36 protein-coding genes and 1 pseudogene are annotated in these 51,695 nt (G+C 45.2%); 30 read left to right on the plus strand and 7 right to left on the minus strand.

Annotation, left to right across the window (positions count from 1 at the left end):
* Nucleotides 1-158 precede the first annotated feature (158 nt).
* A complete protein-coding gene (locus G5B11_RS12180) occupies nucleotides 159-1,556 on the minus strand; it encodes a sodium-dependent transporter (RefSeq protein ID WP_158420914.1) in 1,398 nt (465 codons plus the stop codon).
* Between the two features lie 286 nt (nucleotides 1,557-1,842).
* Here G5B11_RS12180 and G5B11_RS12185 point away from each other — a divergent pair, with 286 nt between their 5' ends.
* On the plus strand, nucleotides 1,843-3,096 hold the full coding sequence (locus G5B11_RS12185; RefSeq protein WP_158420915.1) for a DNA polymerase Y family protein: 1,254 nt from the start codon (nucleotides 1,843-1,845) through the stop codon (nucleotides 3,094-3,096).
* A 93-nt stretch (nucleotides 3,097-3,189) separates the two neighbouring features.
* On the opposite strand, the gene G5B11_RS12190 is transcribed toward G5B11_RS12185, so the two are convergent.
* The 3 genes from G5B11_RS12190 to G5B11_RS12200 all read right to left on the minus strand — a co-directional run bounded on the left by G5B11_RS12190 (nucleotide 3,190) and on the right by G5B11_RS12200 (nucleotide 4,340).
* Nucleotides 3,190-3,417 (minus strand): alpha/beta-type small acid-soluble spore protein, encoded by a 228-nt coding sequence (locus G5B11_RS12190; RefSeq protein WP_158420916.1) that lies wholly within the window; start codon nucleotides 3,415-3,417, stop codon nucleotides 3,190-3,192.
* A 130-nt stretch (nucleotides 3,418-3,547) separates the two neighbouring features.
* Nucleotides 3,548-4,174 (minus strand): LytR/AlgR family response regulator transcription factor, encoded by a 627-nt coding sequence (locus G5B11_RS12195; RefSeq protein WP_158420917.1) that lies wholly within the window; start codon nucleotides 4,172-4,174, stop codon nucleotides 3,548-3,550.
* Nucleotides 4,143-4,340 (minus strand): hypothetical protein, encoded by a 198-nt coding sequence (locus G5B11_RS12200; RefSeq protein ID WP_158420918.1) that lies wholly within the window; start codon nucleotides 4,338-4,340, stop codon nucleotides 4,143-4,145. The genes G5B11_RS12195 and G5B11_RS12200 overlap by 32 nt, the downstream gene beginning before the upstream one ends.
* A gap of 333 nt (nucleotides 4,341-4,673) precedes the next feature.
* Here G5B11_RS12200 and G5B11_RS12205 point away from each other — a divergent pair, with 333 nt between their 5' ends.
* The 4 genes from G5B11_RS12205 to rlmH all read left to right on the plus strand — a co-directional run bounded on the left by G5B11_RS12205 (nucleotide 4,674) and on the right by rlmH (nucleotide 8,959).
* The gene (locus tag G5B11_RS12205; RefSeq protein ID WP_158420919.1) at nucleotides 4,674-5,549 is read left to right on the plus strand and encodes an undecaprenyl-diphosphate phosphatase; all 876 of its coding nucleotides are present in this window, start codon (nucleotides 4,674-4,676) and stop codon (nucleotides 5,547-5,549) included.
* A gap of 66 nt (nucleotides 5,550-5,615) precedes the next feature.
* The gene (locus G5B11_RS12210) at nucleotides 5,616-8,141 is read left to right on the plus strand and encodes an FtsK/SpoIIIE family DNA translocase (protein WP_158420920.1); all 2,526 of its coding nucleotides are present in this window, start codon (nucleotides 5,616-5,618) and stop codon (nucleotides 8,139-8,141) included.
* 16 nt (nucleotides 8,142-8,157) lie between these two features.
* Nucleotides 8,158-8,463 carry a Dabb family protein gene (locus G5B11_RS12215; protein WP_158420921.1) on the plus strand — a complete coding sequence of 102 codons (306 nt, stop codon included), beginning with the start codon at nucleotides 8,158-8,160 and terminating at the stop codon, nucleotides 8,461-8,463.
* Between the two features lie 16 nt (nucleotides 8,464-8,479).
* Nucleotides 8,480-8,959, plus strand: a complete 480-nt coding sequence (rlmH, locus tag G5B11_RS12220; protein WP_158420922.1) for a 23S rRNA (pseudouridine(1915)-N(3))-methyltransferase RlmH — start codon at nucleotides 8,480-8,482, stop codon at nucleotides 8,957-8,959.
* 13 nt (nucleotides 8,960-8,972) lie between these two features.
* Here the strand turns inward: rlmH and G5B11_RS12225 are convergent, their stop codons facing one another.
* Nucleotides 8,973-10,130 (minus strand): pyridoxal phosphate-dependent aminotransferase, encoded by a 1,158-nt coding sequence (locus G5B11_RS12225; protein ID WP_158420923.1) that lies wholly within the window; start codon nucleotides 10,128-10,130, stop codon nucleotides 8,973-8,975.
* Nucleotides 10,131-10,340: 210 nt separating this feature from the next.
* Here G5B11_RS12225 and G5B11_RS12230 point away from each other — a divergent pair, with 210 nt between their 5' ends.
* From G5B11_RS12230 to G5B11_RS12320, 19 genes are all read left to right on the plus strand, one after another.
* Nucleotides 10,341-11,369, plus strand: a complete 1,029-nt coding sequence (locus G5B11_RS12230) for a tRNA dihydrouridine synthase (RefSeq protein ID WP_173728374.1) — start codon at nucleotides 10,341-10,343, stop codon at nucleotides 11,367-11,369.
* Complete coding sequence (locus tag G5B11_RS12235) at nucleotides 11,360-11,902, plus strand: DUF2284 domain-containing protein (RefSeq protein WP_158420924.1); 543 nt, start codon at nucleotides 11,360-11,362, stop codon at nucleotides 11,900-11,902. The genes G5B11_RS12230 and G5B11_RS12235 overlap by 10 nt, the downstream gene beginning before the upstream one ends.
* 66 nt (nucleotides 11,903-11,968) lie before the next feature.
* Nucleotides 11,969-12,241 carry a YabP/YqfC family sporulation protein gene (locus G5B11_RS12240; protein WP_173728376.1) on the plus strand — a complete coding sequence of 91 codons (273 nt, stop codon included), beginning with the start codon at nucleotides 11,969-11,971 and terminating at the stop codon, nucleotides 12,239-12,241.
* Nucleotides 12,242-12,303: 62 nt separating this feature from the next.
* Nucleotides 12,304-13,500, plus strand: coding sequence for a sporulation protein YqfD (locus G5B11_RS12245; protein ID WP_158420926.1), 1,197 nt, complete (start codon nucleotides 12,304-12,306; stop codon nucleotides 13,498-13,500).
* Between the two features lie 64 nt (nucleotides 13,501-13,564).
* Nucleotides 13,565-14,584, plus strand: a complete 1,020-nt coding sequence (locus G5B11_RS12250; RefSeq protein WP_158420927.1) for a PhoH family protein — start codon at nucleotides 13,565-13,567, stop codon at nucleotides 14,582-14,584.
* Nucleotides 14,571-15,083 carry an rRNA maturation RNase YbeY gene (gene ybeY / locus G5B11_RS12255; RefSeq protein WP_244093005.1) on the plus strand — a complete coding sequence of 171 codons (513 nt, stop codon included), beginning with the start codon at nucleotides 14,571-14,573 and terminating at the stop codon, nucleotides 15,081-15,083. Before G5B11_RS12250 ends, ybeY begins: the two co-directional genes overlap by 14 nt.
* 66 nt (nucleotides 15,084-15,149) lie before the next feature.
* Nucleotides 15,150-16,166, plus strand: coding sequence for a DUF3048 domain-containing protein (locus tag G5B11_RS12260; RefSeq protein WP_244093006.1), 1,017 nt, complete (start codon nucleotides 15,150-15,152; stop codon nucleotides 16,164-16,166).
* 72 nt (nucleotides 16,167-16,238) lie between these two features.
* Nucleotides 16,239-16,592, plus strand: coding sequence for a hypothetical protein (locus G5B11_RS12265; protein WP_173728378.1), 354 nt, complete (start codon nucleotides 16,239-16,241; stop codon nucleotides 16,590-16,592).
* Between the two features lie 121 nt (nucleotides 16,593-16,713).
* Nucleotides 16,714-17,571, plus strand: coding sequence for a glutamate 5-kinase (proB, locus tag G5B11_RS12270; protein ID WP_158420929.1), 858 nt, complete (start codon nucleotides 16,714-16,716; stop codon nucleotides 17,569-17,571).
* Nucleotides 17,572-17,581: 10 nt separating this feature from the next.
* Nucleotides 17,582-17,803 carry a DUF896 domain-containing protein gene (locus G5B11_RS12275; protein WP_173728380.1) on the plus strand — a complete coding sequence of 74 codons (222 nt, stop codon included), beginning with the start codon at nucleotides 17,582-17,584 and terminating at the stop codon, nucleotides 17,801-17,803.
* A complete protein-coding gene (locus G5B11_RS12280; protein WP_173728382.1) occupies nucleotides 17,781-18,341 on the plus strand; it encodes a 5-formyltetrahydrofolate cyclo-ligase in 561 nt (186 codons plus the stop codon). Before G5B11_RS12275 ends, G5B11_RS12280 begins: the two co-directional genes overlap by 23 nt.
* A gap of 11 nt (nucleotides 18,342-18,352) precedes the next feature.
* A complete protein-coding gene (locus G5B11_RS12285) occupies nucleotides 18,353-19,591 on the plus strand; it encodes a glutamate-5-semialdehyde dehydrogenase (protein WP_334292245.1) in 1,239 nt (412 codons plus the stop codon).
* A 76-nt stretch (nucleotides 19,592-19,667) separates the two neighbouring features.
* Nucleotides 19,668-22,130: a hypothetical protein gene (locus tag G5B11_RS12290; protein ID WP_173728384.1), complete on the plus strand. Its 2,463-nt coding sequence runs from the start codon at nucleotides 19,668-19,670 to the stop codon at nucleotides 22,128-22,130.
* 278 nt (nucleotides 22,131-22,408) lie between these two features.
* Nucleotides 22,409-23,368: a M14 family zinc carboxypeptidase gene (locus G5B11_RS12295; protein ID WP_173728386.1), complete on the plus strand. Its 960-nt coding sequence runs from the start codon at nucleotides 22,409-22,411 to the stop codon at nucleotides 23,366-23,368.
* A gap of 248 nt (nucleotides 23,369-23,616) precedes the next feature.
* Nucleotides 23,617-23,904, plus strand: a complete 288-nt coding sequence (locus G5B11_RS12300; RefSeq protein ID WP_158420935.1) for a DUF2325 domain-containing protein — start codon at nucleotides 23,617-23,619, stop codon at nucleotides 23,902-23,904.
* Between the two features lie 238 nt (nucleotides 23,905-24,142).
* Nucleotides 24,143-25,597 (plus strand): tRNA (N6-isopentenyl adenosine(37)-C2)-methylthiotransferase MiaB, encoded by a 1,455-nt coding sequence (gene miaB / locus G5B11_RS12305; protein ID WP_173728388.1) that lies wholly within the window; start codon nucleotides 24,143-24,145, stop codon nucleotides 25,595-25,597.
* Nucleotides 25,598-25,613: 16 nt separating this feature from the next.
* Nucleotides 25,614-27,353: an ABC transporter ATP-binding protein gene (locus tag G5B11_RS12310; protein ID WP_334298001.1), complete on the plus strand. Its 1,740-nt coding sequence runs from the start codon at nucleotides 25,614-25,616 to the stop codon at nucleotides 27,351-27,353.
* Nucleotides 27,334-29,178, plus strand: coding sequence for an ABC transporter ATP-binding protein (locus tag G5B11_RS12315; protein WP_173728392.1), 1,845 nt, complete (start codon nucleotides 27,334-27,336; stop codon nucleotides 29,176-29,178). Before G5B11_RS12310 ends, G5B11_RS12315 begins: the two co-directional genes overlap by 20 nt.
* 19 nt (nucleotides 29,179-29,197) lie before the next feature.
* Nucleotides 29,198-30,562: an MATE family efflux transporter gene (locus tag G5B11_RS12320; protein WP_173728394.1), complete on the plus strand. Its 1,365-nt coding sequence runs from the start codon at nucleotides 29,198-29,200 to the stop codon at nucleotides 30,560-30,562.
* Here G5B11_RS12320 and G5B11_RS12325 read toward each other — a convergent pair.
* Together G5B11_RS12325 and G5B11_RS12330 are read right to left on the minus strand one after the other, a co-directional pair.
* On the minus strand, nucleotides 30,557-30,835 hold the full coding sequence (locus G5B11_RS12325) for a hypothetical protein (protein WP_173728396.1): 279 nt from the start codon (nucleotides 30,833-30,835) through the stop codon (nucleotides 30,557-30,559). The two genes, G5B11_RS12320 and G5B11_RS12325, sit on opposite strands and share 6 nt — an antisense overlap.
* A gap of 7 nt (nucleotides 30,836-30,842) precedes the next feature.
* Nucleotides 30,843-30,983 (minus strand): hypothetical protein, encoded by a 141-nt coding sequence (locus G5B11_RS12330; RefSeq protein ID WP_173728398.1) that lies wholly within the window; start codon nucleotides 30,981-30,983, stop codon nucleotides 30,843-30,845.
* 222 nt (nucleotides 30,984-31,205) lie between these two features.
* Between G5B11_RS12330 and G5B11_RS12335 the strand changes: the two genes are divergently transcribed.
* From G5B11_RS12335 to G5B11_RS12360, 6 genes and pseudogenes are all read left to right on the plus strand, one after another.
* Nucleotides 31,206-31,514, plus strand: a complete 309-nt coding sequence (locus tag G5B11_RS12335) for a metal-sensing transcriptional repressor (protein ID WP_158420941.1) — start codon at nucleotides 31,206-31,208, stop codon at nucleotides 31,512-31,514.
* A 54-nt stretch (nucleotides 31,515-31,568) separates the two neighbouring features.
* Nucleotides 31,569-34,226: a heavy metal translocating P-type ATPase gene (locus G5B11_RS12340; RefSeq protein WP_173728400.1), complete on the plus strand. Its 2,658-nt coding sequence runs from the start codon at nucleotides 31,569-31,571 to the stop codon at nucleotides 34,224-34,226.
* Entirely contained in the window at nucleotides 34,223-34,480 is a 258-nt protein-coding gene (locus tag G5B11_RS12345; protein WP_173728402.1) for a hypothetical protein, read from the plus strand. Before G5B11_RS12340 ends, G5B11_RS12345 begins: the two co-directional genes overlap by 4 nt.
* Before the next feature lie 138 nt (nucleotides 34,481-34,618).
* Complete coding sequence (locus G5B11_RS12350) at nucleotides 34,619-36,970, plus strand: LuxR C-terminal-related transcriptional regulator (RefSeq protein WP_173728404.1); 2,352 nt, start codon at nucleotides 34,619-34,621, stop codon at nucleotides 36,968-36,970.
* A 124-nt stretch (nucleotides 36,971-37,094) separates the two neighbouring features.
* A complete protein-coding gene (locus tag G5B11_RS12355; protein WP_173728406.1) occupies nucleotides 37,095-43,313 on the plus strand; it encodes an Ig-like domain-containing protein in 6,219 nt (2,072 codons plus the stop codon).
* A gap of 260 nt (nucleotides 43,314-43,573) precedes the next feature.
* Nucleotides 43,574-51,695: pseudogene (locus G5B11_RS12360) on the plus strand (hypothetical protein); the annotation flags it as partial.

Below are 51,695 nucleotides of genomic sequence, written 5' to 3' on the forward strand. Positions count from 1 at the left end.
CATCATAAAAAACACCGCCCTTCTGATATTTATTATATCAGAAAAGCGGTTCCAACAATAGCAAAACCCTGCAAAAGCAGGGCTTTGTCTACAGTCTGACGTCACTTCCCGGGAAGGAAGTGGCGTTTTTGCTTAGAAGAAGATTTATATTAATCTATTTAAAAAAGATTTCCGATGCCGGTAGACACCAGGAAAAGGATCAGCATTACCACAGGTACTACAAAACGGATCATAAAGCTGTACAGGCGGGCACGACCAAAATGTTCCCCGTTTCGTTCTACCTCACTGATAATATATTTAGGACCGATCACCCAGCCCACCAGAATACTGGTAAGGAAGGAGATAAACGGCATCAGGAAGCTGTTGCTGATATAATCCATTACATCCAGCAGCTGTGCAGTGGCACCATTTGGAAGTGGCAGTTCAAAGTACAGTGCATTATATCCAAGACAGATCAGCACAGCTGTAATAAGAGAATAGATCCCGATCATGCTGCACATCTGTTTACGGGTTTTATGGAAGATTTCCATGCAGTTAGCAACCAGGGTTTCCATAACGGACACGCAGGAAGTAAGTGCAGCAAAGCCCATCATTAAGAAGAAAGCAATGGCTGTTATTTTTCCTACAGGCCCCATAGCTTCAAAAACCTTAGGCAAAGAAATAAAGATCAGGCTTGGGCCGGAAGCCATTCCATCGGTGCCCAGGAAGACAAATACTGCAGGGATGATCATCATACCAGCCAGGAAAGCCACACCTGTGTCAAATATTTCAATCTGGTTAATGGATTTATTCAGATTTACATCATCTTTTACATAGGAGCCGTAAGTGACCATGATACCCATGGAGACACTTAAAGAAAAGAATAACTGGCTCATAGCATCCAGAAGGATTTCAAGGAAGCGCTTTACAGTCAGACCGGAAAAATCAGGATACAGGTATACCCATAATCCCTGAAGGCCTGTACGTACTGTGCCGTCTGTATCTTTTTTGGAAAGAGTCAGGGAAAAAATGGCAATGACAAGGATCAAAATGATCAGTCCAGGCATGATGAAGCGGGAGAATTTTTCGATTCCCTTTTCTACGCCACGGTATACGATCCAGGCTGTCAGTGCCAGAAATATAAGCATAAAAACAATAGGTGAAACCTTGGATGTAATAAATGATGTAAAATAGCTGTCCTTGGAAAGGGCAGATCCATCGGAAATAATATATTCACAGAAATACTTGGTGATCCATCCGCCGATTACAGAGTAATAAGTCATGATCAGGGCAGGTACAAGGAATGTAAGATATCCAAGGAATCTCCACTTAGGATGCAAAGTGCCAAATGCCTTCAGGGCATTTTGTTTAGTCTTTCTTCCGATGGCAATGTCTGTGGTAAGCAGCACAAAGCCAAAGGTAAGCACCAGGATAAGATAGATGATCAGGAAAAGTCCGCCGCCATCTTTAGCACAAAGATAGGGAAAGCGCCAGATATTTCCTACGCCTACTGCACTTCCCGCAGCTGCCAGGACAAAGCCGATAGAATTACTGAAGTTACTTTTTTTCTCTTTCATTGATATTACCTCAATTCATATTCTTTTGTTAAACGACTGATTTTTGACAGACATTTATAATATTTAACTTTTATTTTAATATACAAGGAATAAAATGTAAACAAAGAGGATTTCATGTAAGGAGATTTATTTGTAAAAAAAATTTGAAATATTATATTTTGGTCAGATATATGATATAATGGTGGTGTCCGGAAAGCAGAAAGTGTTTTCTGGATATTTTTATAAAAAAATGATAGTGAAGCTGCAGGATCCTTTAATTAGATCCTGGCATATTTTTGGAGAATAGATGATGGAACAGGAGCGATTGATTTTTCATGTGGATGTAAATAGTGCTTTTCTTTCCTGGGAAGCAGTACGCCGGGTAAAAGAAGGGCTTCCGGATCTGAGGGAGATCCCTTCTGCGATTGGCGGAGATCCCAGGACCCGGACAGGGATTGTGGTAGCCAAATCAATTCCTGCAAAAAAATATGGGGTATGTACAGGGGAGCCTGTAGGGATGGCTCTCAAAAAATGTCCTGAGCTGGTAGTTGTGCCGGGAGATTTTAGCCTGTTTTTAAGGTGCTCCAGGGCCTTTAAGGAAATCTGTGCATCTTATGCACCGGTAATGGAATCCTTTTCCATTGATGAGGTTTTCCTGGATATGACAGGTACATCCCTGCTTTATCCGGATCCTGTAGCCCTGGCCTGTGAGATCAAGGACAAGATCCACAGAGAACTGGGGTTTACTGTAAATATAGGGATTTCCGTAAACAAGCTTCTGGCTAAGATGGCTTCTGATTTTGAAAAACCGGATAAAGTCCACACCTTATTTCCGGAGGAAATCCCCACAAAGATGTGGCCGCTTCCTGTGGGGGAGCTTCTTTTCCTTGGAAAAGCATCCCGGCGGAAACTGGAGGAGGCTGGGATCCACACCATCGGTGATCTGGCACATGAAGATGAATCCCATATACAGATGCTTTTGGGAACAAAGAACGGACATCAGCTGTATCAGTATTCCTGTGGGAGGGATGACTCTCCTGTTCGGGCAGAAGCAGAAGAAAGCAAAGGGCTTAGCGTGGAGACCACATTTAATGAGGATCTTGTTTCGAAGGAGCAGGTCTTTCAGGTGCTTTTGGCCCAGTGTGACATACTTGCAGCCAGACTTCGGAAAAAAGAAAAGAAATGCAGCTGTATTGCGGTTTCTTTCCGTACATTGGATTTTAAAAACCGTTCTCATCAGATGACCATTGAAAGTGCAACAGATATTACGGATGAGATTTTCAAATATGCACAGAAGCTTTTTCTGGATTTCTGGAAGGGGCAGCCTTTACGTTTGGTGGGGGTTTCCCTGACAGGACTTAACGATGGGATGTATGAGCAGATGAGCATGTTTGAAGATACCAGGGACAAAGAGAAAAGACGGAAGCTGGATGCTGCCCTGGATTCCATACGTTTGAAATATGGCAATGACAAAGTGACCAGAGCCAGTATTATGAACAGCAGCGGCAGGATCGGAAGAAAAGCAAAAGCAGAGAACGGATTAGATAAGCATCGCACATGAAAGTTGGGGCCGGATAGGCCCCAACAGTTTGGAAATTCTTCGCATTTTTGAATTTGTGTTCTATGCCAGATACACGCTGCCGTTGCCTGTTCTTTAGTAAGACTGGCCGCCCTGGCTTCCGGACATCTGTCTTTCCTGGGACTCGATCATTTTTTTGACCATATATCCACCCACTGAACCGTTCTGTTTGGAAGTCAGGTTTCCGTTATATCCATCTGTAAGGGGGACACCCAGTTCATTTGCAACTTCAAATTTAAAACGGTCTAAAGCACTTTTGGCCTCTGGTACAACTGCTTTGTTAGAAGAAGTAGAATTTGTCATTTGATTTTCCTCCTTGGTTGTTTTGTTTGATGTTACATTGCTAGTATGTGCTGACCCAAGGAAAATACACTGGAAATTCCTGCTTTTTTTCAGGTTGAAAAATCCCAGATGACAGATATAGGATAAAAAATCAGTCAGCAGCTTTTGTAAGATCGGCTTTGACTGCTGTATATTTTTTTTCAGGGATCGGAAGAGTGGTGCCGTCTGTCATAGTGACCTGAAATCTTATAATCTCACGTACATGCTTCGGATTGATCAAATAACATTTGTGAATCTGATAGAACAGCTCACTGAAATGGTTTTTAATGGAAAGCAGATTGTCAATAGATTCAAAATCACCGTCCAGGGTATGGATCATGGTATGGGAGCCAAGGCTTTCCACATAAAGGATCCTGGGCCATTGCAGATATAAAAGGGATTTGTTTACGCTTTTAATGATCAGTCTTTCAGAACGGGCTTCACCGGCCAGGGTATAATGTTTATAGTGCTCATAATTTTCATCATAATGGACAGGGTAGATATTGTCACGCTCATCATAGGCGATGGCATTGGAAATGTGGCAAAGTTTGATCTGTGGCCGCCCGTTTTCTTCTACAAAGGTAAGCTGTATTCTTTGGTTTGCCCGGCTTACGCTTTTGTCCGGCCAGATGGTATCCACCAGGAAAAACAGAAGTATCTCACAGGTCTTGGCACTTCCGGCGGAAATAGGTGTAACTGTAAGATTGTTAATAATGAATTTTAAGGTTGTGATGTTCATTTCTGAAGGCTTCAATCAGCGCTGCTTTAGTGCGGATGATCTGTTTTTCGGCAGGACCGATCCACAATACATCTTTGTGGCAGGATTCCAGAAAGAGCCGGATATCGTTATTATAATAATTGGTTAGTATAGTTGCTGCAAATTTTGCGGTTTCCTGTATATTCATACCCATCCTCCTGTATTTTATAATCTGCCATACATAAGATACCAGGGCAGGATTGTGGGAGCGCATAGCACGAAGCAATCCGTAGGTATCATAATTGGTAGCTTTGAATCCATATCTGGATTTGGGTGTTTAACACACTTATGATAGTACCATAAATTTGAATATACAGGCAAGAAATATCCGTGCAAAAATTGGAAAAAATCACCTAAAATCTGTACAAGTATGCGAAAAAAATGTGAAGAATCAAAACAGAAACAGTTGTTCGAGAAAAGTTGTAACTTTTAGATTCTTGTGCTATAATGAACAAAACTATTGAGAAAAGGAAAGTATAGCATGTCACCATTATTAGCAATTCTGTTAGGAATTATACAGGGGATCACCGAATTTCTCCCGGTAAGCAGCTTTGGCCATCTGGCTACAGTAGAGAAGCTTTTCGGCGCAGAGAGACAGGCAGGTGTTCTTTTTGAAGTGATGCTGCACACAGGTACGCTTGCAGCCATATTTGTTGTTTTCTGGTCAGATCTTAAAAGGATAGGAGAAGAGCTCCTTGGCATGGCCATGGATCTTGCAGGTAATCTTAACCTGTATATACATAACAGAAGGACAGGAGAGCATCTGCATTATGCAAAGATCGTATATGGCACATACCGTAAGTTTGCAGCACTGATCCTTGTATCATCTGTTCCTACAGCGGTTCTTGGTTATACCTGCCGCAGACTGGCTGCAAAGGCGGCTGTTTCACCACTGCTTCCGGGGATCTGTTTTTTGATCACAGGGATTTTCCTGCTGGTAACAGATCTGGGTCAGGCAGGCATGAACAAGACCCCCAAGGAAGCCGGGTACGACAGTGCCATGTGGATGGGGATCTGCCAGGGACTGAGTGTATTTCCAGGGATTTCCAGAGAAGGTATGACCATCTGTGCAGGACTTCTTTGCGGGCTGAGCCGTAAGTTCGCTGTGAAATATTCCTTTATTATGAGCGTTCCGGCAGTGGCAGGTGCTCTGGTCCTGGAGCTTGGTCAGTTTGCATCACCTGGAATGACAGTAGGACTTGGTTTTACCTATATTCTTGGGATGCTGACTGCAGCTGTGACTGGATTTTTTACCATCCGGTTTTTGCTTGTTATCCTTCAGAAGACAAAGCTGCGTTATTTTGCATTTTACTGCTTCCTGGCAGGGATTATTGCACTGGTAATTAATTACAGGTAGAGAATTCAGCAAGAACGCAGCATGTATTTTGAATAATTAATTTAGTAAAGGGGAGTTTGTTCACTGATGGCAGGTTCTAAGACATCCAAAAGACGTACATCCGGGCGTACAGCCAGTTCAAAAAAGAAAAAGAAGCAGGCAGCAGCCAATGGATTTCAGAATGATATTATCCTTCTGGTGATCCTGGCTGCGTCCATTATCCTTCTTGTAAGCGATTTTGGTCTTGGAGGCATTGTAGGCAATGGGATCAGCAGCTTCTTTTTTGGCATTATGGGAGTTCTGGCTTATGCATTTCCTGTAGTATTTTTCATTGGAGCAGCCTTCCTGCTTTCCAACAAAACCAGCCTGCTTGCCCGGAAAAAGGTAGCTGCAGCAGCTGTCTTTTTTCTTGCATTATGCGGACTTGTGCAGCTGGTCACAGAGGGATATATCAGCGGGACCACACTGGAGGATTATTACAGGGAGTGTTCTGCATACCATACCGGAGGAGGCCTTATCGGTGGTGCGATCTGCATTTCCACCACTTCTGCATTTGGTGCGGTAGGAGGCTGTGTGATCATCGTTATGGTGCTGATGGTATGCCTGGTGCTGATCACCCAGAAGTCCTTTTTCGGATTTGTTTTCCGTGAGTTTGACCGCTTGATGCTTTTGATCAAAGGCGGCAAGGACAGCTATTTGGACGGCCGTCCTGACCGTGAAAAGGCCAGGGAGCTTCGTGCAAGGGCAAAAGCACAGGCTAAGCAGGAAAAGCGTGCACAGAAAGTCCGCAGGCTGGAAGAGGCTATAGAGTCAGAGGAACAGGAAGATAGAAGAAATGGTGCTGCTTCCAGGCATCATGAAAAGCGAAATGACAGACCTGGCCCCAATACCTTTGTTGTAGAGGCACCGGAGCGTGACCAGGGACAGCTGGAGTTTTCCATACACCGGGCTGAGCCTGTTCAGATACAGGAAGACAGCAGTGATAATATAAGACCTGAGGCTTTGGCGGAGGAAGCCCAGGCTTTGCCGGAAGAGAAGGCCGCAAGGCAGCCCTCTAAGAACCCTAAATCCTCCAAGAAAGAGATTGAGAATGGGATTCGCAATATCCAGCATGAGATCAACAGCAAAGAAGGGGAAGTTAAGAAGGAATATCAGTTTCCTCCAATGACTCTGTTAAAGAAGGGCAGTGGCAAATCCCAGGGGGATTCGGATGCCCATCTGCGAAAAACAGCCCAGAAGCTGCAGGAAACCCTTCGCAATTTTGGAGTGAATGTAACGATCACAAATGTAAGCTGCGGTCCTACTGTTACCAGATACGAGTTATCACCGGATCAGGGTGTGAAGGTGAGCAAGATCGTAGGACTTGCAGATGATATCAAGCTGAATCTTGCTGCTTCCGATGTAAGGATCGAGGCACCGATCCCAGGTAAGGCAGCAGTAGGAATCGAAGTGCCTAACAAAGAGAACAGTCCGGTTATGTTAAGGGATCTTCTTCAGTCACCGGAGTTTCAGAATGCAAGATCAAAGCTTTCCTTTGCTGCAGGTAAGGATATTGCAGGCAAGCCGGTAGTAACAGATATTGCCAAGATGCCCCATCTGCTGATCGCAGGAGCTACAGGATCAGGTAAGTCTGTTTGTATCAATACACTGATCATGAGTATCCTTTACAAGGCAAAGCCAGAAGAAGTAAAGATGATCATGATCGATCCAAAGGTGGTGGAGTTAAGTGTATATAACGGGATCCCTCATTTGTTTATTCCTGTGGTAACAGATCCTAAGAAGGCAGCAGGCGCCCTGAACTGGGCGGTATCAGAAATGACTACCAGATACAACACCTTTGCAGAGTATGGAGTACGTAATCTGGAAGAATATAACCGTAAAGTGGATTCCATGCCTGCGTCTCAGGACGAGGCAGCACCTGAGAAAATGCCTCAGATCATTATTATTGTAGACGAGCTTGCAGATCTTATGATGGTGGCACCTGGAGAAGTGGAGGATGCCATTTGCAGGCTGGCACAGTTGGCCCGTGCAGCAGGGATCCATCTGATCATAGCTACACAGCGTCCATCTGTAAATGTTATTACAGGCCTGATCAAGGCAAATATGCCTTCAAGGATCGCTTTTTCCGTTTCCTCTGGTGTGGATTCCAGGACGATCCTTGACATGAACGGAGCTGAGAAGCTGCTTGGAAAAGGAGATATGCTTTTTTATCCACAGGGCTATCAGAAGCCTGCCAGACTGCAGGGAGCTTTTGTTTCAGATGAAGAGGTGAGTGCAGTGGTGAATTTCCTATCTGACAAGAATCCTGCAGTTACCTACAGTTCCCAGATCCAGCAGCAGGTTGATACACCGGTGATGCCTGGTGCAGCGGCTGACCGGGATGACAGAGATATATACTTTGAAGAGGCTGGTAAATTGATCATCGAAAAAGAAAGAGCGTCCATTGGTATGCTCCAGCGGATGTTTAAGATCGGGTTTAACCGGGCGGCAAGGATCATGGATCAGCTTACAGACGCCGGAGTAGTAGGTCCTGAAGAGGGTACTAAGCCCAGGAAGGTACTTATGAGTAAAGAAGAATTTCAGTCTTATATAGACGGAAGCTCACAACAATAAAAGGAGGATTTTACAAATGGTAAAGCATATTGTAATGTGGAATTTCAAAGAAGATGTTCCGGAAGGTGAGAAAAAGGCTATCAAAGAGAAAGCCAAAAAAGAACTGGAAGCACTGGTAGGTGTTGTACCTGGTCTGATCAGCGCATTTGTGATCACAGAGCCGCTTTCTTCCAGCAGTCATGATTTCTGTCTTGTTACAGAATTGGAGACACCGGAAGCATTAGCTGCTTATGCAGTGAATCCAAATCATCAGAATGTAGCAAATACATACGTCCGTCCATATACCTGTAATCGTGCAGCTATGGATTATATGATGGACTAATAGAAGTAATATAAAAATGGAAATTCGTATTTTATCAGTAGGGAAAATAAAAGAAAAATATTTGAATGATGGGATCGGGGAGTATGCGAAAAGGCTTGGCAGATACTGCAAGCTTAAATTTATCCAGGTACCGGACGAAAAGACCCCGGATAAGGCCTCAGAGGCTTTAAATACCCAGATCAGGGAAATAGAAGGGGAGCGGCTCCAGAAGCACATCCGGGAGCAGGATTATGTGATTGCATTGGCTATTAACGGGAAAATGCTTGATTCTGTCCAGCTGTCAGAGAAGATCGCAGCCTTAGGCGTACAGGGAACCAGCTCCATCACATTTGTGATCGGCGGATCCTTAGGCCTTTCGGATCAGATCCTTAGGAGGGCAGATTACAGTCTTAGCTTTTCGCCAATGACCTTTCCACATCAGTTAATGCAAATGATCCTGTTGGAGCAGATCTACCGCTCCTTCAGGATCATCAATCATGAGCCATATCATAAATAAATGGGAATCGTTATCAGATCCCACTGATGCGGATCGCCTCAACAGCTTCACGGATCTTCTCAGGCGGGAGTACTAATGCAAAACGTACATAACCTTCTCCGTGAGGTCCGAAGCTGGATCCTGGTGTTACGATCACCCCTGCTTTTTCCATAAGCTCCATACAAAATGCCATACTGTCCATACGGCCGCCGGGGATCCTTGCCCACACAAACATGGTACCTTTGCCATTAGGCATTTCCCAGCCAATTTCGTGAAGACCATTGCAAAGGGCGTCACGCCGTTCCTGATACATGCGACATTGCTCCGTTACATTGTCCAGAGGGCCGGTAAGCGCTGCGATAGCAGCCTTTTGCAATGGCAGGAACATACCGAAATCGATCTGGCTGCGAAGTTTTCGAAGGGCAGCAATCACTTGTGGATTGCCAATCAGGAAACTAAGTCTTGCGCCTGTTACATTAAAGGATTTGGAAAGACTGAAAAATTCAACACCTACTTCTTTTGCACCTGGTGTAGCTAGGAAGCTTCCGCCGTATACACCATCAAAAATAATATCACTATAGGCATTGTCATGTATGATCAAAATATTGTATTTCTTTGCAAAGGCTACGATCTCTTCATATAAGCCGGGGGTTGCGATACTGCCTACCGGGTTTGAAGGAAGAGAAACCACCATATATTTTGCTTTCTGTGCAATATTTTCAGGGATTCCATTTACATAAGGCAGGAAATCATGCTCTGCTACCAGCGGATAGTAGTAAGGAGTTGCACCGCCAAGCTTGCTGCCAGCTGCAAAAACCGGATAACAGGGATCTGGCAGGAGTACAATGTCTCCTTCGTCACAAAGAGCCATACCCAGGTGTCCCATACCTTCCTGGCTGCCATATACAGACATTACCATATCCGGGGTAATACTTACCTGAAAACGCTTCTGATAATAAGCACAGACAGCATCAAGAAGTTCCGGCAGATCCCGCAGGCTGTACCGCCAACTGGAGTCCTCCTTTGCTGCTTCTATCAGTGCTTCTTTGATATAATCCGGTGTATGGAAATCAGGCGTTCCAACACTCATATTATAAATTTTCTTACCCTGCTGTTCAAGCTGGATCCTTTTGTTGTTCAGGGCAGCAAAAATCTCATCCCCGAATAGTTCCAATCGTTTGGAAAACTGCATCTTAAGTTCCTTCTTTCCTAAAATATTGGGTCGGGCTTTATTTTATCATCCTGTTTTTTATCTGACAAGAGAAAATGATTCAGATTCTGGCTCTTATTTGCATCTGCAGTTCTCATTTACCAAGGAAAAAATAGGGATTGTTTCAAAACATAAATGTATGTATAATTAAGAGAATATTTTGAGGGTGGCGAAAGGAGAACAAAAAGAGCAGTGAAAGATTATATGGCACCTATGGAGGGGATCACCAACCATGTTTACCGCAGTGCTTACCATCGGTATTACCATCCTATGGATAAATATTTTACCCCTTTCCTGTCAGCCAAGCCGGATAAGAAATTAAGTTTTAAGGAAATCTGTGAGGTTTCTCCTGAAACAAATGAAGGGCTTCATGTAGTTCCTCAGATTCTGGCAAATAATGCAGATGATTTCATAAATACAGCCAGGATCCTGCGGGATAAATACGGACATAAAGAGATCAATCTGAACCTGGGATGCCCTTCCGGTACTGTAACAGCAAAAGGAAAGGGGGCTGGCTTCCTGGCCTTTCCCCTGAAGCTGGATCGTTTTCTGGAAAAGATCTATGAAGGTCTGCCGGACATGGATATTTCCATAAAAACAAGGGTTGGCTTTGATGAGGAAGAAGAGTGGGATGCACTTTTTTCCATATATGAGAAGTATCCGGTAAAGGAACTGATCATCCATCCAAGGATCCGTCAGGATTTTTATAAGAATCAGCCAAGACTTCAGGCTTACCAAAAAGCATATGAGAAAAGGACGCTTCCGCTTTGTTATAATGGAGATCTTTTTACCAGGGAAGATTATGTACAGATATCTGGGCAATTTCCGGATACAGAATGTTATATGTATGGACGGGGGCTGATCACAGATCCGGGGCTTGTAAGTCAGATCAGGGAGGGAAGCCATCCGGATAAGGACCGGCTTTCTGCCTTTCATGAGGAGGTTTATATCCGTTATCAAAAGCTTCTTTCCGGAGAGAAAAATGTGCTTTTCCGAATGAAAGAGCTATGGTCTTATATGGGACTGTCTTTTACAAATTATGAAAAATATCTGAAGAAGATCCGTAAAGCCCAGCATTTTAAGGAATATCAGGCTGCTGTTTCCAGCCTTTTTGCAGAACAGGAGCTGATATTTGGCAGTAAGGATGACACATCCGGTGAAAATGCAGCAGGAGAGAATACTTCAGTAAAGAATATACCAGGAGAGAATACATGGAACTAGATACAGCCAGATTGGAGAATTTTATTGCAGATTATCCTATATATGAGTATCGTATCCTGGATGCCGGGGCCATTGCCATTGAAGAACGGGTTCGGGTGATCTGCAGACAGGAATGTGAAAGATATGGAACTACCTGGGCGTGCCCGCCTGGCGTAGGAAGCCTGAAAGAATGTGGAGATAAGATCCACAGCTTTTCCAAGGGGATTTTCTTTTCCAGTGTGGCAGAGGTATCGGATCTTATGAATATGGAGGAGATGCTTTCAACCCGCCATGCCCATGAGGATCTTACCGGACAGGTTGGAGAATTTCTGAAAAAGGAAGGTTTTCAGATCTATATTCTATCTACAGAATCCTGTGATATCTGTCCTAAATGCGCCTACAAAGAAGGCAAACCATGCCGGTATCCGGATCGGATGCATCCCTGCCTTGAGAGCCACGGAGTGGTAGTTAGTGATATTGTGGAAGAACAGGGTATGGAATACAATCTTGGCGGGAATACTATCTTATGGTTTTCACTGATCCTGATCCGCTGATGGCTTTACCTGTATATTTTGAAAAACAGATGCATACAATGTTGAAAAAGCCGGGAATGAAATGCCATGGAAAAAAGGCTGAACTGGAAGGATAATCTGGTAAAAGCTGCCGGGATCCCGGAGGATCTGGCTTATGGCCAGCCTGTGGTTACATTGACAGGGCATAGGCGGGCTGTGATCCAGAACTATCGTGGTATTCTTTTATATACCAGTGGAAAGCTGGTGTTACGAACATCCCATGGTACAGTAACGGTCTGTGGCAAAGATCTTCAGATCTTATCCTATTGTGGAGATGAAATGGAGATCACAGGATGGATCGGTGATATCCACCTGGGATAACCGGCTAGCAATGAGAAAGGTGCAGCTGTAAAGGGAGTATACAGCTGCGAAAGGGTTCAGATATGATGAATCTGTGGAAGGGCTTTGTATGGATCCGTATCTGTGGCGGTGAGCAGGAACGCTTCCTCAATCTTTGCAGGGCAAAAGGTATCATCTTGGAAAAGCTTTTCTTTACCCAGGGTGAGCTTTGGGCAACTGTTTCTACCAAGGATTTTTTCAGACTTTCCCATGTACGGAGAAAAGCAAAAGTACATATTCATATATTAAAAAAACAGGGAATGCCCTTCTTTTTTCTCAGACTGAAAAAAAGAAAGGCGTTTTTTCTTGGAATCCTTTTATGTATCAGTATACTGATTTTCTTCTCTGGCCATATATGGAATATCCATATAGAAGGGAATGTTAAGAACAGTTCCGGGCAGATCCTGGATTTTCTTGCAAAACAGAATGTTTATCACGGAATGAGTATCCGTCAGGTAGACTGCAGTTTTCTTGCGGGGCAGATCCGAAAAGAATTTACAAATATGATATGGGTTGCTGTCCGCAGGGAAGGTACGCAGCTGCTGATTTCTGTAAAAGAGGGCATTTCCAAGGAAGAACCGGAGAAGGAACAGATACCATACAGCCTTGCCTCAGGCCTGGACGGTGAAATCGTAAGAATGATCACAAGAGCAGGGACTCCCTTGGTGAAGACTGGGGATATGTGTGAAAAAGGGCAGCTCCTGGTGCAAGGACAGGTGGAGCTTGTAAATGACAGCCAGGAAATTACAGGATATGACTACGTCTGTGCGGATGCGGATATTTTTGTCCGACATGAGATCTCCTATTATGATCAGTTTTCCATGAAAAATAAGCAGGCAGTTTACACAGGAGAAAGGAAAAAAGGATTTTTCATAAAAGCAGGTCCTTTTTTCTGGATGTGGGGCACCAGTCAGAAGCAGGACAGCAGCAGGTTTACAGAAGAACAAAAGATCTGTCTTACCGAGAATTTTGTGTTGCCCATCTCTTACGGCTTTGCAACAGATGAGAAATATCGGATCCAGACAAGGATCCTTACAGACAAGGAAGCCAGGAAAAAGGCAGTTCTTCATATACAGCAGTTTGAAAAAAAACTTCTTAAAAAGGATATTGAAGTGATGGAAAACAAGGTGAAAATTAAAACAGACCAGGAAAACTGTACAGCCAGCGGTAACCTTGTGGTGATAGAAAAAACAGGAATCCGGGTTCCTGTAGAAAAAAGGGGTTCCAATATCCTGAAATAGTGTTAAAATGTAAGCAGTGCCTGCTTGCTGGGCGCAATGGAATATACGAGAAAGGACAGCACAGATGGCAAGCAATATTATTGAATTACACACCCAGATACCGGCAGACCTGGAGGGCAATGTATTTGGACAGTTTGACGGGCATCTGAAGCAGATAGAGAGGACACTGAATGTAACTCTGATCTCAAGGGACGGTTTTCTGAAGATCATTGGAGCAGAAGGCTGTGCCGCACAGGCCAAGCAGCTGATTGAAGAGCTTGTGACCCTTGCCAAAAGAGGCAATGTGATCACAGACCAGAATGTAAATTATGCCCTTTCCCTGGCTCTTGAGAAAAGAAATGAAGTGATTACGGAGATTGATAAGGACTTTATCTGTAATACCATACAAGGGCGTCCCATCAAGCCTAAAACCCTGGGACAGAAGGAATATGTGGATCAGATCCGCAAGAAAATGATCGTATTCGGTGTGGGTCCGGCAGGTACAGGTAAGACCTATCTTGCTATGGCCATGGCAGTTACTGCCTTCCGCAATGAAGAGGTAAGCAGGATCATTCTTACCCGTCCTGCCATCGAAGCAGGAGAAAAGCTGGGATTTCTGCCTGGCGACCTGCAAAGTAAGGTAGATCCTTACTTAAGACCACTTTACGATGCATTGTATCAGATCATGGGGGCTGACAGCTTTGCAAAGAATATGGAGAGAGGTCTGATCGAGGTGGCACCCCTTGCGTATATGAGGGGACGTACCCTGGATAATGCTTTTATTATCCTGGATGAAGCACAGAATACCACGCCTGCCCAGATGAAAATGTTCCTTACACGTATTGGATTTGGTTCCAAGGTGATCGTTACAGGAGATGCATCCCAGAAGGATCTTCCAAGAGATGCGGTTTCCGGTCTGGATGTGGCTATGAAGGTGCTGAAGAAGATCGACGATATCGGTTTCTGTGAACTTACCAGCAAGGATGTGGTTCGTCATCCACTGGTTCAGCAGATCGTTCAGGCTTATGAGAATTATGAAAAAAGACAGCCAAAGCAGGATAAAGGATCCAAATACGATGGAAGACGGAGACATGGAGGACAATAAAATGGTATCTGTACAATATGAATGTGAAACAGACATTTCTCTGGAATTGGACTGTGAAGCTCTTGCAAAGAAAGTGGCACAGTCTGTACTGGAACTGGAGAACTGCCCTTATGATAGTCAGGTGAATCTTGTTCTTACAGATAATTCGGGGATCCATGAAGTGAACCGGCAGTTCCGTGGGATCGATGCACCTACAGATGTGCTTTCTTTTCCTATGATTCCTTTTGAAACGCCTGCAGATTATCAGATCCTGGATCAGGATGAATCCTTTTTTGATCTTGATACAGAGGAGCTTCTTCTTGGAGATATTATGATCTCTGCAGAAAGAGTGATCAGTCAGGCTGAGGATTATGGACATAGTATCAAAAGAGAATTCTGTTTTCTGGTAGCTCACAGCATGCTCCATCTTTTGGGATATGATCACATGGTTCCGGAGGAAGCTGCCATTATGGAGCAGAAGCAGGAAGCAGCACTTGAGAAACTTGGGATTACACGTTAAGTCTGCGTATCAGGTATAATTAATAGGACTTATGCCACTTGTTCAGCAACAGTAAAGGAGAAAAAAATGAAGAAAAAATTATTCAGAATGCTTACCGGGTTGATTTTATCCTGTTCCCTTGCAGGAAGCAGCACAGTTATGGCTCAGGAAGCAGACAGTTCAGATACTGTGAAGAGTTACCTTACAGGAGAGGATGTACCGGCTTCCATTGGACGGAGAAGACCTGTGGCAGTGATGCTTGGCAATGATCGCAACGGCGCGCCACAAAGCGGGCTTACCAACGCAGGAGTGATCTATGAAGCACCTGTAGAAGGACAGATCACAAGATTGATGGGTATTTTTGAGGACTATGACAATCTGGAGAAGATCGGCTCTGTCCGCAGCTGCCGTGATTATTATATTTTCTATGCCAATGAATTTAATGCCATTTATACGCATTATGGACAGGCTGCTTATGCACTTCCTTATCTTGAGCAGCATGCTATTGACAATCTGAATGGACTTACCATGGGATCAACTGCATTCTTCCGTACTACAGACCGTCAGGCACCTCATAATGCATATACTACACCTCAGCTTCTTCAGAATGGCATTGATGCCATGGGATACAGCCAGGAATACAAGTCTGATTACACAGGCCATTATCTTTTTGCAGAAGACGGCACAGAGACTACTCTGGACAATGGTACTGTTGCCAATGTGGTGAAGCTGGACAATTACGGAGACAATCACCCCTGGTTTGAGTATAACGCTGATACCAAGAAGTACAGCCGTTTTCAGTTTGGAGAAGCACATATTGATGAACTGAACGGACAGCAGCTTACCTGTGACAATATTATCCTTCAATATTCTGCATATAAGCCTTACGATTCTAATGGTTATCTGAATGTGGATGTGATGACACCCGGACAGGGCAAGTTCATTACCAGAGGCAAGGCGATTGATATCCGCTGGGAGAAGGATTCTCCATGGGGTATTACTCATTATTATGATGCCAATGATCAGGAGATCCGTCTGAATCCTGGCCGCACCTGGGTTGCTATCATCCAGAATGACAAGGTGGATTCCATTTCTTACCAGTAAGATCTTGCCAGAGGTGAGACTGCATAATCTTTAACCTTAGCGCTGATACTATCAGAAAAAGGAGCGATTCTCATGCGTAAATTTTTCTGTTGTATCAGCGTATTTTTTATTTTAGGGATCCTGTGCCTGGGATATTATCTTACTTATACAGGCGGGAAAGATGGATCCCAGGGCCTGGCCCTGGGGCAGATCACTACAGGCAGGTCTGTCAATGCAGGAGAAACAAAGGGCGAATATGGGATTTATTATCTGCAGCTTGAGGGAGATACGGTAGTGATCTATGAAAACAACAAACAGACCGTATATGATAGGATCCCTATTCACCGGGATAGCCTTCCAAAGGAGCTGATGCAGCAGCTGAAAAAAGGAAAATATATCAAGAATAAGAGAGAATTATACGCATTTCTTGAAAATTATTCCAGTTAATAAATATGAATTTTTTCTGAAATTCCTTCCAGCTGCTGAAAAATCATAGACGAATGACGCAAAAAGGTGTAATATAGTTTGATGAAATAAAGGGTAAAAGCGTATTGGAGCAAACAGGAAGATGAATTACAGAGAACGACTGAAAGATAAAAAAAGAATTGTTATTAAGATCGGCAGTTCTTCCCTTACACATGCAGCCACAGGAAGGCTGGACCTGCTTAAGATGGAGGTGCTGGTGAGGGAGCTTGGAGATCTGCGCAATCAGGGTAAGGACGTAGTCCTTGTTTCTTCCGGAGCCATTGCAGTAGGGGCAGCGGCTCTGGGTATGAAGGGCAAGCCTTCTGATCTTCGTGTGAAGCAGGCATGCGCCTCTGTAGGCCAAGCCAGACTGATGCTGATCTACCAGAAGCTGTTTTCGGAGTATAACCAGATGGCAGGCCAGATCCTGATGACAAAGAATACTATGGTTAATAATGCTAACCGAAGGAATGCACAGAATACATTTAACGAATTACTTTCGTTAGGAGTGATTCCCATTGTTAATGAGAATGACTCCATTTCTACATATGAAATGCAGTCTCTTGAGAAATTCGGTGACAATGACACTCTTTCAGCTGTGGTTGCTGCATTGATCGAGGCAGATCTTCTCATTCTTATGTCTGATATCGACGGTTTATATACCGACGATCCTAATTCCAATCCGGATGCAAGGTTTATAGATACTGTAGATAATTTTGACGAACGCATTTTGAATATGGGGAAGGGTTCATCTACCAGTAATGTGGGTACAGGCGGGATGGCTACTAAGCTTACAGCTGCAAGGATCGCTACAGCTGCAGGAGTGGATATGGTGATCGCCAACGGAAGTGATTTTCATAATATCCATCGTGTCACCAAAGGAGATGACTGTGGAACTCTTTTTGTTGGAAAGAAGCAGGAAGAATTCTTCCTGATCGACTATATCGAAAAGCTTTTGTAAGGAGAGGATTATGGACGCACGTAAGATAGACAGGATCAATACTCTGGCTCATAAGGCTAAAAGCGTTGGTCTGACAGATGAAGAGAAGAGAGAACAGGCACTTCTTCGTGAGGAATATCTGGAGTCAATAAGGGCAAGCCTTCGTTCTAGGCTGAACAGTATTGATATTAAAGAGGCTGACGGAAGTATAACGAATCTTGGAGAGAAATATGGAAGAAAAAAAGGTCATTAGAAAAAAGATATTTGCCATCCGTCAGGATATATCTGACCAGTGCGTACAGGATATCAGTATAGAACTTTCCAAGCATTTGATCGATCTTCCGGTTTTCCAGCATGCAAAGAAAGTGATGATCTACGCAGACTATCATCATGAGGTGAAGACAGATTATATCATCAGGGCTGCCTGGGAAGCAGGAAAGCAGGTGGCAGTTCCCAAAGTGGTGGGAAAGGAGATGGTTTTCCATCTTCTCACAGATTTTAATCAGCTAAAGCCAGGGTATTTCGGGATTCCGGAGCCTGTATCCGGCGAAGCCGTCTGCTGGGATGAAGCACTTATGATCATGCCGGGAGTTGCCTTTGATAGAAAGAACCACAGAATCGGCTATGGCGGCGGCTTTTATGACCGGTACCTTGAAAAGCATCCGGGGCTTGATACCGTTGCACTGGCTTTTGATTTTCAGATAAAGGATCAGGTGCCCTGTGAGATCACAGACATCTGCCCGCAGGTTATTGTTACTGAGACAGAGACTCTGTTCAGAAGGGAGGACTAGACATGAATGAAATGCTGGAAATACTTGGGAAAAATGCAGTAGATGCAGAGAATATCCTTCGCAATCTTTCAACCAATAAGAAGAATCAGATCCTTCGCCAGGCAGCAGAGCAGCTGGTGAAGGATACAGATAAGATCCTAGCCGCCAATGCCATTGATGTTCAGAAGGGCAGGGAGAATCAGATGTCGGAAGGCCTGGTAGACAGGCTTATGCTGGATGCAGAACGGATCAAAGGGATCGGAGAGGGACTGCGCCAGGTGGCTGACCTGGATGATCCCATAGGGGAAGTGCTTGGCATGAAGAAGCGGCCTAATGGCCTTCTGATCGGACAGAAAAGAGTGCCCTTAGGGGTTGTGGGGATCATTTACGAAGCTCGTCCCAATGTGACTGCAGACGCCTTTGCCCTGTGCTTTAAGACCGGTAATGCGGTGATCCTGAAGGGAGGCAGCGATGCGATCCACTCCAACCAGGCGATTGTAGAATCGATCCGTAAGGTGCTTGCAAGGAACGAAGTGACAGAAGATGCCATTGCCCTGATCCAGGATACTTCCAGGGAGACAGCTTCTGAATTTATGAAACTGAATCAGTATGTGGATGTGCTGATCCCAAGAGGAGGAAAGGGTCTGATCCAGGCAGTGGTGAATAATAGTACCATTCCTGTGATCGAGACAGGTACAGGCAACTGTCATATTTATGTGGATGACAGTGCAGATCTTTATATGGCTGCTGATATCGTTATGAATGCAAAGACCCAAAGAGTAGGGGTATGCAATGCCTGCGAATCCCTGCTTGTCCACGAACAGGTAAAGGACGTGTTCCTTCCTGTACTGGCAGAGAGACTTCGCCAGAAGCATGTGCAGATGCGTGCAGATGAGGCGGCACGGGCACTGATCCCGGATGCTGTAGCAGCTACGGAAGAGGATTGGGGCAGGGAATATTTGGACTACATCCTGTCCATTAAGGTGGTGGGCAGCGTAGACGAAGCGATCGCCCATATTAATAAATATAATACCAAGCATTCAGAAGCGATTATCACCAATAATTACGAGAATGCCCAGAGATTTCTGGATGAGGTAGATGCAGCAGCTGTCTACGTGAATGCATCTACCCGTTTTACAGATGGCTTTGAATTTGGCTTTGGAGCAGAGATCGGCATCAGTACCCAGAAGCTTCATGCAAGAGGCCCCATGGGACTTAATGCACTGACCACTACCAAGTATATAATATATGGAAATGGTCAAGTTCGTTGATTTTTGGGAACAGGTATGCTATACTTGACCCAATGTTAATATTTTAAGATGTTGCTCTTTACGAGGAGGACTAGCAATGAAGAAAAAACAACTTTTAGCTTTTATGATGGCGGGAGCCTTATCTGTAAGCGCTGTTCCGTATTCTGCTTTTGCAGAAGAGGGCGCTGCAGCAGTATCCATAGATGAAACAGCAGTAGCAGCGGAAGCCCCGGCGACGGATCCGGCTGCTGCAGCTAATACAGAGGGACAGGCCACAGGGGATGCTTTATCAGCAGCTCCGGCTGCAACGGAAGCTCCGGCTGCAGACCAGGCTGCTGCTACAGATACTACCCAGACAGATAATACAGTTACGGAGACACCTGCCCAGACAGATCCTAACGCCCAGGCAGGCACGGATGCCCAGCCCACAGAAGCTCCGGCAGTACCTGACACTACACAGAATCCAGACAATACCCAGGATACAGACAACATCCAGGATGCAGTGCAGGATATCACAGAAGATAATACAGCTGTAGATACTGCCAATGATGGCACGAATGGGGGAACTACAGTAGATGAGAGCCTTCCGGTTCATGTGATCGATCCGGCAGATGGTAAGACGATCTCAGCTACCTATAACACTTTGCAGGAAGCTATTAATGGGATCGCAGACGGCTCCAGTACAAAGGATCAGCCAGTGAAGATCATATTAAAGCAGAATATTGAGATCAACGCTGCGGTAGCAGTTGGGGATAAGCATGTGATCATTGCAGCAGGTGAAACAGATCTGACTGTGAATCGTGCAGCGGATTATACAGGTGATCTTTTTACCGTTGATGAGGGATCCCTTCAGTTTGCAGCCGGTGTGAAGGATGATTCCACTGTATGTAAGCTGACGGTAGACGGCGGTCAGGCAGAGAATGTGACCGGTGCGCTGGTACATATCCTGAAGCCGGCTGGTACATTCGGCCTTCAGTCAGGTGTAACCCTTCAGAACAATAAGACAAACGCAGCCGGCAGTGCCATCTTAAATGAAAACGGCGGTACCATTGTACTGACAGGCGGTACGATTATTGGTAATGTTTCCACATATACAGAGGCAGACAAAGCAGCCGGTGGTGCTATTTACAGTACAGGCCTGCTCACGGTAGCTGCATCTAAGGATGTTGCAGGCACAGCTTCTCCTGCCACTATCCTGATCAAGGACAATACAAGGACAGATGGTTCTGCAGGTAATATTGTCTTGAACGGCGCAGGTGCATATGTACAGATGCAGAGCACTGTACAAAATTCTGAGATCCATATCACATCCACTGCAGGGCTTGCCCAGAATCAGCCATTGGTAGTTTCTGCGGCAGATGTTAGCGGCGCACAGGTTGTCACATCGGCGGATATGATTGCTTCTGTAGCACAGATGACCTATGATGATGCCAATTATAAATTACAGTCAGATCCTAATACAGGTGCTGCATATCTGACGTCAGCCACACCAGTTCCTACAGCCATACCGGTTCCTACAGCCACACCGATTCCTACTGTAGATCCGAAGCCTTCGGATGTGCCCACAGCCACAGCTACACCTACTCCTACACAGGCAGTGAAGAAGATGAAGCTTTCCAATAAGCAGAACATCAAATGGACAGGCCGTGAGAAGGCTATGTTTAAGTTTACCGCAGACAAGAATGGACGGTATTATATCGCCTGGAACCAGGACAAGAGCAAGATTCCTTCTTTTAAGGTAAGCGATGCCGTCTCTTCATTTGCAGCAGATCAGACTGTGACTGTAAATGTACCTAATATTACTGCTGAGGATGGTAAGGATGTATATGTATATCTGTTTGCTGTTGACGATAATAATGTAAAGGCTACTCCTCTTCGCTATACATTGAAGGCAAGTGCCCGCCCGGCAGCAGCTGTAGTTACCCGTGAGCCAATTGTTCCCAATGTAACAGAGAGCATTGTCCAGGGTCTGGATAAGGCACTGGAGTTCTATCCTAACCAGTTCTACAAGTTTACTGTGATCGGTGCAGGTACAGCAAGTACTGCAGAGCAGGTGAAGAGCCCTGTAGAGGGAGACGTTCAGTGGCGTCCGATCTACTGGAGTACATCCAAGAATCCATCAGCCAAGAACCAGAACAAAGAATGGCAGATCGGTGCCAAGAATGGTATCAAAGAGGCCAAGACCTTTAAGCTGTATGTATTCTTCCAGAAATATGTATATAATGGCAAAGAATGGCAGGCAAGTGATACTGTTCAGTCAGCTGCCTACACCTTCAGATCCGCAGAGATCACCTTTGAGCCTTCAGGTACCCCATCCGGCACACCGGCAGCAGGCAGCGGCGGTTATTATGGAGGCGGTGAGACCGGTGAGGATACAGATGGCGATGGAGGAAGCGATGCAGCAAGCCGTGATGGAGATGATTCCGACACAGGCAGCACATCTTCCGCATCCAATGCTTCCACAGCAGATAACTCACCAATCGGTGCTATGGTATCCTTGGCAGCCCTTTCACTTCTGGCAGGCGGCTATGTGATCGTAAGAAGACGTAAAAGAGCGTGATCCTTTATAACTTGTGTATATCAGCTGGGAGTCAATCCCCCAGCTGATATAGCCTCCGGCAGGATTGCAGAGGTGCGCAGTAGAAGTATGTCATGCAATTGCATGACGCGCACCTCGCAGCAAGAATGCCGAGGCATTCTTGAATATAATATCAGCCTGGAGCTTTATGCTCCGGCTAAGGTATCTACAGATTCTTTTAGGAGACAGGTCTATTGGCCTGTCTCTTTTCATATACTTTTATGAATGATTTACAGCATTGGACAAGGAGGATGGGTTTTATGGAAAAGGCATCTGATACATATGAAAAATTATATTACTCTCTGTGGGAGCTGGCAGGAAGATACAGCAGCTTTATACAATTCCGGGTGATTGGAAGCAGTCATGATGAAAGGATGATCCCTATGCTGGAAATAGGAAAGGGAAGAAATGTACTGTTTTGCCTTGGATCTTTGGATGGCAGAGATCAGATTACCCCTGATATCCTGGTATACATGGCAGAGGAATATGCAAAAGCCTATGAGTGTGGATGGCTTCTTGAGGATTTTTATGATATCCGAAAGCTTCTGAATCAGATCAGGCTATGTGTGATCCCGTTAGCCAATCCGGATGGTTATGAAATCTGCCGAAACGGCTTTTCTGTGATCCGAAATCCTATCTACAGGCAGATGCTGAAGATGCAGCAGATTCCCTGTGAAGAATTTGGATGCAATGCAAGAGGGATGGATCTTTCCAGGAATTTTCCCACATCCGGGTACAAAAGGACAAGAGCAGGGCAGGGGCCAGCCAGCGAAAATGAAGTAAAGGCTTTGATCCGGATTTTTCAGGAATATCAGGGAGAAGGCCTGCTCTCCTTTGGACAAGCCTGGCAAAGGATTTTGTACTATACAGGAGATATTAATGGCAGACAGATATATAAAAGCCATAAAATTGCCAGAAATCTTCAACAGTGTACAGACAGAAGAAGAGTAAAAAAAGAACAGGCATCCGGTTTGAAGATGGGTTACCATCTGGAAAAACAAAGCGTCATAGTCCCTGAAAATAAGGAAAGCAGATATTTTACCGCTGGGGCCCCGGAACCTTTTTATCAGCAGATCACAGGACGGCCAGCCCTGCGTATAGAAATTGGAAAAACATGGGGACAAGAACTGACCAGGGAAGAACTTTCAGAATGTACCAGGGATATCCGTATTCTTCCTTTGGAATATATTTTTTCTTATACAAGTGGATTGGTGTCTTAACTGCTTGTTGATAAGATTCCTCAATAACTGTTTTTTTATAAATACAGTCTTGACGGGCTGTCCAAAATCAGGTATCTTAATAGCAAGTTAGCACAGACTAACGATTATGAGAATGATATGGACGGCCTGATAAAAGAATATTGGATGGGAGATCACTTACACCAGTAGGTTTGACAGATCAGCCCTTTATTTTTTAATCATGAGTTAGAAACAACTAATAAATATTTGCCAGCTAAAGGAGGACGCACATGAGTATTGTAATTATCGGTGGAAATGAAAGAATGGTATGTCAGTATACAGATATCTGCAAAGGATACGGATACAAAGCTAAGATTTTTCCAAAGGAGAACGGATCCATCCGTAAGAAGATCGGAAGTCCGGATCTGATGGTTCTTTTTACCAATACCGTATCCCACAAAATGGTATTAAGCGCTTCACAGGAAGCCAAAAAGAACAATATTCCTGTTGCCCGGATCCATACTAGCAGTGCAAGTGCACTGAAAACAGCCCTTGACCAGCATTGCGTATTTGCTTAAATCGCGGTATTGTACAGATTGGATTTCATGCTGCCAAACAGCCCGGACAGCAATGGCTGGCGGTTGATTCGCCTGAATAAATGGTTCATACAACTGTTGATTCGCCCGAATAAATGGTAGACAAACTGCTGTGAATAGGATAAAATAAAATAATAAAAAGATACATGCAGCCCCAGAAGAGTCGTTTTTTGGGGTTGTTTTTCTGTTGTAATCATGCATATGTGAAACGGGAGGAATTATGTTTAACGAAATTGATTTTACTAAAATAGATCTTACAGGACAGCCGCCGGCTGACGAGACCAAAAGACAGTATTACTTTATGGGAAAGATCAGGGAACTCCTTGCAAGGGAGAGAGCTGTTCTTGGCAGACCGGTAACCTATTGTCTTCAGACCTTTGGCTGTCAGATGAATGAAAAGCAGTCTGAGGTTGTAGCAGGTATTATGGATGAGATGGGCTTTGACCGGAAAGAATCCGAAGATGCAGATATCGTGATCTACAATACCTGTACCGTCCGTGAGAATGCCAATCTGAAGGTATATGGCCGTCTTGGCAAGCTTCATAATCTGAAGAAACACAATCCTGATATGAAGATCATTTTATTTGGCTGCATGATGCAGGAACAGCATGTAGTAGATAAGATCAGGAAGGATTATCCATTTGTAGATCTTGTATTTGGAACCCACAATATTTTCCGGTTTGCAGAGCTGTTCTATGAGATGAAAAACAGGGACAGCCAGCTGGTGGAAATCTGGGAAGGTACAGAACAGATCGTGGAAGAATTGCCTACAGAGCGTAATTACTCTTTCAAATCCGGGGTAAATATTATGTTCGGCTGCAACAATTTCTGCAGCTACTGTATTGTTCCTTATGTACGTGGACGGGAGCGCAGCAGAGAGCCTGAGGCGATCGTAAATGAAGTGAAGTCTCTGGTGGCAGATGGGGTGACAGAGGTGATGCTTCTTGGACAGAATGTAAATTCCTATGGCAAAACCCTGGAGCATCCGATAACCTTTGCGCAGCTTCTTCAGATGGTAGAAGCTGTTCCTGGCCTTAAAAGGATCCGGTTCATGACTTCCCATCCAAAGGATCTGTCTGACGAATTGATCGAATATATGGGAAAAAGCAAGAAGGTATGCCATCATCTTCATCTTCCCATGCAGTCTGGCAGCAGTCGGATCCTGAAGCTGATGAATCGCCGTTACGATAAAGATAAATATCTGGAGCTTGTGCAGAAGATTCGGGGGGCGGTGCCGGATATTTCCCTGACTACCGATATTATTGTAGGATTCCCAGGTGAGACAGAAGAAGACTTTCTGGAAACACTGGATGTGGTTGATAAATCTGATTTTGATACAGCTTTTACATTTATTTACTCCAAGCGGAGCGGTACACCGGCTGCTAAAATGGAGGATCAGGTACCAGAGGACGTGGTGAAAGACCGTTTTGACCGTCTTCTTTCCCTTGTCCAGGAAAAGGGCAGGATGGTATCTTCCAGATTCCAGGGCACTGTGCAGGAAGTGCTGGTTGAGACAGAAAGTAAAGAAAAAGGGATCTTTACAGGAAGGACCCAATACAATCTTCTTGTACATTTTCCAGGAACTTCTGATATGCTTGGCAAATATATCCAGGTACGTCTGGATACCTGCAAAGGATTTTACTATCTGGGGACTGCAGTGACAGAACAGGAGTGATATGCACATGAATGATATGAGACGGCTGCTGAAATATATGGGATCATATAAGAAGGATATGGTGCTTGGCGGGGTACTTGTATTGATCGAAACCTGTTTTGAACTGTTTATCCCTATTATGATCGCAGACCTGATCGATACAGGTGTGGCAAATCATGATATCCATTATATTTATATAAAAGGCATACAGATGATCCTATGTGCCGGAGCAGCCCTTCTTACCGGGCTTTTATATGCCCGTTATGCAGCCAGGGCTGCTTATGGATGGGGAGCAAAGCTGCGTGAAGCCGAATACGCAAAGGTGCAGCAATATGCTTTTTCTAATCTGGATCACTTTGCAGCCTCATCTCTTGTAACAAGGATGACAACAGATATTACTGTGATCCAAAATATGGTATGCGCAGGCTTCAGGCCGGTGACAAGGGGTCCCTCTCTTCTGGTGATGGGGGTTCTTCTGTCTTTTTGGATGAATGCCAGGCTTGCCATTGTTTTTCTTGTATGCATTCCTGCACTGGCTTTGGTCCTGTACTGGATCGTTTCCAAAGTGGCGCCTATGTATACTAGGCTTCAGCAGATCATGGACCGACTGAACCATGTAGTCCAGGAGGGGCTTACAGGCATTCGTGCAGTAAAGGCTTTTGTGAGGGATGAATACGAAGAGGATAAGTTTGCAAAGGTAAATACAGACCTTACTGCTTCCAGTGAAAAGACTTTTCATTATGCGGTTTTGAACCTGCCTGCTTTTCAGGCTGTGATGTATCTTGCGATTGTACTGATCATGTGGTTCGGAGGCAATATGATCCTCACATCAGGGCTGAAAGTGGGAGATCTTACCGGATTTTTAAGCTATGTGATGCAGGTAATGAATTCTCTTATGATGATCGCCAATGTGTTTCTTTTGCTTACCAGATCGTTGGCCAGCGCCCATCGTATTGTAGAGGTGCTGGATGAAAGGATCATCCTGGCATCACCCCAAAACGGCCGAAAGGAAGTGCCTGACGGCAGAATTGACTTTGAGGATGTATCCTTTAAATACCATGAAAATGCAAAGGAATATGCATTATCGAAGGTGGATCTTCATATCCTGCCGGGACAGACGGTGGGGATCCTTGGAGGTACCGGAGCATCCAAAACAACTTTGGTACAGCTGATCCCCAGACTGTATGACACAACCTGCGGAAGTATAAAGGTAGGAGGCCATGATGTGCGGGAATATGATCTGGCTGCACTTCGCAGGGCGGTAGGCATCATTCTTCAAAAAAATATATTATTTTCCGGCACTGTGAGAGAAAATCTTCTTTGGGGAAATCCGGATGCTTCTGATGAAGAGATTTGGAAGGCTTGCAAAGCAGCCAGCGCAGATGAATTCCTGGAAAAGCTTCCGGATGGTCTTGATACAATGCTGGAGCAGGGGGCAGGAAACCTGTCCGGAGGGCAGAAGCAAAGACTTTGTATTGCCAGGGCCTTACTTGGAAAGCCACGGATATTGATCTTTGATGACTCCACCAGTGCAGTGGATACTGCTACAGAAAAGAAGATCCGTGAAGCGCTTGCCGGATATCCGCATATTACAAAGATCATTATTGCCCAGCGGATCACCTCGGTTATGAATACAGATCAGATCATTATCATGGATGACGGCAGGATCCATGCCACCGGAACCCACACGCAGCTTCTTGCTAATGATTCGATTTATCAGGAGATTTATGCTTCGCAGATGAAGGGAGGGGACGAAGATGGCTTCCAGACAGTATAGTGGGAAGAAGCCCCAGAACCTTAAGAAAACGCTGGCATTTTTCCTTTCTTATATAGGCAGGCACAGACTGATCTTCCTTGCTGTGGCAGTGATGGTTGCTATCAGTGCCATTGCAAATCTGGCAGGTACTTATATGATCCGTCCCATTGTCAATCATCTGGCAGATGGGGATATACATTCCCTGCTGATGGGCGTGCTGCTGGCTGCCGGGATTTTTGCCACAGGAGCTTTTTCTGCCTGGGGATACACACAGACCATGGTAAAGGCTTCTCAAAAGGTGTTGTATGATATCCGAAAGGATCTTTTTGAACATATCCAGACACTTCCGCTAAGATTTTTTGATACTCATGGCCATGGAGATATTATGAGTCTTTTTACAAATGACATCGATACTATTTCCGAGGCATTAAATAACAGTTTTGCCATGGCCATCCAAAGCTTTATCCAGATGGTAGGTACTTTGACGGTACTTTATATCCTGAACTGGAGGCTGTCTTTGATCGTAACCGTATGTTATGGGATCATGTTCTGGTATATCAGGTTCAGCGGGAAGAAAAGTAAAGCATACTATGCCGCACAGCAGCAAAGTCTGGGACAGCTAGATAGTTTTATTGAAGAAATGATCACCGGACAGAAGGTGATCAAAGTGTTCAATCATGAAGAAGCAAGCTTTCAGGATTTTTGTAAGAAAAATGAGGAGCTTCGCCAGGCAGGTACAGGTGCGCAAGGATATGCTGCGACTATGATCCCTGTGGTTGTGGCTATTTCCTACATTAACTGTGCCATTGTGGCGGTACTAGGCGGGCTTCTTGCCCTTCAGGGGAAGACCGATATGGGCGGTCTTGCCAGCTATCTTGTATTTGTAAGACAGGCAGCCCTTCCTATTAACCAGTTTACCCAGCAAAGCAATTTTATTCTGTCAGCACTTGCCGGCCTGGAGCGGGTTTTCCAGGTGATGGAATTAAAGCCTGAGATTGATGAAGGGACTGTCCGGCTGGTGCGGGTACGCCAGGAAAAAGACCAGATCATCCAGTGTAAGGAATCTACAGGGAAATGGGCCTGGCGCACAGCAGATGGCAGCCTGGTCCCACTTTGCGGGGATGTGCGGTTTGAACATGTGGATTTTGGATATATAAACGGACGATCAATCCTGAAGGATATCAGCCTGTATGCAAAGCCGGGGCAGAAAATTGCTTTTGTAGGCTCTACAGGAGCAGGAAAAACTACCATCACCAATCTGATCAACCGCTTTTATGAGGTGCAAAAAGGCAGGGTGGTATATGACGGATTAGATGTAAGACAGATCAAAAAAGCAGATCTGCGCCATTCTCTTGGCATCGTTCTTCAGGACACCCATCTGTTTACAGGCACAGTAGCAGACAATATCCGTTTTGGAAAACTGGATGCAACCATGGAAGAAGTTAAAAAAGCAGCCAGGATCGCAAATGCAGATTCTTTTATCCGCCGTCTGCCGGATGGATATGATACGATGATCACTGCAGATGGAGCCAAACTTTCCCAGGGACAGCGGCAGCTTCTGGCAATTGCCAGGGCAGCTGTGGCAGACCCGCCAGTGCTGATCCTGGATGAGGCAACCTCCTCAGTAGATACCCGTACAGAAGTACTGATTGAGAAGGGGATGGATCAGCTGATGGAAGGGCGGACAGTATTTGTGATCGCTCATCGCTTAAGCACAGTACGCAATGCCAATGCTATTATAGTGCTGGAGCATGGTGAGATTGCTGAAAGGGGAGACCATGAGGATCTTCTGAAACAAAAGGGAAAATATTACCAGCTATATCATGGAATGTTTGAGCTTAGCTGAAATGGGGGATAATAGTAAGATGAGTAACAGTAAGAAGTACGAGATCGATATGTGTAATGGCACGATCATGGATAAATTGATCACTTTTGCCGTTCCGCTTATGCTGTCAGGTATCCTGCAGCTGATGTTCAATGCGGTAGACATTATTGTGGTAGGAAGATTCAGCGGCAGCCAGGCTTTGGCTGCGGTAGGTTCTACCACAGCATTGATCAGTGTATTTACAAATCTTTTTATAGGGGTTTCCCTTGGGGCAAACGTACTGGCTGCAAGATTCTATGCAGCAGGAAAGCATAAGGAAATGTCAGAAACTGTGCACACAGCCATAACACTTGCTCTGGTAAGCGGTATTGTAATGGCTGTGATCGGTTTCATCATGACAAGACCTGCGCTTGAATTAATGGGTACACCGGATGATGTAATCGAGCAGTCCGTGTTGTATATGAGGATCTATTTCCTTGGAATGCCTTTTTTTATGCTGTACAATTATGGGGCTGCCATTCTTCGTGCAGTAGGGGATACCAAGCGTCCCCTGATTTTCCTGATCATTTCCGGCCTTACCAATGCAGTGCTGAACATGATCCTTGTGATCTGCTTCCATCTGGATGTAGCAGGTGTAGCCATTGCTACGGTAGTTTCCCAGATGATTTCCTGTATACTGGTGCTACGGTGCCTATGTCATACAGATGGCAGTTATCAGCTTAAGTTATCCAAGTTGACCATGAAGGGCTTTTATCTGAAACAGATTTTCCAGGTAGGGATTCCTGCCGGAATCCAAAGCACAGTGATCAATCTGTCCAATGCACTGCTTCAATCTTCTGTAAATTCCTTTGGTTCCATTGCCATGGCAGGGTATACGGCAGCCAATAATATTTTTGGCTTCCTGTATGTATCGGTTAATTCAGTGACCCAGTCCTGTATGAGTTTTACCAGTCAGAATTATGGAGTAGGGAAATATAAGCGAATGGATAAGGTGCTTGTAGACTGCATGATTCTTTCTGCCGGTTTTTCTCTTGTTTTAGGCTGCGGTGCTTATTTCTTTGGCCCTCAGATCCTGAAGATCTATACAGATGATCCCAAGGTGATCCAGTGCGGTATGGAGATCATGGCTTATACCACAATCCCGTATTTCCTTTGCGGTATGATGGATCTGTTTCCAGGTGCCCTGCGTGGTATGGGCCACTCTGCAGTACCCATGATCCTGTCTGTGATCGGTACGGTTGGAATGAGGATCCTTTGGGTTTTCGGGCTTTTCCCTTCCCACAGATCTCTTCGGTTCCTGTTTATTTCTTATCCTGCATCTTGGACCGTTACCATTTTACTCCAGGTGGTGTGCTTCTATTTCGTCCGCAGGAAAGTACACAGGATGAAACAGCCTGCATTATAAACGTACTTTCAGCCCTCGGAAGCTGAAGACAAAATAAAGGACTTCCGCAACAGAAGTAATAGACCAGGAGAAGAAATAAAGAAGATACAGGGATGGGATCGTGTGAAAATGTGCGAACACTGTGTAGATCCACACAATACGGAACACACAGGAGCCAAGGATCACAACAACCGTTGGTACCACACTTTTCCCGATCCCTCTGGAAGCTGCAATGGAGCAGTCCATAAAGGCACTGATGCAGTAGGAGAGTGCCATGATTCGTATCCTTTCCATTCCTGCGTCAATAACTGCCTGCTTTGTGGCAAATCTCCAGGATCTGGGCCAGCATTAAAGGAACGCTGAATAAAAAGATATTTTTCCATAACGAACCGGACGTCATATGAATGGCACCGGTTTTTATTTTTTCATTGGTTGCTTCCATTTTCAAATCCCCTCATCACAAAAAAACTTGCTTACAGGCTTTGCTTTGCATTTGCACTCCTGTAAGCATTGTAATCATACGATACTATTATTGAGAAAAAATGTAAAGGATAATAATGAAAAAGATGTGTAAATTTCCTTGACAAAATACCCTAATGGGGTATATAGTGATTTTGAAATGAAGAATACCCATACGGGGTATGTGAAGAAAGGAGAGAATGCCATGACTGAAAAGAAAAACTGCTGCTGCAGCGAAAAGCATACAGACCGATCCCAAGAGGAGCGTAAGAAGCTGATCAACCGGCTGAAGCGTATTGAAGGACAGATCCGGGGTATCATCGGTATGCTTGAGAATGATGCCTACTGTAATGATATCCTGATCCAGTCTGCTGCTGTGAATGCAGCTGTGAATTCTTTTAACAAAGAACTGCTTGCCAATCACATCCGCACCTGTGTGGCCAGGGATATCCGTCAGGGGAAGGATGAGACCATTGATGAGCTTGTGGCAACTCTTCAGAAGCTTATGAAATAGATGTATAGTTATGTGGCGGTCAGGCCACATGTCCGTTTACCAGGAGGAATGAAGATGGACCAATATAATGTAACAGGGATGAGCTGTGCAGCCTGCAGCGCCAGGGTCGAAAAGGCAGTATCCAAAGTTTCGGGTGTTACTGCCTGCACTGTCAGTCTACTGACCAATTCTATGGGTGTGGAAGGGACTGCATCTCCGGATGAGATCATTTCGGCAGTAACTGCTGCAGGTTATGGAGCATCCTTAAAAGGAAACAAAAGCAATAGGGTTTCTCAGTCAGAAGCGGAAGAAGCACTGGAGGACCATGAAACACCGACATTAAAACGCCGCCTGATCGCATCGGCAGGATTTTTACTTGTGCTAATGTATTTTTCCATGGGACATATGATGTGGGGATGGCCTCTGCCTGCATGGTTTAAGGATAATCATGTGGCTATGGGGTTGGTACAGATGATCCTGGCTGCCATTGTTATGGTGATCAATCAGAAGTTTTTCATTAATGGTTTTAAAAGCTTATGGCACCGTTCCCCCAACATGGATACTTTGGTTGCATTAGGCTCCATGGCATCCTTTGTATGGAGCGTATATGCACTGTTTGCCATGACCCGTGCACAGGTGGATGGAGATATGGCAGCAGTGATGAATTATATGATGGAATTCTATTTTGAATCTGCAGCCATGATCCTTACCTTGATCACGGTAGGAAAAATGCTGGAAGCACGTTCCAAGGGGAAGACTACAGATGCGCTGAAAAGCCTGATGAAGCTGGCTCCCAAAACTGCTTCCGTTGAAAGAGATGGTAAAGAGGTTTCTGTTCCTGTGGAACAGGTGCAGAAAGGGGATGTATTCCTTGTACGTCCAGGGGAGAATATTCCGGTTGACGGCGTTATACTGGAAGGAAACAGTGCTGTAAATGAATCTGCTCTTACAGGAGAAAGCATTCCTGTAGACAAGGCTGCTGGCGATCAGGTGTCAGCTGGTACAGTGAACCAGTCCGGATTTATCAAATGTACAGCGTCCCGTGTAGGAGAGGATACCACACTTTCCCAGATCATCAAAATGGTCAGTGATGCAGCTGCAACAAAAGCTCCCATTGCAAAGATCGCAGATAAGGTGTCTGGTATTTTTGTGCCGACAGTGATCACGATTGCAGTGATCACCACTTTGGTCTGGCTGCTTACTGGACATGATTTTGGCTATGCCCTTGCAAGAGGGATTTCCGTTCTTGTGATCAGCTGCCCCTGCGCTCTTGGCCTGGCAACTCCGGTAGCTATTATGGTTGGGAATGGCATGGGTGCCAAAAACGGTATTTTGTTTAAAACAGCTGTTTCCCTGGAAGAGGCCGGAAAGGTACAGATCGTTGTCCTTGACAAAACAGGCACCATCACCAGCGGTCAGCCTGAGGTAACGGATGTACTGCCAGCTCCTGGAGTTGACAAAGAGGAGCTGCTTCAGTATGCTTATACATTAGAGAGCAGGAGTGAGCATCCGCTGGCAAGAGCCATTTTAACAAAAGGAAAAGAAATGGATCTGGAGCTTCTTAAGATTTCTGATTTCATGGCACTTCCAGGCAACGGACTTACAGGTACTGTGAATCACAGGATTATGGCAGGCGGAAGTCTTGCATTTGTTTCTTCAAAGACCCGGGTGCCAGATTCTTTTACTGTACAGGCAAAGACACTGGCAGACGCAGGCAAAACACCGCTGCTCTTTATGAGGGATGGAAAGCTGCTTGGTATCATTGCTGTGGCAGATGTGATCAAGAAGGACAGTCCTCAGGCGGTTCGGGAGCTGCAGGCTATGGGGATCCGGGTAGTTATGCTTACTGGTGATAATGAACGTACAGCCAAAGCAATCGGTGCACAGGCCGGTGTGGACCAGGTGATCGCAGGAGTACTTCCTGATGGCAAGGAAAGTGTGATCCGTAAGCTGAAAGAAAAGGGCAAGGTTGCCATGGTAGGTGATGGCATCAATGATGCGCCTGCACTTACAAGAGCAGATTTGGGGATTGCTATTGGGGCAGGTACCGACATAGCTATTGATGCTGCTGATGTGGTCCTGATGAAGAGCCGCCTAAGTGATGTGCCGGCTGCAGTAAGGCTGAGCCGAGCCACCCTTCGGAACATCCACGAGAACCTGTTCTGGGCATTTTTCTACAATGTGATCGGTATTCCTCTTGCTGCCGGTGTATGGATCCCGCTGTTTGGCTGGACTTTAAACCCTATGTTCGGTGCAGCGGCCATGAGTCTGTCCAGCTTCTGCGTTGTCACCAATGCGCTGCGGCTGAACCTGTTTAGGATTCATGATGCAGGGAAGGATAAAAAGATCCATCCGGTGGATCTTGATTACATGGTCACAGGGGATCATGAAATCAATAATCATGAAATCAATAATCATGAAATCAGCAATAATGAAACGTGCAATCATGACGAATGTAATCATGAAGCATGTAATCATAAAATAAACAATCATAACGAAAAGGAGAAGAAAAACATGGTAACAATCACTGTAAACGTAGAGGGAATGATGTGCGGACACTGCGAGGCACATGTAAATCAGGCAATCAAAAATGCATTCCAGGTAGAAGACGTGGTATCTTCTCACGAGAAGAACACCACAGTGATCACTGCAAAGGAGCATTTGGATGAAGACAAGATCCGTCAGGTGATCAAAGATGCCGGTTATGAAGTGACAGGGATCCAGGAAGCATGAATGAGTTATTTGAACTGATTGAAAAGAAGATCAAAGACTCCGGTTATCCCCGTGCTATCAGGGGAGAAGATGTGTATGAAGACATCTGCGACCAGATCGATGGAAAAGAAAACGGAAGTTACATCCTTCTTTCCAAATTCGAGGATGATGTGATCTTTGAGTATCACATCACTATAAGAGACCAGGACTTTAACCTTGGGATTTTGACAATGAGAACACCGGAAGGTGTATTTGAAACAGATTTTGATGCCTGATGTGAGCTGCCGTACTGATTTTCAGTACGGCAGTTTTTGCATGATTCACATAGAACTATCCAAAAGGATAGTTCCTTAACTGGCTTTTTTCTGGTAAAATTATACTATCATAATTGGAAAAGGCCAAAGGAGGGGGATATGAATACAAGCGTCCGATTGATCAATGACAATTACATAAGTCCGGAGACTGCAGTCCGTAAGTTCAGATCTGCCCGTAAATTCCGAACACCATTGTATCTTTACGGAGTGACCGGCATTGGGAAGACTTCTCTGGTTATGAATAACCTTAACATGAAACGCTGCACCTATTACAGCGCTGCTGATACTGCTGCAGAGATGGTAGAGATAAAGGAATATGAAGGAGAGCACACGGTGATCCTGGATGATCTTCACTGTGTAACAGACAGTGCGCAAAGAGAACTTTTCTCTGCTAAGATCCGTCAGTTACTGGATCAGGATAATGTTTGGCTGATTTTGATCGGAAGATGTCCCTTTCCCAGATGGCTGCTGGGACTACGGACGAAATACATGTTTGTAGAGATCCCGGAGAAGGATTTTCTTCTCACATTAGAACAGCAGAAAATATATACAGAGCGCGCCGGACTGGTTTTCTCAGAGGAAGAGCACCGGAAGATCTGGCAAGTAGGACGGGGCATTCCCATGTCTTTAGTGTTTTTTGTTATGGAAAAAGGAGATCTGGAGCGTACCAAGAAACGTGTCTGGGATTTTCTGGAAACCCAGGTATATGACCAGTGGGACACGGAATTACAGGATTTCTTCATGGATGTTTCTATTACAGAGTCTTTTACTTTGCAGCTGGCTGCCATGCTTACAGGGAGAAATGATGTAGAGCAGTTGATTGCAGAAGCAGAGCTTACCGGCAATTTTTTTGATATCAGCGGGACAGATGGTATTTGGAAATGCAGATGGGAAATGCGTGTTTCCATGCAGCAGAGGCTTCACAGGAAACGGACCCCGGACCAGATCGAACGGCTGTATTATACGGCAGGTCTGTATTACGAACTTGCAGGCAGGATTCCTGAAGCCCTTGCGATGTACGAAAAATATCAGGATATGGATAGTATTTCCAGACTGCTTATTTCCAACGCAAGAAAGAATCCTTCCAGTGGACACTATTTTGAACTTCGCAAATATTATCTGGCTCTTCCTCATCGGATCGTGGCAGACAGCCCTGTTTTGATGGCAGGACTTAGTCTTTTGCATTCCATGCTGCTGAATATAGATGAGAGCGAACGCTGGTATCATGAACTGGAGGTATATGCCCAGAAGCATTCCGGCAGTTCCGGCAAAGAGGCAAGGGACCGGCTTCTTTACCTGAAGATCGGACTGCCCCACACAGGAACTGTGAAGATGATAGATCTTCTCAAGAATGCAGATATTCTGCTGCGTAATCGTAAAGTTGTATTGCCGGAGCTTGCCGTTACCAGTAATCTTCCTTCCATTATGAATGGGGGCAAGGATTTTTGCGAATGGAGCAAACGGGACAGAGAACTGGCAGCAAGCATAGGAAAGCCTGTGTCTTTTGTTCTTGGCAAATATGGAAAGGGCCTGGTGCCCCTGGCTTTGGCAGAAAGCTATCTGGAAAAAGGAGGCGATACCTTTGAGATCTTTTCCTGCGCTGAAAAGGGCAGAATGGAAGCTGACAGCAGCGGGAAGATGGAACTTGTATTTGTAGGAAGCGGTATATTGGCCTGGCTGTCCGTTTTAAAAAACGATGCTGCAGGCGCCAGGACCACGTTATTAAGCCTGCGGGAGCGGGCTGAACTGGAAGCACCGAATCTTCTTGAAAATCTGGATACGTTTCTTTGCAGGATTGGCTTGTATCAAGGGGAAGATGTATCTGCATGGCTGAAGACAGCACCGGATGAAAAAAAAGAATTTTATACAATGGATCGGTTCCGGTACCTGACGAAGGTGCGGGTTTATATCCAGATGGGCAGATATGAAGCTGCATACTGCCTTCTGCAGCAGCTTTTGTACTATGCAGTTATGATGAAGCGTACATACATCCATATGGAGGTGCAGCTTCTGTTAGCTATCGTGCAGTACCAGACAGGACAGACCGGATGGAAGGATACATTCCAATGGTGCATTACACAGGCTGAGGAATATCATTTTGTACGGATCTTCAGCAGAGAGGGTCCTCTTGTTTATCCGCTTTTCGGAAAGGAAAAGTTCATCTGGAAAGATGGAGCTTACAAGAAACAGGTGCTGTCAGAGTGTAAACAGATGGCTGAAAATTATCCTTCTTACCTGCAAGGCGATGAAGAAACACATATTGTATTAAGCAGCAATGCTACCCGTATTCTGAAATTACAGGAAGAAGGTCTTTCAGCTTCGGAGATTGCAGCTATGCTGAAGCTTTCCGAAGCCACAGTGAAATATCATAATAAGGAGACATACCGGAAGCTGGGTGTGAAAAACAAAACCGCAGCAATTGCAGAAGCAAAAAAAAGAAAGCTGATCTAGTACAGTGAAAATTAAGGAAAGCCAATATGGTGGTTACTTAATATTCACTGTACCAGGCAACAATAAAAGCAGTAATAAAAGCTGCAATAAAAGCTATATTATTACCAGAGGGAGGACAACCAATATGAAAAAAAGGAAAATTGCATGGATCCTGGCCATGGCTATGACGGCTACAAGCATTGACAGCACCGCTTTGATGGCGGGTGCCACAGAGCTTGCCACCACAGAGCAGGAAGGCCTGACCCAGGATACTGACCAGGTGTTTGATGTGCCGGATGAAGATTCTCATGCAGCAGAGCAGGTTACGGAAGCAGACAATGCAGATCCGGATCTTTCCTTTTACGATGTGGAAAGCGACAGCACATACGTAGAAGATGAGGGAGAGCAGCTTTTTTCGTCAGGAGAGAGCATGACAGAACCTGAAGAAGTATTTCAGGATGTATATGATGCGGATGCTTCTAATGCGGACAGTGGCTCAGGTACTACCATAACCTATCCGGGTTTCTGTACGCAGATCAATACCAGTATGGATTTTACAGCAGAGATCAAAACAGAAGGAGAGGAAGCCTGGTTTCATTTCACACCTGAGGAAGATGGCAAATACGTTTTCATGACCGATGAGAATACTGTTTTTGCCAGAACCCATGCCAATTTATGCGAGGACGTAGAAGAACAGGAAAAGCCTCTTTTGAAAGAGGATGAAATATCCGGAAATTGGACACATCTTTCCAGGATCACCTATGATCTGGTAAAAGGTAAACAGTATTTATTCCGTACCTGGCTTGATTATGGCACAGGAAGCTACAAAGTAAGAGTTGTTAAGTATTCTGAAGATTATGATATTACCTCTGTTACTTTAAATGCAGAGAACGCCCGGAAGCAATACGTGCAGTGTTCAGAATATGTATATGCAGCCGGGGCTCAGCTTACATTTAATTATCATAATGCACCTTCACAGACAGTTACCGTTACAGCGAGAAATGCATTCCCTATGGACACTTATGGACATAAGGCCGGATATTTGTACTATAACAGTGCGGGGGAACCATCTGGCAGCGCCGGTTCTGCTATGATGAAAGCAGGTACCTACAAAGTCAGATTTGAAGTGGAAGGCTACACTCCTGCTGATCCGGATTCCTTATCTTATGAGTTTACTGCAGGGGATCCATGGACGGATATCCGTGAAGGCACCACAGCAGTGAAACGGGTTCACTCTCAGGATGATGCCCTGTGGTACAAATTTATTCCAACCAAAAGTGGAACCTATGCCTTTGATTCCCCAGGATTGATGCAGGTGAACGACAAGAATGCTAATTTTGCTAACATATCTCCCATATCCGAAAAATGGGGTGAGTACTCCGGCGTTTTTCAGCATCGGAGACAATATATACTTGCTCAAGACCAGATTTATTATGTGCGTTTTTACTACATGGATGAGGATCAGGGCGAAACTGCTGATGTAACCATTACCAGAATCCCCAATATTGAAAAGATCCAGATCACCAGCACACTGGGGGAAGCGATTGCCGGTCTTAAAAGCTACACAGAAGCAAAGATTTTGGTTTTCTTTGATAATGGACCCTCAAAAGAAGGCACATTAACATTTGGCTCTACCGTTATCCGGATTGATGAGATGGTCTTTGAACCTTATCTGATCAATGATAAAGACGGAACTGTGCATGAAGTATCAGACGTTCTCCCTGCCGGAGATTATCAGCTGATATTCAGGAGCGGTAATGTTTCCAGTGATCCTGTTCCCTTTGCAGTAAAAGAAATCACCAATTCTGTTCTTTACAAGGGCGCTATTGACTGTGGAAAAGGGATTTCTGTTGTTTCTCCATATGTCCAGCATGCCTTTTACAGCTTTACAGCACCGGAAACAGACAGATATAGTATTTCTGATATTACGTCCCGATACTATGACATTTATAAGAAAACCGGCAGCGGCTATCAGTCAGTAAAATATGAAAACATCCAGGCCTTGAATGCAGGCGATACAATCCTTTTTAAATTTTACGGTGGAGGAGACCAGGATGAAAATGCGTCCCTGAGCCTGCTTAGAAGACAGGATATTACAGCGATGTCTTTCCCTAAAAAAGAGTACATCCAGATCGAAGGTATGAATCCGGAAATCTGGATACCAGGTGATTTAAGTATAGACTATGTAGATGGCAGCCATGCTGAAATTGCTGTTCTTTTTGGTAAAACTTCAGTTGAAGATAATATAGGTAACACCATTGCTGTAGAATGGCTGCGTGAAGATAAAAACGGAAATTATATTCCATGGTCTGCGCAGGAAGGTTCCGTTGCCGGAGAATATAAAGCCATCTTTACTGCTGGAACTGTCCGCGAAGAGATCAGGCTTTCCGTTCTTTCCGTACAAAAAGATGCAGCACGTCTGCCTCAGTTAAAAATGGGCCGTCAAAAGCTTCCATTGAATGAGGATGGCACTAATTATTATATCTTCATCCCGGAAACAGATGGACATTATTCCTTTAATTATTCAGACCGGCATGTAAATGCATCTATAGGGCTTTGGGATGAAGCAAATAATCAGCTTCCATATATTGGGCCTTTGGCTGTTGACAGAGAACTGACAAGAGGAGTCAAGTATTTCATCTCATTCTACACCTCGCAGGCGCAGGATTTTAATCTGTATATTTACAAACAGCCGGTGGCTACGTCTGTGGAAATTCTGCCTGGCTGGGAGAATGATAACAATGTTTTCATTCAGAATCTGGAGACAGTATATTTCGATAACCTTCGGGTCAAAGTGAAAATGGACGATGGAACAGAAGAGATCCTTTCTCTTGGAGAGACAGATCAGTACAATAAGCATCTTGATGGATGGCTTTATCTCCGAAAGGAAGATGGAACATTGGAAACCAGTCCGATTCCTTATGATAATAGGTGGTCTGTTTCTACAGGAGATTACATTCTTAAATTAGGCTATGGCGAGAAAATGTCAGAGCAGGGCATTCCTGTAAAAATTGTTTCTCTGAAGGATTCTGGTGCGCTTGTTCTTGAAACAGATCAGGTGCAGACAGGTTCTGCAGCTTCAAACCGTCTGTTGTATCAGTTCACCCCAGATGCTTCAGGTGTGTATGAACTGGAAGTGAATACGGATGTTATATTGACCATGTATGATGAAAATGGTAAGTATTTAATCAATTCAAATAATGTAGATTCTGATTTGTCCTTTAACCTTGAAGCTGGTAAAACTTATTTCTTTAGTCTGTACGCAAATAATGAATATGGCCCGGATGTACAGCTGTGCATCAAAAAAAATGAGTTGCCTGTAAAGCTTGAAACAACATTGCTGGAGGATGTGACTTATATTCCAGGTATGGACAGCTATTCAGATGTAAGACTGCAGACAGTGGCTATATATGAAGATGGCCGAAGAGAAAAGGTAAAGGCGTATGATCAGATCGCCGGTTGCAACGTGTATTACAGTGTTTTGTCAGAATCAGGGAAAGAGATGGATTTTGATGAGACCATGAAAAAGGGTACTTATACAATCACACCGGTTCTTACGAAAGATAACCAAAATCTGCAGATAGCTGCTGCAGGTGTGCAGGTGAAAGCAGAAAAGCCGCAGGTTACAGAAACATTGATTCTCGAACAGTGGACAGATGTAAAAGAAACTTATCGTCACCTGTACCGATTCACTGCTGCTAAAGATGCTACTTATCAGATTCAGACAGAAGAGGGTGCTGACGCAAGCTTTTACCGGGAAATGAGCAGCCGGTTCAAGAAAAAAGGACAGACCTATCAGATGGATGAAGGGGAAAGCTGTATTGTTGCAGTCAGTGCCTACAAGGATTCCAGGATCCGCATAGTGGAAAAGTCTGAGGAGACTCCTGGACAGCCAGGTGCTGACGGAGAAATCACTTTAACAGATGGTTTTAGCCGGGAAGTTACCTTAAAAGCAGGTGGTGAACAGATTTTTGTTTTCACTCCAACGGTCAGTGGGGATTACCGGATAAAATCAGAAGGTGGATTGGACACTAAGGTAGTGTTATATTCAGATGAGAATCAGCTTGGTGAGGACGATGATTCCGGGTCTGGGAGCAATTTTTCATTGAAAGCTTCTCTTGAAGCCGGCAAGACCTATCGCTATATAGTTGACTTATATAGCAAGGATAACAGCGGAACCACTACTATATGCTTCAGTTTTGTTCAGAATAAGGATATCCGTAAATTAGAGCTGGTATTGAAAGAAGGATTTTCTGACATAAATACTACATTATTCAGCTATCCTCTGAGGGCTTACAGTCTTAAGATCACTTATCAGGATGGAAGTGAAAAAATACTAGAAGATGATTATTATGATCATACCCTGAAAGATGACTTTGGAAATGAGATCAAAGTGGTGGATTCATCCGAAATGGACGGCGATCCTGAGACGAATGAAGTGTTTTTTGTATATGATCTGATGTATAAGAAAGAGGATGGCAAGACCTGGAAGAGCAGCACAAACGGGAAGATACCTTGTGGGAGCATATCAGATATAGAGGCTCTTCAGATCGGCACCCCGAAAACAGCTTCCTTAAAGGCAGGCCAGGAATGTTTATACAGATTTACAGTTCCTGAGGATGGCAATTATTTTATTCATTTTGATTCCGGGAATGATGAGCTTTTCCTGAATACGGAGTTTGGTTCCTATTACACATATTTTCAACTGGGACAGTGGGAGGTTCGTCTAAATCCCATCAGGAAAGACAATAGTGGACTTGTACCGCTGAAAAAGGGAGTTTCTTACCTTGTTTATCTTGGAAATCAGGGTGAAAAGCCTGCCAATGCATTCTCATTCTATATAGCAAAGGCAGACGAACTAACATCTGTAGAGTTGAAAAAAGCTCCAGATAATCCTTTTGTATATCCAAATGCGGATGATAGTGTTTCTCTTGATGGAATGGTGATCACTGCCCATTATGCAGATGGAAGCAGCAAAGATATTTTACAGGGTGAGACGGATCCGGCAGGCCGGTTTGTGCGTGTCCTGTACTGGAAATGGATTGGGAATGATACCCTTCGTGTTTTCTTTGCATTTGGCAGCTGCAGAAGCTTTGTTGACCTGAAAGCAGCTTCTACAGAGCAGCTCCCGGTACTTAAAACCGGAGAAACCATCCAGGTGCCTGCAGCCGGCAACCAGCTCACAGCATTCCGATATACACCGGAGGAAAGCGGTTTTTATTCCTTTGATATGGATCAGGATGACTGGATCAAGGTTGTAGAAGAAGAAACAGGCAAAGAAGTGAAGGAGATTAATGGCTACTATTTGGAAGCCGGAACTTCCTATCAGGTTTATACGCGCACAAGGTATGGTGATGACACCATTACTGTACTGCGTGGTGTGTGCCAGTGGACAGAAGAGTCTGAGATCAGTGCTACCTGTACAACAGATGGCAGCATTACTTACAGATGTAAGGTTCACAATCACACAAAAACCTATCAGACACAGGAAGCATATGGACATAACTTTGGAGAATGGGTCACTGTAAAGGAAGCAGGCTGCGAAACAGAAGGACAGCAGCAGCGCAGCTGTACAAGATGCCATATCGTTGAGACCAGAGCACTTCCGGCCAAGGGACAGCACAGTTTCGGAGAATGGATCACTGTAAAGGAAGCAGGCTGTGAAACAGAAGGACAGCAGCAGCGCAGCTGCACAAGATGCCATGTCGTTGAGACCAGAGCACTTCCGGCCAAGGGACAGCACAGCTTCGGAGAATGGATCATTACAAAAGATCCCACTGTTCTGGAGACAGGAGTAAAGGAGCGTATCTGCTCCCAGTGCAAAAAGAAAGAGTCAGCTTCCATAGAGAAACTGACAGGTACGATTTCACTGAGCGTGAAAGGCACCATCCCGCTGAAAGTAAAACAGTCCTACAAAGTGAAGGTTACCATGGGCAAGGGAGACAAAGTTGTTTCCTGGAAGTCCAGCAATGCAAAAGCAGTATCTGTGAAAAACGGAGTGATCAAAGGCCGAAAAGCAGGGAAAAAGGCTACCATCACTGTACTTCTTAAGAGTGGTAAAAAAGCAAGCTTTAAAGTAAAAGTACAAAAAACCACGGTTCAGACCAAAAAGCTGACAGTTACAAATGCAGTGACAAAGAAAAAGGTTGGAAAGACTGTTACCCTGAAAAAAGGAGAAACCTTAAAGCTGGCAGCTGCAGCAGCACCTGTTACAAGTCAGCAGAAGATAACTTATACATCTTCTGATAAGAAAATCGCATCGGTTACAAAGAAAGGCCAGATCAAAGCCAGAAAGAAAGGAAAGGCAACGATCACAGTCGAATCCGGTGCAAAAACATATCGAATCAAGATCAATGTAAAATAACCTGCAAAAGAAAGGGAAGAGGCTTCTGGCTTCTTCCCTTTTCATATATGTCTGATTTTGATGCTATAAAAATTGACTATAATCATATTTTTGAAAGTCTTTGCATTTCATGAGGCTGATTCTTAATTGACAATCCTCACACCGAATAGTAAAACTAGCTTAATAAAAAAAGGAGCGGAAGCGAAGAGAAAAGAAGATTTTTACCTGTTTTGACCAGGAGAAGACAGGTGGAGGAAGATATATAAAAGGAGCGTATGAATATGAAAAACAGCCATTGGAGATCTTTTAAAAAAGGGATGTCCTGGTTTTTGGTATTTGCAATCGCAATGGGAAGCCAGGGCACCGGTTTGTCTGCTGCCACGTTTGATTATGGACAAGACTATGGATATCAGCAGGAAGAAGTCTTATCTGCAGATCAATCTTACAGCAGTGAGGATGTACAGATAGAGGACGTACCGGCACAAGGCAGTGAGGCTGACACATCTCAGATAGAGGATATAGCAGCACCAGATCGTGAGACTGATCCATCCCAGATAGAGGAGGATACAGCGGCGCCAGACAGTGAGGCTGACACATCTCAGGTAGAGGATACAGGGGCGCCGGACAGCGAGGCTGACACATCTCAGGTAGAGGATACAGCGGCGCCGGACAGCGAGGCTGACACATCCAAGATAGAAGATGTTTTCACGGATGGGGAAAGTGTGCTTACTGATAGTAATGAAGAAACGGCAGATACCACTCTTCTGGATGCTCCTGCAGATGCACAGGAAGGCACCATTCAGTATCTGATCGAAGAAGCAAGGAAGGCAGGCTCTACAACACTTACCTTAAGTCTTGGAGAAAACTTTCCGGATACAGTAGAAGAGAATCTTCTGATCCCTCATGGTATGGATGTTGTACTGGATCTGAATGGGCATACACTGACTGTGGATAAAACATCAGCAGAGAATGGTAAGGATACCAATAATATTACTGTATACGGACAGCTTACCCTGCAGAACGGCACCTTATCCGGCAGTGCCTCTTCTCTTGGCAACGAGAATACAAGAGGCGTATTTGTATGCTATGGCGGCCGTCTGGTCCTTGGAAAGGGAGCAGAAATCTCCAGCTATGCTGCAGCAGGCCGAGGCGGCGGTGTGTATGTAAATGAAGGGGCCAGTCTGTCTATAGAAGGCGGTATGATCCGTGGGAACAGCTCCGGTATCAGCGGCGGCGGTATATGGATCTATCATGCAAGTGATCTTTCCTATCAGAGCGGTGCCATCACCGGGAACAGTGCTGCACTTAATGGGGGTGGTGTGTACATACAGTCTTATGACTGTGAAACAAGTACCTTTGGCAGCGGGATTTCCATTACAGAGAATCACGCAGATCAGAATGGAGGAGGCCTTTACATCCATAGTGTGTCTGATGTGGAAAATAAATGGATCTTTGATGGCCTGACTGTTTCAAATAATACTGCCGATATTAGAGGAGGCGGTGTTCATGTTCAGGCTCCGATTCATTTTACAATGGTTTCCGGAATGGTATCCCACAATCAGGCAGTGTCCTATGGCGGAGGTATGTATTTTTACAGTACTGACAAGATCCGGTCATCTGTCAGCTTTATGGGCGGCACTATTCAGGAAAACTCACTGACCGATGAGGATATTAATTATCAGTGGGTCGACGCCCATTATGGTGGCGGTGTGTGGATCAGCAATTATGCAGATGTGGTCCTTTCCGGAGTACAGATCCTGAATAATAAGACCATTGGTACCGGCGGCGGTGTTGCCATGGGAGCTTACTGTAAGGTACAGATCCAGGAGGGAACCCTGATAAATGGCAATAAAGCCAGCTTTTATGGTGGCGGCATATTTGGAAAGGGAGCCAATGTTGTAATGACCGGCGGTGAGATCTCTGATAACCAGGCTCAGGGAAGCACTTACGGCTGGGGCGGCGGACTTTATTTAGAAAACGGTAAACTGACCGCCAGCAGCGGTAAGATCTGCAGGAATGCAGCAGATTATGGAGGCGGCGGATATATTTCAACAGCGATCCTTTCCGGAGATGTGATCATTTCTGATAATCAGGCAAAGGGAAATGGTGGCGGTATCTATGGAAATGTTACCATGTCTGAGCAGGCCAGGGTCGAAGGAAATAAAGCGGACAATATGGGCGGTGGTGTGCACGGCTCTCTGGTTATGAATGGCGGCATCTTACATGGCAACAAGACCGGCATCAATGGAGGCGGCGGAGCCTATGGGACTGTAACCTTGAATGAAGGGGAAATCTCCGGCAACAATACTTCCGGAGTAGGCGGCGCAGTACGAGGCACCCTTTACATGAAGGGCGGAGTGATCAAAGATAATACTACCACCAGCAGCGGCGGCGTTTTATTTGGTGCCGGTACCATTTCCGGCGGTGAGATCACCAACAACCAGGCAAACAATTATGGCGGGGTTATATCTCTTACTGAAAATAACAGGCTTCTGACTATTACAGGAGATGTAAAGATCTATAACAATCGTGCCAACTATGGTGGTGCTGTAAGTCTGGCTGGCGGTACTGTCCAGATCAGCGGCGGCGAGATCAGTCATAATCAGGCGTATATTTATGGCGGTGGTGCTTATGTATGGACTACTAATACCTTAAATCCGGAGATCATAATAGAGAAAGGGGCAGTGATTTCTGATAATCAGGCACCGGGGTCAGGTACTATTCCAGGCGGACAGGATCTGTATGTTGCCGCAACCCTGAAGGTGAATAATAACGGCAAGCTCACTTATTTTACTCCTGTTGTCAGTCTGGCAGCAGCAGACCAGCTGAAATCACAGGATGGAACACCGGGAATTGCCTGGTATGATGAAACTACGGATGAAAGGAATACCCAGGGGCTGGAGCTGGATACTACAGAGCGGACAAAGGTTTACCGTTATACCTTTCTTTACTCTGAGCCTGAGACAGAGATGGTGGCAAGACTGGATGATTTGGCAGAATTTCCTACCGTTCAGGCAGCAGTAGATGCAGCCGGGGATGGACAGCTTCACAGGATCACTCTTTTAAAAGAGGATAAAGAGGCAGTGACGATCCCAAAGGGAGCCAGGGTCTGCTTTGACCTGAATGGGAATACCATCCGGGGAAGCGGGAAGACGAATACTCCTGTGTTTACAGTTAAAGGAGAAATGACCCTGGAAGATACAAGTGAAGACCAGACTGGATGTATTACCGGAGGTGTATCGGCTAGGTATGGCTTTGGAGGAGGCATCTTTGTCCAGGATGGAAGCCTGGTCATGAACAGCGGGACTTTGAAGGCAAATGGCAGCGGAAGTGTTTTAGTAATGGACAGGGACAGCTCTTTTGTGATGAATGGAGGCCTGATCACGAAAAACACACAGTCTGCGGTAGCTGTTAATGCCGGATCCTTTACAATGACAGGAGGAAAGATCACCGGGAACAGTGCCAATCAGGGCACAGGCGTTTATGGCTGGGCTGGTGCAAAGGTTCGTATAGAAGGCGGAGAGATCATCGGGAATACAGCCAATCAGGGTGCAGGCCTTTATGTGCAAGGCAGGCTGGACATTACCGGAGGCAGGATCTGTGATAACAAAGCAAGTAATTACGGAGGCGGCATCTATCTGTGGAATGGCACCTGCAATATGTCCGGTGGTGAGATCTCTGGCAATACAACCACCAATGCTAATGCAAACTGGGGAGGAGGCGGCATTTATCTGTCAAGTTCTACCCTGAATGTTACAGGTGGAGCTATCACAGGGAATACCACCGGCAGTGTAGGCGGCGGTATCCGTGTAGGTGCAGGCAGTATTGCTTCTGTGACAGGCGGAGTTGTATATGGCAATCAGTGCACGCTTGGTAAAAGTGATATATATGCAGCAGAAAGGGCAGGCCTTACCCTGATGCCGGCTTCGTCTATGGAGCCGGGAGATTATAATTGCTGGTATGATTGTGAAAATTATCAGGCATACACGGAAGCTGTTACATCCTCCAGTCTGGAACAGAATTGTCACTTTTATGCCTTGTACATGGAAGATCCATCTCAGGAAGCAGCGGCTCAGATTCTGGATGAAAGCGGAGCCGGGCAGAATTATCTATCTGTTCAGGAAGCAGTAAATGCAGCCACACAGGGACAGAGGATTTATCTTCTCAGAGATTGTGAAGAAAGTGTCAAAATTGTAAAGGACAAGGATGTGGTCCTGGACTTAAATGGATATACCTTATGCTCTTCACGGGAAAATGTGCTTGATATAAGAGGAAAGCTGGAAGTAGACAGTACCACAGGTCATCCTGGCACCAATCCGGACCAGAGCCAGGGCGGCAGGATCAAGCCGGCAGAAGGTGTTACCGGCAACAGAGGTGTCTTTGTAAGAGATGAAGGAATCTTTACCTTAAAGGGAGGCGTGATCACAGGCTTCTCCGGCGTAAAATATGGCGGCGGCATTTATGCAGACCAGAATGCTTCTGTTACCATCAGCGGGGGAGAGATCACTGGAAACCAGGCTGTTTATGGCGGCGGTATAGGATTTTACAGTATCAGTGCCAATGCCCCTTCTTCCTTTACCATGACAGGTGGAAGGATCTGTAATAATCAGGCCGAAAAGAATGGTGGCGGAGTGTATATGGGAAGAGCCTTCAATCTTGCCAACCAGATCCTGATATCAGGCGGTGAGATCTGTGAGAATACAGCCGGCAGCCATGGCGGCGGCGTAAGTGCTGATTTTACATCAGGAACAGATACAGCATCAACGATCAGCATTACCGGCGGTAAGATCCATCATAACACAGCGGAAACAGACGGAGCCGGTGTTTATATCCAGAATTGCAAAACGGTTGAGATCGGACCGGATCTGGAAGTTTCCTATAATGTGGGAAAAGGATATGGCGGCGGCATCCGTACCACATCTGTAGGGGAAGTAACTGTAGAGAATATTAATGCCCACCATAACCGGGCCAAAAGCGGTGGCGGCCTGTCCTTAAGCGCAGGAGATGTGCTGGTAAAGGACTGCAAGATCCATGATAACAGTACAAGACAATACGGAAACAACAGTTACAGCGGAGGCGCCAGTCTTTACGGTACCAGAAAGCTGGAAGTCCAAAAAGGTGAATTCTGGTTAAATGGAGCATATTACGGTGGCGGCCTGGGGATTGGCGCAGGTACAGCCGGACAGACAATCATCGGGAAAGAGGTATATATCCATGATAATAAGGCAAACGATGGTGGGGGTCTTAGGATCGATACAGTAGGAAAGCTTACATTAAATGGTCGGATTGAAAACAATAGCGCCACTCACGGCGGTGGTATCAAAGTGAAAACCACATCTTCTGAAATCAATTTTGCAGATGTGCTGGTACAGAATAATAAAGCTTCTGGTTATGGCGGAGGTGTTTTTATTGACTCAGGTACAGCCTCTAAGATATATATAGGGGATCAGGCCCGGATCATTACGAATACTGGAGGTTATGGCGGCGGTATCGCTTTATTTACAGGATATGAAATGTATCTGACTGGTGGACGGATCGCAGGCAATCAAGCAATTCATGGCGGAGGTATTTGGACCCGGCTGTCACAGCTGACCTTGTCAGGCGGTGTGATCGAAGATAATATAGCATCAAATACCGGCGGTGGTATCTACATAGACGGCAGAAGAGAATGGTCTACACGAAAAGTACAGATCACAGGAAATGTGCAGATCATCCATAACAAGGCAACCTATGGTGGCGGTGTGGGAGTTGGTGAAAATACAGCCCTTACCATGGACGGAGGCCTGACCAGTAATAACAAGGCACCCTATGGTGGCGGCGTATGGGTTTCTGCAGTGATGGGACAATTTGTAATAGAGAAGTCAGCAGAAACCGGAAGCACAGGCAAGCTGTATGGAAACCAGGCAGGTTACGGCAGAGATGTTTACGGAAGCTATGATAAATCCTATAAGAATTCTAAAATCCAGCTGTTTGCAGCTGCAGATATGTTTGGGGCTGATGAGGATAAAAAGGGTAACTGCTGGTATAATGAAACGAAAAAGTTGGCCATAACAGATCCGATTGAGTATGATCCGGTAACCAGGGCCTGCTGTTTTACTCTTCAATATGATTCACTGGAGTTTGTGGCAAAGATTGAAAATGAAACTGGTAATTATGATGCATATACCTCCCTTCAGCAAGCTGTTAATGCTGTAAAAGAAGGAAAGTACCAGGATGCGGCGCCGGAGATTTACCTGATCAAGGATATTAATGAAAGCATTCAGATCCCAGGTGGCGTAAGTGCAGTGTTGAACCTGAACGGGCACAAGCTGCAGGGCACAGACACTGCCATCACCTGTTCCGGTGACCTTAGGATCGTGGATGAGAAGACCGAAGGACTGGATCCGGGAGAAGCGACAGGAACCATCTCAGGAAGCACAAGAAAGCTGGGGGGCGGTATTCTGGTATTGTCCGGCGGCTATGTGACTATGGAGAGCGGACAGATCAGCATGTGTTCAGCACCTACCAATCAAAGCAATTGCGGCGGTGCAGGCGTGGCTGTCAGCGGCGGTACCTTTATCCTGGATAACACAGCTTCCATTAATGAGTGCAATGCTGCTTATGGAGCGGCTGTTTATGTAGGAGCAGGAAGCAGTCTTTTTGAAATGCGGGGAGGAACCATTTGCAACAATGCTGTGCAGGTTTTATATAATTGGGGATGCGGCGTTATTTACAATGCCGGCGGTACTGTCCGGATCAGCGGAGGACAGATCGCAGATAATGTTGTATCTAGCAAAGGAACCATTTATCTGTCCAACGGTAAATGCGTTTTGGAAGGCGGCGAGATCACCGGAAATAAAGCAGAATACGGCGGCGGTGTTTATATAGGAAGTGCAGCCAGTGTGTGGATGAGTAATACTCAGATTTCCAACAATCAGGCGACGATAAATGGCGGTGCTATTTATAATGAAGGCCAGCTGAATATTTTTGAAGGTACCAAGATCACCGGGAACCAGGCAGTAATGGGTGGTGCTATTTACCAGATCACCGGAAAAATCAAGATGGCAGGCGGCAATGTCACCGGTAATCAGGCGGAGAAGGGCGGCGGCCTTGCACAGAATCCCCAGGCGACAAATGCTGGCAGCTTTGTCCTGTCAGGAGGACTGCTGTGTGAAAATAAATCCACGATTGACGGAACCGGAAATGATATTTATTCCCTTTATGAGGAAACTGGAAATTACGAAAATGTAAGTGTAAGCCAGAAGCCGGCTGTCACACTGATCCAGGCAGCAGCCATGAAAGAGGACAATGGCAATGCCGCAAAGTATAATGCGTGGAGAAATGATGCTTACAGGGGGAACCAGCTGGAAGGCACAGATGTGACCAATGGTTATTATATTACCGGCGGTATCGACCAGAGCAATAACCTGAAGCTGACAGCTGTTACATATAAGGAAGCAGAAGTAAAAGGCCCGGCAAGCACGGTAAAGGTAGATTCCATTACGGTAATGACTACCAACAGCAAAGACGGTACTTCGGATGGCGGCGGTGCTTTTGACACGGAATGTACAGGAGATGAAAAGACAGCCTTGCAGCTTTTAGAGGAAGGGGACAGCCAGACAACAGAAGCGCCGGACGATGTTACAGAGGACGAAACAGAAGAAGAAATGGCTCAGCGTCATCACTATCTGTATAATGGCCAGATCCTGAAGATGATCTGCCATAATGGCAAGTGGTATGAGAGAGACCAGGCTGTTCTATGGAGCCCGGGAAATGACAGCTCCTATACCAATGGGATCGTGAGAAGCTTTGATACTGTCAAATATGATCTTTGTTTTACCCTGCAAGATACCGGGAAAGACGGAGAGGATGAAGAAAGGCAGGAAGGAAATTCTCCTGTAACAGATGAAACCTTACAGCTGTGGGTGGAAATGAAGCTGCCGGTGGACAGCAGCCTTGCTTCTTTCTACGACATGAACATGAAGTATTATTATATTTATGAGAAGAAGCTGGCAGATGGAAGCTATGCCCAGTATTTAAGAGGTTACTGGGAGCTGGAAGAAAATAAAGGGGGAACGGTTTACCGCAGCCTGGCCATTAGTGTGAAGGGCATGAACAACGGAGACCTGATTAAGCCCTCTTTTACCGCATGGGTAGGCGGAAATGAGGAGAATGAACAGAATCCAAAATCCTGCAGCTCAAAAACACTGACCGTATCAGCGGCACCAAGATATAATGTGCTTCTTAAGAGAAACTCCCAGCTTGCCTATACCAGCTACTTTGATACGGAAAGCGGTGAGGAAACCACAGAGGAAGAAGTTAAGAAACTTCAGGATGAAAACAAGGATACCTCCCACATCGTCTATGGTACCATGCTTGGATACGGCATTACCCTGCAGATGTACAATAATAAGACCAACAAGG

Source organism: Blautia glucerasea (assembly GCF_013304385.1).
Lineage (GTDB): Bacteria > Bacillota > Clostridia > Lachnospirales > Lachnospiraceae > Blautia_A > Blautia_A ammoniilytica.

Coding starts and splice junctions, on each gene's coding strand:
- G5B11_RS12225 (WP_158420923.1), bottom strand. CDS start 10,130: ATGCAGTTTTCCAAACGATTGGAACTATTCGGGGATGAGATTTTTGCT.
- G5B11_RS12295 (WP_173728386.1), top strand. CDS start 22,409: ATGGAAAAGGCATCTGATACATATGAAAAATTATATTACTCTCTGTGG.
- G5B11_RS12235 (WP_158420924.1), top strand. CDS start 11,360: ATGGAACTAGATACAGCCAGATTGGAGAATTTTATTGCAGATTATCCT.
- G5B11_RS12245 (WP_158420926.1), top strand. CDS start 12,304: ATGATGAATCTGTGGAAGGGCTTTGTATGGATCCGTATCTGTGGCGGT.
- G5B11_RS12315 (WP_173728392.1), top strand. CDS start 27,334: ATGGCTTCCAGACAGTATAGTGGGAAGAAGCCCCAGAACCTTAAGAAA.
- G5B11_RS12265 (WP_173728378.1), top strand. CDS start 16,239: ATGCGTAAATTTTTCTGTTGTATCAGCGTATTTTTTATTTTAGGGATC.
- G5B11_RS12260 (WP_244093006.1), top strand. CDS start 15,150: ATGAAGAAAAAATTATTCAGAATGCTTACCGGGTTGATTTTATCCTGT.
- G5B11_RS12280 (WP_173728382.1), top strand. CDS start 17,781: ATGGAAGAAAAAAAGGTCATTAGAAAAAAGATATTTGCCATCCGTCAG.
- G5B11_RS12275 (WP_173728380.1), top strand. CDS start 17,582: ATGGACGCACGTAAGATAGACAGGATCAATACTCTGGCTCATAAGGCT.
- proB (WP_158420929.1), top strand. CDS start 16,714: ATGAATTACAGAGAACGACTGAAAGATAAAAAAAGAATTGTTATTAAG.
- G5B11_RS12300 (WP_158420935.1), top strand. CDS start 23,617: ATGAGTATTGTAATTATCGGTGGAAATGAAAGAATGGTATGTCAGTAT.
- G5B11_RS12205 (WP_158420919.1), top strand. CDS start 4,674: ATGTCACCATTATTAGCAATTCTGTTAGGAATTATACAGGGGATCACC.
- G5B11_RS12195 (WP_158420917.1), bottom strand. CDS start 4,174: ATGAACATCACAACCTTAAAATTCATTATTAACAATCTTACAGTTACA.
- G5B11_RS12350 (WP_173728404.1), top strand. CDS start 34,619: ATGAATACAAGCGTCCGATTGATCAATGACAATTACATAAGTCCGGAG.
- G5B11_RS12310 (WP_334298001.1), top strand. CDS start 25,614: ATGAGACGGCTGCTGAAATATATGGGATCATATAAGAAGGATATGGTG.
- G5B11_RS12285 (WP_334292245.1), top strand. CDS start 18,353: ATGCTGGAAATACTTGGGAAAAATGCAGTAGATGCAGAGAATATCCTT.
- G5B11_RS12240 (WP_173728376.1), top strand. CDS start 11,969: ATGGAAAAAAGGCTGAACTGGAAGGATAATCTGGTAAAAGCTGCCGGG.
- rlmH (WP_158420922.1), top strand. CDS start 8,480: ATGGAAATTCGTATTTTATCAGTAGGGAAAATAAAAGAAAAATATTTG.
- G5B11_RS12250 (WP_158420927.1), top strand. CDS start 13,565: ATGGCAAGCAATATTATTGAATTACACACCCAGATACCGGCAGACCTG.
- G5B11_RS12320 (WP_173728394.1), top strand. CDS start 29,198: ATGAGTAACAGTAAGAAGTACGAGATCGATATGTGTAATGGCACGATC.
- G5B11_RS12190 (WP_158420916.1), bottom strand. CDS start 3,417: ATGACAAATTCTACTTCTTCTAACAAAGCAGTTGTACCAGAGGCCAAA.
- G5B11_RS12355 (WP_173728406.1), top strand. CDS start 37,095: ATGAAAAAAAGGAAAATTGCATGGATCCTGGCCATGGCTATGACGGCT.
- G5B11_RS12185 (WP_158420915.1), top strand. CDS start 1,843: ATGATGGAACAGGAGCGATTGATTTTTCATGTGGATGTAAATAGTGCT.
- G5B11_RS12335 (WP_158420941.1), top strand. CDS start 31,206: ATGACTGAAAAGAAAAACTGCTGCTGCAGCGAAAAGCATACAGACCGA.
- G5B11_RS12290 (WP_173728384.1), top strand. CDS start 19,668: ATGAAGAAAAAACAACTTTTAGCTTTTATGATGGCGGGAGCCTTATCT.
- ybeY (WP_244093005.1), top strand. CDS start 14,571: ATGGAGGACAATAAAATGGTATCTGTACAATATGAATGTGAAACAGAC.
- G5B11_RS12180 (WP_158420914.1), bottom strand. CDS start 1,556: ATGAAAGAGAAAAAAAGTAACTTCAGTAATTCTATCGGCTTTGTCCTG.
- G5B11_RS12215 (WP_158420921.1), top strand. CDS start 8,158: ATGGTAAAGCATATTGTAATGTGGAATTTCAAAGAAGATGTTCCGGAA.
- G5B11_RS12345 (WP_173728402.1), top strand. CDS start 34,223: ATGAATGAGTTATTTGAACTGATTGAAAAGAAGATCAAAGACTCCGGT.
- G5B11_RS12210 (WP_158420920.1), top strand. CDS start 5,616: ATGGCAGGTTCTAAGACATCCAAAAGACGTACATCCGGGCGTACAGCC.
- miaB (WP_173728388.1), top strand. CDS start 24,143: ATGTTTAACGAAATTGATTTTACTAAAATAGATCTTACAGGACAGCCG.
- G5B11_RS12325 (WP_173728396.1), bottom strand. CDS start 30,835: ATGGAAAGGATACGAATCATGGCACTCTCCTACTGCATCAGTGCCTTT.
- G5B11_RS12330 (WP_173728398.1), bottom strand. CDS start 30,983: ATGGAAGCAACCAATGAAAAAATAAAAACCGGTGCCATTCATATGACG.
- G5B11_RS12200 (WP_158420918.1), bottom strand. CDS start 4,340: ATGAATATACAGGAAACCGCAAAATTTGCAGCAACTATACTAACCAAT.
- G5B11_RS12340 (WP_173728400.1), top strand. CDS start 31,569: ATGGACCAATATAATGTAACAGGGATGAGCTGTGCAGCCTGCAGCGCC.